The 56,156-nt window shown below is 66.0% G+C and carries 52 protein-coding genes and 1 pseudogene (2 of these 53 running past the window's edge); 26 read left to right on the top strand and 27 right to left on the bottom strand.

What is annotated here, in order from left to right:
- The 3 genes from ACIGJC_RS13125 to ACIGJC_RS13115 all read left to right on the top strand — a co-directional run.
- Positions 1–1,144, top strand: partial view of a vWA domain-containing protein gene (locus tag ACIGJC_RS13125; RefSeq protein WP_483711538.1) — the 3' portion only. Its footprint begins 491 nt before the window's first position; the window shows 1,144 of its 1,635 coding nt (coding positions 492–1,635); the start codon falls outside the window, past its left edge; its stop codon occupies positions 1,142–1,144.
- Positions 1,141–2,496, top strand: coding sequence for a BatD family protein (locus ACIGJC_RS13120; RefSeq protein WP_483709312.1), 1,356 nt, complete (start codon positions 1,141–1,143; stop codon positions 2,494–2,496). The genes ACIGJC_RS13125 and ACIGJC_RS13120 overlap by 4 nt, the downstream gene beginning before the upstream one ends.
- A 121-nt stretch (positions 2,497–2,617) precedes the next feature.
- On the top strand, positions 2,618–3,061 hold the full coding sequence (locus tag ACIGJC_RS13115) for a thioesterase family protein (protein WP_483709310.1): 444 nt from the start codon (positions 2,618–2,620) through the stop codon (positions 3,059–3,061).
- Positions 3,062–3,126: 65 nt separating this feature from the next.
- Here ACIGJC_RS13115 and ACIGJC_RS13110 read toward each other — a convergent pair whose 3' ends face one another.
- On the bottom strand, positions 3,127–4,026 hold the full coding sequence (locus tag ACIGJC_RS13110; protein ID WP_483709308.1) for a recombination-associated protein RdgC: 900 nt from the start codon (positions 4,024–4,026) through the stop codon (positions 3,127–3,129).
- Between the two features lie 90 nt (positions 4,027–4,116).
- A complete protein-coding gene (locus ACIGJC_RS13105) occupies positions 4,117–4,695 on the bottom strand; it encodes a BPSL1445 family SYLF domain-containing lipoprotein (RefSeq protein ID WP_483709306.1) in 579 nt (192 codons plus the stop codon).
- Positions 4,696–4,864: 169 nt separating this feature from the next.
- On the opposite strand from ACIGJC_RS13105, the gene ACIGJC_RS13100 reads away from it, so the two are divergent.
- Positions 4,865–5,311: a hypothetical protein gene (locus ACIGJC_RS13100; RefSeq protein WP_483709304.1), complete on the top strand. Its 447-nt coding sequence runs from the start codon at positions 4,865–4,867 to the stop codon at positions 5,309–5,311.
- Between the two features lie 32 nt (positions 5,312–5,343).
- Here the strand turns inward: ACIGJC_RS13100 and ACIGJC_RS13095 are convergent, their stop codons facing one another.
- Positions 5,344–6,177: an aldo/keto reductase gene (locus ACIGJC_RS13095; protein ID WP_483709302.1), complete on the bottom strand. Its 834-nt coding sequence runs from the start codon at positions 6,175–6,177 to the stop codon at positions 5,344–5,346.
- Positions 6,178–6,395: 218 nt separating this feature from the next.
- A complete protein-coding gene (locus tag ACIGJC_RS13090) occupies positions 6,396–6,788 on the bottom strand; it encodes a tautomerase family protein (RefSeq protein WP_483709300.1) in 393 nt (130 codons plus the stop codon).
- A gap of 122 nt (positions 6,789–6,910) precedes the next feature.
- On the opposite strand from ACIGJC_RS13090, the gene ACIGJC_RS13085 reads away from it, so the two are divergent.
- Complete coding sequence (locus tag ACIGJC_RS13085) at positions 6,911–7,789, top strand: LysR family transcriptional regulator (RefSeq protein WP_483709298.1); 879 nt, start codon at positions 6,911–6,913, stop codon at positions 7,787–7,789.
- 157 nt (positions 7,790–7,946) lie between these two features.
- Complete coding sequence (locus ACIGJC_RS13080; protein WP_483709296.1) at positions 7,947–10,070, top strand: TonB-dependent receptor; 2,124 nt, start codon at positions 7,947–7,949, stop codon at positions 10,068–10,070.
- Positions 10,071–10,156: 86 nt separating this feature from the next.
- Here the strand turns inward: ACIGJC_RS13080 and ACIGJC_RS13075 are convergent, their stop codons facing one another.
- The 4 genes and pseudogenes from ACIGJC_RS13075 to ACIGJC_RS13060 all read right to left on the bottom strand — a co-directional run bounded on the left by ACIGJC_RS13075 (position 10,157) and on the right by ACIGJC_RS13060 (position 15,171).
- Complete coding sequence (locus tag ACIGJC_RS13075; protein WP_483709294.1) at positions 10,157–10,843, bottom strand: Fe2+-dependent dioxygenase; 687 nt, start codon at positions 10,841–10,843, stop codon at positions 10,157–10,159.
- A 19-nt stretch (positions 10,844–10,862) separates the two neighbouring features.
- Positions 10,863–13,118 carry a TonB-dependent receptor gene (locus ACIGJC_RS13070; protein WP_483709292.1) on the bottom strand — a complete coding sequence of 752 codons (2,256 nt, stop codon included), beginning with the start codon at positions 13,116–13,118 and terminating at the stop codon, positions 10,863–10,865.
- A gap of 355 nt (positions 13,119–13,473) precedes the next feature.
- Positions 13,474–14,470: pseudogene (locus ACIGJC_RS13065) on the bottom strand (Bug family tripartite tricarboxylate transporter substrate binding protein).
- 227 nt (positions 14,471–14,697) lie between these two features.
- Positions 14,698–15,171 (bottom strand): DUF2147 domain-containing protein, encoded by a 474-nt coding sequence (locus tag ACIGJC_RS13060; RefSeq protein WP_483709290.1) that lies wholly within the window; start codon positions 15,169–15,171, stop codon positions 14,698–14,700.
- A 509-nt stretch (positions 15,172–15,680) separates the two neighbouring features.
- Here ACIGJC_RS13060 and ACIGJC_RS13055 point away from each other — a divergent pair.
- Positions 15,681–16,079 carry a hypothetical protein gene (locus ACIGJC_RS13055; RefSeq protein WP_483709288.1) on the top strand — a complete coding sequence of 133 codons (399 nt, stop codon included), beginning with the start codon at positions 15,681–15,683 and terminating at the stop codon, positions 16,077–16,079.
- Between the two features lie 576 nt (positions 16,080–16,655).
- Positions 16,656–17,264 (top strand): histone H1-like DNA-binding protein, encoded by a 609-nt coding sequence (locus ACIGJC_RS13050; protein ID WP_483709286.1) that lies wholly within the window; start codon positions 16,656–16,658, stop codon positions 17,262–17,264.
- Between the two features lie 278 nt (positions 17,265–17,542).
- On the opposite strand, the gene ACIGJC_RS13045 is transcribed toward ACIGJC_RS13050, so the two are convergent.
- From ACIGJC_RS13045 to ACIGJC_RS13000, 10 genes are all read right to left on the bottom strand, one after another.
- Entirely contained in the window at positions 17,543–18,010 is a 468-nt protein-coding gene (locus tag ACIGJC_RS13045) for an outer membrane lipoprotein (protein ID WP_483709285.1), read from the bottom strand.
- 37 nt (positions 18,011–18,047) lie between these two features.
- Complete coding sequence (locus ACIGJC_RS13040; protein ID WP_483709284.1) at positions 18,048–18,995, bottom strand: carbohydrate kinase family protein; 948 nt, start codon at positions 18,993–18,995, stop codon at positions 18,048–18,050.
- Positions 18,996–19,107: 112 nt separating this feature from the next.
- Positions 19,108–19,608, bottom strand: coding sequence for a thiol peroxidase (gene tpx / locus ACIGJC_RS13035; RefSeq protein WP_483709283.1), 501 nt, complete (start codon positions 19,606–19,608; stop codon positions 19,108–19,110).
- Positions 19,609–19,740: 132 nt separating this feature from the next.
- Positions 19,741–21,384: a zinc-ribbon and DUF3426 domain-containing protein gene (locus ACIGJC_RS13030; protein ID WP_483709282.1), complete on the bottom strand. Its 1,644-nt coding sequence runs from the start codon at positions 21,382–21,384 to the stop codon at positions 19,741–19,743.
- Positions 21,385–21,393: 9 nt separating this feature from the next.
- Positions 21,394–22,287 (bottom strand): 50S ribosomal protein L11 methyltransferase, encoded by an 894-nt coding sequence (gene prmA / locus ACIGJC_RS13025; RefSeq protein WP_483709280.1) that lies wholly within the window; start codon positions 22,285–22,287, stop codon positions 21,394–21,396.
- Between the two features lie 45 nt (positions 22,288–22,332).
- Positions 22,333–23,685 carry an acetyl-CoA carboxylase biotin carboxylase subunit gene (gene accC, locus ACIGJC_RS13020; protein ID WP_483709279.1) on the bottom strand — a complete coding sequence of 451 codons (1,353 nt, stop codon included), beginning with the start codon at positions 23,683–23,685 and terminating at the stop codon, positions 22,333–22,335.
- Positions 23,686–23,863: 178 nt separating this feature from the next.
- On the bottom strand, positions 23,864–24,334 hold the full coding sequence (accB, locus tag ACIGJC_RS13015; RefSeq protein ID WP_483709277.1) for an acetyl-CoA carboxylase biotin carboxyl carrier protein: 471 nt from the start codon (positions 24,332–24,334) through the stop codon (positions 23,864–23,866).
- Between the two features lie 176 nt (positions 24,335–24,510).
- Positions 24,511–24,999 carry a type II 3-dehydroquinate dehydratase gene (gene aroQ, locus ACIGJC_RS13010; protein ID WP_483709276.1) on the bottom strand — a complete coding sequence of 163 codons (489 nt, stop codon included), beginning with the start codon at positions 24,997–24,999 and terminating at the stop codon, positions 24,511–24,513.
- A gap of 215 nt (positions 25,000–25,214) precedes the next feature.
- On the bottom strand, positions 25,215–25,763 hold the full coding sequence (locus ACIGJC_RS13005) for a TlpA family protein disulfide reductase (protein WP_483709274.1): 549 nt from the start codon (positions 25,761–25,763) through the stop codon (positions 25,215–25,217).
- 75 nt (positions 25,764–25,838) lie between these two features.
- Positions 25,839–26,522: a UDP-N-acetylmuramate--alanine ligase gene (locus ACIGJC_RS13000; RefSeq protein WP_483709273.1), complete on the bottom strand. Its 684-nt coding sequence runs from the start codon at positions 26,520–26,522 to the stop codon at positions 25,839–25,841.
- Between the two features lie 172 nt (positions 26,523–26,694).
- On the opposite strand from ACIGJC_RS13000, the gene mpl reads away from it, so the two are divergent.
- From mpl to mtgA, 8 genes are all read left to right on the top strand, one after another.
- The gene (gene mpl, locus ACIGJC_RS12995) at positions 26,695–28,083 is read left to right on the top strand and encodes a UDP-N-acetylmuramate:L-alanyl-gamma-D-glutamyl-meso-diaminopimelate ligase (RefSeq protein ID WP_483709272.1); all 1,389 of its coding nucleotides are present in this window, start codon (positions 26,695–26,697) and stop codon (positions 28,081–28,083) included.
- 10 nt (positions 28,084–28,093) lie between these two features.
- On the top strand, positions 28,094–28,702 hold the full coding sequence (locus ACIGJC_RS12990; protein WP_483709270.1) for a YqiA/YcfP family alpha/beta fold hydrolase: 609 nt from the start codon (positions 28,094–28,096) through the stop codon (positions 28,700–28,702).
- Positions 28,699–29,304 (top strand): chorismate--pyruvate lyase family protein, encoded by a 606-nt coding sequence (locus tag ACIGJC_RS12985; protein WP_483709269.1) that lies wholly within the window; start codon positions 28,699–28,701, stop codon positions 29,302–29,304. The genes ACIGJC_RS12990 and ACIGJC_RS12985 overlap by 4 nt, the downstream gene beginning before the upstream one ends.
- Before the next feature lie 37 nt (positions 29,305–29,341).
- Positions 29,342–30,082 carry a 3-oxoacyl-ACP reductase FabG gene (fabG, locus tag ACIGJC_RS12980; protein WP_483709268.1) on the top strand — a complete coding sequence of 247 codons (741 nt, stop codon included), beginning with the start codon at positions 29,342–29,344 and terminating at the stop codon, positions 30,080–30,082.
- A 190-nt stretch (positions 30,083–30,272) separates the two neighbouring features.
- On the top strand, positions 30,273–32,387 hold the full coding sequence (locus tag ACIGJC_RS12975) for a ribonuclease catalytic domain-containing protein (RefSeq protein ID WP_483709267.1): 2,115 nt from the start codon (positions 30,273–30,275) through the stop codon (positions 32,385–32,387).
- Between the two features lie 193 nt (positions 32,388–32,580).
- Positions 32,581–33,450: an energy transducer TonB gene (locus tag ACIGJC_RS12970; protein WP_483711537.1), complete on the top strand. Its 870-nt coding sequence runs from the start codon at positions 32,581–32,583 to the stop codon at positions 33,448–33,450.
- Positions 33,450–34,334: a shikimate dehydrogenase gene (gene aroE / locus ACIGJC_RS12965; RefSeq protein WP_483709265.1), complete on the top strand. Its 885-nt coding sequence runs from the start codon at positions 33,450–33,452 to the stop codon at positions 34,332–34,334. The genes ACIGJC_RS12970 and aroE overlap by 1 nt, the downstream gene beginning before the upstream one ends.
- A 67-nt stretch (positions 34,335–34,401) precedes the next feature.
- Positions 34,402–35,103 (top strand): monofunctional biosynthetic peptidoglycan transglycosylase, encoded by a 702-nt coding sequence (mtgA, locus tag ACIGJC_RS12960; protein ID WP_483711536.1) that lies wholly within the window; start codon positions 34,402–34,404, stop codon positions 35,101–35,103.
- A gap of 23 nt (positions 35,104–35,126) precedes the next feature.
- Here the strand turns inward: mtgA and corA are convergent, their stop codons facing one another.
- Together corA and ACIGJC_RS12950 are read right to left on the bottom strand one after the other, a co-directional pair.
- Positions 35,127–36,089, bottom strand: a complete 963-nt coding sequence (gene corA, locus ACIGJC_RS12955) for a magnesium/cobalt transporter CorA (protein WP_483709264.1) — start codon at positions 36,087–36,089, stop codon at positions 35,127–35,129.
- Between the two features lie 484 nt (positions 36,090–36,573).
- Complete coding sequence (locus ACIGJC_RS12950) at positions 36,574–37,488, bottom strand: DMT family transporter (RefSeq protein ID WP_483709263.1); 915 nt, start codon at positions 37,486–37,488, stop codon at positions 36,574–36,576.
- A gap of 200 nt (positions 37,489–37,688) precedes the next feature.
- On the opposite strand from ACIGJC_RS12950, the gene pyrF reads away from it, so the two are divergent.
- Positions 37,689–38,507: an orotidine-5'-phosphate decarboxylase gene (gene pyrF / locus ACIGJC_RS12945; protein ID WP_483709262.1), complete on the top strand. Its 819-nt coding sequence runs from the start codon at positions 37,689–37,691 to the stop codon at positions 38,505–38,507.
- A gap of 73 nt (positions 38,508–38,580) precedes the next feature.
- Here the strand turns inward: pyrF and ACIGJC_RS12940 are convergent, their stop codons facing one another.
- From ACIGJC_RS12940 to thiL, 3 genes are all read right to left on the bottom strand, one after another.
- Positions 38,581–39,078: a CinA family protein gene (locus ACIGJC_RS12940; RefSeq protein WP_483709261.1), complete on the bottom strand. Its 498-nt coding sequence runs from the start codon at positions 39,076–39,078 to the stop codon at positions 38,581–38,583.
- A gap of 67 nt (positions 39,079–39,145) precedes the next feature.
- Positions 39,146–39,712, bottom strand: coding sequence for a phosphatidylglycerophosphatase A family protein (locus ACIGJC_RS12935; RefSeq protein ID WP_483709260.1), 567 nt, complete (start codon positions 39,710–39,712; stop codon positions 39,146–39,148).
- A 123-nt stretch (positions 39,713–39,835) separates the two neighbouring features.
- Positions 39,836–40,816, bottom strand: a complete 981-nt coding sequence (gene thiL / locus ACIGJC_RS12930) for a thiamine-phosphate kinase (RefSeq protein WP_483709259.1) — start codon at positions 40,814–40,816, stop codon at positions 39,836–39,838.
- Positions 40,817–41,127: 311 nt separating this feature from the next.
- Between thiL and ACIGJC_RS12925 the strand changes: the two genes are divergently transcribed.
- The 3 genes from ACIGJC_RS12925 (at position 41,128) to ACIGJC_RS12915 (ending at position 44,795) form a co-directional block, all read left to right on the top strand.
- Positions 41,128–43,452, top strand: coding sequence for an NADP-dependent malic enzyme (locus ACIGJC_RS12925; RefSeq protein ID WP_483709258.1), 2,325 nt, complete (start codon positions 41,128–41,130; stop codon positions 43,450–43,452).
- Positions 43,453–43,818: 366 nt separating this feature from the next.
- A complete protein-coding gene (locus ACIGJC_RS12920; protein WP_483711535.1) occupies positions 43,819–44,187 on the top strand; it encodes a guanyl-specific ribonuclease in 369 nt (122 codons plus the stop codon).
- Positions 44,184–44,795, top strand: a complete 612-nt coding sequence (locus ACIGJC_RS12915) for a barstar family protein (protein WP_483709257.1) — start codon at positions 44,184–44,186, stop codon at positions 44,793–44,795. The genes ACIGJC_RS12920 and ACIGJC_RS12915 overlap by 4 nt, the downstream gene beginning before the upstream one ends.
- A 116-nt stretch (positions 44,796–44,911) precedes the next feature.
- On the opposite strand, the gene ACIGJC_RS12910 is transcribed toward ACIGJC_RS12915, so the two are convergent.
- From ACIGJC_RS12910 to ACIGJC_RS12900, 3 genes are read right to left on the bottom strand one after another with little or no spacing between them, the layout of a single operon-like run.
- Complete coding sequence (locus ACIGJC_RS12910) at positions 44,912–45,526, bottom strand: YidB family protein (RefSeq protein ID WP_483709256.1); 615 nt, start codon at positions 45,524–45,526, stop codon at positions 44,912–44,914.
- Positions 45,527–45,564: 38 nt separating this feature from the next.
- Positions 45,565–46,314, bottom strand: coding sequence for a 16S rRNA (uracil(1498)-N(3))-methyltransferase (locus ACIGJC_RS12905; protein WP_483709254.1), 750 nt, complete (start codon positions 46,312–46,314; stop codon positions 45,565–45,567).
- Positions 46,314–46,745, bottom strand: coding sequence for a VOC family protein (locus ACIGJC_RS12900; RefSeq protein WP_483709253.1), 432 nt, complete (start codon positions 46,743–46,745; stop codon positions 46,314–46,316). The genes ACIGJC_RS12905 and ACIGJC_RS12900 overlap by 1 nt, the downstream gene beginning before the upstream one ends.
- Before the next feature lie 260 nt (positions 46,746–47,005).
- On the opposite strand from ACIGJC_RS12900, the gene tkt reads away from it, so the two are divergent.
- From tkt to ACIGJC_RS12885, 3 genes are all read left to right on the top strand, one after another.
- Entirely contained in the window at positions 47,006–49,039 is a 2,034-nt protein-coding gene (gene tkt, locus ACIGJC_RS12895; protein ID WP_483709251.1) for a transketolase, read from the top strand.
- Positions 49,040–49,099: 60 nt separating this feature from the next.
- On the top strand, positions 49,100–50,098 hold the full coding sequence (gene gap, locus ACIGJC_RS12890; protein WP_211957310.1) for a type I glyceraldehyde-3-phosphate dehydrogenase: 999 nt from the start codon (positions 49,100–49,102) through the stop codon (positions 50,096–50,098).
- A 295-nt stretch (positions 50,099–50,393) separates the two neighbouring features.
- Positions 50,394–51,380: a LysR family transcriptional regulator gene (locus ACIGJC_RS12885; RefSeq protein ID WP_483709249.1), complete on the top strand. Its 987-nt coding sequence runs from the start codon at positions 50,394–50,396 to the stop codon at positions 51,378–51,380.
- Positions 51,381–51,473: 93 nt separating this feature from the next.
- On the opposite strand, the gene fur is transcribed toward ACIGJC_RS12885, so the two are convergent.
- On the bottom strand, positions 51,474–51,905 hold the full coding sequence (gene fur / locus ACIGJC_RS12880) for a ferric iron uptake transcriptional regulator (protein ID WP_483709247.1): 432 nt from the start codon (positions 51,903–51,905) through the stop codon (positions 51,474–51,476).
- Between the two features lie 186 nt (positions 51,906–52,091).
- On the opposite strand from fur, the gene ACIGJC_RS12875 reads away from it, so the two are divergent.
- The 3 genes from ACIGJC_RS12875 to leuS all read left to right on the top strand — a co-directional run.
- Positions 52,092–52,706 (top strand): outer membrane protein assembly factor BamE, encoded by a 615-nt coding sequence (locus ACIGJC_RS12875; protein WP_483711534.1) that lies wholly within the window; start codon positions 52,092–52,094, stop codon positions 52,704–52,706.
- An 88-nt stretch (positions 52,707–52,794) separates the two neighbouring features.
- Positions 52,795–53,592 (top strand): 4-hydroxy-tetrahydrodipicolinate reductase, encoded by a 798-nt coding sequence (dapB, locus tag ACIGJC_RS12870; protein WP_483709245.1) that lies wholly within the window; start codon positions 52,795–52,797, stop codon positions 53,590–53,592.
- Positions 53,593–53,769: 177 nt separating this feature from the next.
- Positions 53,770–56,156, top strand: partial view of a leucine--tRNA ligase gene (gene leuS, locus ACIGJC_RS12865; RefSeq protein ID WP_483709244.1) — the 5' portion only. 235 nt of this gene lie beyond the right edge of the window; only the first 2,387 of its 2,622 coding nucleotides appear in the window; it begins with the start codon at positions 53,770–53,772; the stop codon falls past the right edge of the window.

The raw sequence follows: 56,156 nt of genomic DNA, 5'->3' as shown, positions 1-56,156 counted from the left end.
GCAGACCCGCATCATGCCCGCGCCCGGCAGGGACACCGCGCTCGCGCTGCGCACCATCGATGCCGCGCTCAAGCATGAAGATGTGCCCGGCACCATCCTGTTCCTGACCGATGGCGTGGAGAACGCCGCCGTGCGCGCGTTCAAGGCCCAGGTCAGCAGCGGGCGCAGCCAGCCAGTGGTACTGGCGATCGGCACCGAACGCGGCGGCCCGCTGCGCAGCGGCACCGAAGGCTTTGTCGAGAAGGACGGCGTGCGCGTGTTTGCGCGCATGGACATGGCCGCGCTCAAGCGCTTTGGCGACGACACCGGCGTGCCGGTCGCCACGTTCACGCCCGACAGCGACGACGACGTCGCCTGGGTGCAGCGCCACGTGCAATCGCACCTGGCGCAAAAGCAGTCGGCCGACAACACGCGCTGGAAGGATGAAGGCTGGTGGCTGACGATCCCGATCGCACTGCTTGGCGTGTTGTGGTTCCGCAAGGGCTGGACCGTGCGCTGGATCACCGGCGTTCTGCTTGCCGCGATGCTGGCCGCGCCGCCGCAGGAATCTTGCGCGCAGGCATCGGCACCCGATGCCGACGCGCCGCGCGCACGGCGCTTTGTCGACCTGTGGCTTACGCACGACCAGCAGGGCCGCCGCGCGTTCGAGCGTGGCGATTTTGCCGCCGCCGCAGCGCTGTTCGATGACCCGATGTGGCGCGGCGTGGCGCAGTACCGCGCGGGGCAATATGCGCAGGCGGTGCAGAGCTTCGCGCTGATCGACTCGCCCGAGAGCGACTTCAACCAGGGCGATGCGCTGGCGCGGATGGGCAAGTACAAGGACGCGGCGGCGCGCTACCGGCAGGCCCTGAAGCACCGCCCGCAATGGCCCGCGGCCACGGCCAACCTGGCGCTCATGGAAAAGCTGGCGGCCAGGGCGGACAAGCCAAATGAGGGCGAGGAGCCGCCCGACATCAAGCCCGACGAAGTCAGGTACGACAGCGATTCCAAGCCGCCCGAGGGGGAGGGCAAGAAGCGCGAGCCGGGCGCGGTGGAAAGCGCCGACACGTGGATGCGCGCAATCCAGACCACGCCGACGGAACTGCTGCAACGCAAGTTCGCGCTGCAGAGCCAGGCACAGCCCGGCGCCGGAGCCAAGCCATGACGCGCGCGGTTCGGGGTCTCGGCATCTGGTTCATGGGCCTGATGATGTGGCTGTCGAGCGCGCTCGCGCTGGCGGCCGATCCTCTCGTGCGGGTTAGCGTCGCGGCGAAGCAACCAATACTGCCGGGCCAGCAGATCAGCCTCGACGTAACCATTCTGGCTCCCAATTTTTTCCTGTCGGCGCCCGTCTTTCCGACACTGCAGGTGCCCGGCGCAATCGTCACCATGCCGGACGACCGCGGCCAGAACACGGTGGAGACCATCAACGGCGCGAGCTACGCCGGCATCCGCAAGACCTACCTGTTTGCCGCGGAGCAGGGTGGCGAGTTCCAGTTGCCGCAGGTCTCCATCGCCTTCACCTATTCCGGTGATGACGGCAAGCCGCGCCAGGGCAGCGTGACGCTGCCGCCCACCACGATCCGCGCCACGGGCGCTGCCGGCGCGCCGGCCGGTGCCACGCTGCCGGTGGCGCGCCTGAACGTCACGCAGCGCTTCGACCGCCCGGTCAGCGGTCCGCGGGCGCAGTTCCGTTCCGGCGACGCGCTGGTGCGCACCATCACCACGTTCGCGCCGCAGACGCAGGCCATGATGATCCGGCCGCCGAAGATCGAGGCGCCGTCCGGCGTACGCGTGTTCGCGGGTGATCCGCAACTCAGCGATGCCGCGCACGACAGCGCCGGCAATACGGGCGGCAGCCGCACGGACCGCATCACCTACGTGTTCGAGCAATCGGGCACCTATACGCTGCCGGCGATCAAGGTGGAATGGTTCGATCCGGTCACGCGCAAGCCCGGCGAATCGGAAGCGCCCGAGGTGAAGGTGGAGGTGGCCTCCGCGCCGGCTTTGACAGGACTCTCGCCGACCGGTCCTCACGCTGCGCCGTTGCCCGGAAAGGGCGGCTCCGCGTGGCGCCTGTGGCTGTGGGCAGCTGGCGGCGCACTGGTACTGCTGCTGGCGTGGGCACTGCTGCATTGGATGCGGCCGCACGTGGCGCGGCTGCGCCGGATGCTTGCGGCACGGCGCAGCGCCAGGGCTGCCGGAAGCGAGGCGCGGCTTGCGGCGCTGCTGCAGGCCTGCCGCGCGAACGAAGCGCCGGCGGCCTATCGCGCGCTGGGCGTGTGGTCGCGCACCGCATGGGGCAAGGCGCCGGCGGACTGGGTGGCCGGCACTGGCGATGCGGCGTTGGCCGCCGCCGTCGATGCGCTCGAACGGCGACTGTTCGGCGCCGTTGCCAGCGCCGGGCCGTGGAGCGGCAATGAACTGGCGGCGCTGTTGTCGAAATACGCCGCCCGACATCGGTCTGTCCCGCTGCACCGTGCTTCGCCGGCAGCGCTGCCGCCGCTCAACCCCTGAGACCTGCTGGCCGAACCGCCGGGATCGACTATGATGGGCGCCTCGCCGTCAGCCTGCCCGGGATCGACGACCCTCTGGTGCGTCTGGCGGCGGTTTTCCGTCCACTCTGCCCGATGCCGCCATGGCCCGTCTTCAACTCGACCTTCCCGACGACCAGTTCTGCTATTCGACGCACATGACCGTGCGCGTCACCGAGATCAATTCGGCCAACCACCTGGCCAACGATGCGATGATCTCTATGATCTCCGAGGCGCGCGCCCGCTTTCTCTATGAGTTCGGCAGCGAGGGCGACAGGGTGGAGGGTCTGGGCATCATCGTCACGGACCTGGCCACGATGTACCGCAATGAGGCGCATGCGCGTGACCAGTTGCTGTTCGAGGTCGGCGTGATGGATTTCAACAAGTATGGCGGCGACATCATCTTCCGCATCACGCGCCCGCAGGACGGCGCGCTGATCGCCATGGCCAAGTCCGGTTTTGTGTTCTTCGACTATCAGCAGAAAAAGGTGATGCCGATGCCGGCCGGTTTCGCCGGCCGCTTCCCCAAGGTCAACTGGGTCGGCTGAGGCGGCATAAAAAAACGGCCGCGCAAGGCGGCCGTGGCAGCTTTTCAGGTCGGGCGGCGCTGGCCTCAGACCTTGCGCTCGCCGCCGAGCGCCTCGGTCAGGTCGCCCAGCATGCCGGCCAGTTCTCCGGCCATCATCGTGAAGTCGGCGTCGAAACGCTCGTCTTCGTCGTTGCCGGTGTTGTCGGCCTGTTCCTTGATGACGTCCAGCGGCGCCACGCGCTTGATCGCGAGCGAGTCGGTCAGCACGAACGACACGCGGTCGTTCCAGGTCATGGCCAGGCGCGTGCAGCGCTTGCCGCCGGAGATATGGCGGCGCAGGTCTTCGGCATCGAGCGGATGGCGCACGTAGCGCACCGTAGCCTTGCTTTCGGCGCCGGACTGGAGTTCGATCTCCTGGTCCACCGTGAAGCCGGCGGGGGCGACATCGGTGGCCAGCCAGTCGGTCATGGCCGCCACCGGCGACTGGTTCACGTGCAGGTTCGCGAGCGGCAGCGGGTCCAGTGCCTTGAACAGCATGCCGCGCACCTCGTCGGCCTTGGCCGCGCTGGCAGCGTCGATGGCCAGCCAGCCGTTGGCCGGGTCGATCCACACGCGCGTGTCGCGGCGGATGCTGAAGGCGCGCGGCAGCAGTTCTTCGGTGACCTGCTCCTTCAGTTCCTTCATTTGCTTGCGGCCGGGCTTGTAGCCCTGCTGCTCTTCGATCTCGGCGGCGCGCGCCTTGGTGACCTGGTTGACCACGGTGGTGGGCAGCAGCTTTTTCTCGGTGCGCAGCGTCAGCAGCATCTGGCCGCCCACGGTGTGGACCAGCTGGCCGTTGTCGCGCGGCGAGGCCCAGCCCTGGGTCTGCATTTCAAGGCTGGTGCCGGGGAAAAAAGCGTGTTTGGCCAGGCTGGCTTCGACTTCGTCGGCGCGGGGCGACCATGGAGCGGAAAAACGGTGGAGCTGGAGGTTCTTGAACCACATGGGATGAATTCGGCCGGATGAAAGGGACGAATTCTAGCCGGTCGCCGCGATGCCGCCTGAAAAAGAGCGGCGGCATCGCGCGGTGGTGCGCTACAGATCGAGCCTGGTGATCTTGCTGCCTTCCAGGCTCAGCCCGGCCATCAGGCCGGCATTGGTCATGACGAAGCCGACGATCGGAGATTGCGCGGTGTTGGTGTCCAGCACGCCGTTGGCGCCGATCGTGGCCAGTGCCACGGTGGCATCCACGCCGGCGGTCCAGCCATTGCTGCGCACGAACTTGTCGTAGGCCTCGGGCGTCAGGAACATCAGCACGATCGACTTGGACTGCGCGCCGATCTGCCAGCCGACCGAGCCCGCGACCAGGCGATAGTAGCCGTGCGTGGCGCCGCCCGAGCGTAGCGCGCCGTCGCCATACTCGCCGCCGACGACGAAGCCCGCCGACAGCGTCTTCGGGAACACCAGGATGCCGCGCGCCTTGTTGGCAAGCTCGCGCGAGCCCTTGACGCTGCCGTACAACTTGCCGAGCGTGGCGTCCACGCCCGAATCCAGTTCACGCCGCCGCGCGGCCTTGTCACTGGGCGCATCGGGACCCGTGGTGGTGCAAGCCGCCAGTGACAGGCTGCCCAGCACGAGGCCGGCACTGGTTTGGAGGAATGAGCGGCGCTTCATAGGATCTCCTTCTGCTTGTTTGTGTTCTTTGAAGCATAGTGCCCGGCTGCTTACGGACCAATGGTCGACCGCCTGCAACCCGTTGAAGTCGTTTCCATTTGTTAATGCTGTGGCGTATGGTCGACTTTGACCCTGCAAGGGTGCAGATGCTGCGGTACAGTCCCGACGCATGAAGACGATCTTCCATGCCCCCAAACTGTCCATCCTGATGCTTGCCGCGCTGCTCGGCGCCTGCGGCTCGCATCCGCCCGCGCCCGATGCGGGCGAGGCCGCCAGCGCCGCCAGCTCCGCCAGCGCGAGCACGGAAGCCAGCAACGGCTGGCAGGCGCTGCGCGCCCGCTACATGGATTGCGTGCAGCACCAGGCCGACGCAGGTGTGTCCGGCAAAGCGCAGACGAAGGACGTGGTGTCCTCTGCGCTGACGGCGTGCAACGGCGAACTGAAGGCCATGCACGATGCCTTCGGCACCTATCTCGGCAGCCAGATGTCGTCCTCGCACGGCAAGTCAGGTGCGCGCCAGGCGGCCGACCGCGTCACCACCGACACGCGCGAGAAGGCGCGCGCCTACCTGACGAAATACGTCGAGCGCGAGCGCTATATCGCGCGCACGCAGTAATCCGCGATCGCACCTCGGACGGCCGGCTGCCGCTATAGCATTTCAAGCGGCGCGGGCCCGCTCGGCGGCGGGAACAGGCGGTCGAGTTCCAGCAATTGTTCGGGCGTGAGCGGGTGCTGCAAGGCGCCGAAATTCTCGGTCAGGCGGTCGCGGTGTCCGGTCTTGGGAATCGCAATGATGTCGTCGCGCGCCAGCAGCCACGCCAGCGCGACCTGTGCCGGCGTCATGCTGTTGGCCTGCGCGAAACGCACCAGCTTCGGATGCCGCGCGAGCCGTGCCTGCTCGATCGGCGAATAGGCCATCGCCGGCACGCCGCGCGCATGCATCCAGGGCAGCAGGTCCCATTCGATGCCGCGGCGGGTCAGGTTGTAGAGCAGTTGGTTGACCGCAACCTGGTCGCCGCCGGGAATTGCCCACAATTCCTCCATGTCGGACAGGTCGAGGTTGCTCACGCCATAGTGGCGGATCTTGCCGTCGCGCTGCAGGTTCTGCAGCGCCTCAACGGTTTCCTCCAACGCGATGCCGCCGCGCCAGTGCAGCAGGTAGAGGTCGAGGCGGTCCGTGCCAAGCCGCCGCAGGCTGCGCTCGCACGCGGCCACGGTGCCGCGCCGGCTGGCGTTGTGCGGGTAGACCTTGCTGACCAGGAAGACCTCGTCGCGCCGGCCGGCGATGGCTTCGCCGATCATCTCCTCGGACTCGCCCTCGCCGTACATCTCCGCGGTATCGATCAGGCTCAGGCCCAGGTCCAGGCCCAGCCGCAGCGTGGCAATTTCCTCGGCACGCGCGGCGGGATGTTCGCCCATATTCCACGTTCCCATGCCAAGCGCGGGCACGCGCTCGCCATCGGGCAGGATGACATGTTTCATGGTGGCTATTCCTTAAGGCGGGCGGTGCGGGGGGCGGCACACGCTTGCGCTGGTTAACAAGCCATCAATCTACAAGAACATGAGCGGGGGATTAAGGGGGGAATAGTCGGGTCAGCCTATACGTGGCGAGGGCGATGCACGGGCCCTGGGTTGGCTCCCCTCTCCCGCGCAGTGGGAGAGGGGAGCCAACCCCCCGGCATCGCCGACGCCCGTTCGGTTCACCCATGCTGATGCCGATACTCCTGCGTCAGCCCGCCATACCCGTAAGCCGCGGCCCGCGCATCGATGACGTGGATATACGACACCGGATGCACGTTGCCGATCAGCTTGGACAGGGTTTCGAAGATGGCCTGCAGGTACGCAGCCTTCTCCGCCTTGGTATTGGTTTCATCGGTCACGCTGATATCGAGATGGAAGGCGTTGCGCCCGGTTCCGGACAGCGGCTCGCCGCCAATGATCCACTGCTCGCGCGGCACGTACTGGACCGCAATGGCAATGACATCGGGCTTTTTGCCGAGCACGCGCTGCGTGAGTTCGGACACCGCGGCGGCGCTGCGGCGGGTGAGGGTTGCGTCGGGCTCCCCGGAGATCTGCAGGTTGATGTGGGGCATGTCTGGCTCCTTGATGATTGCGTTGGCAAGGTCATGGTAGGCGGCGGTGTAATATCGGAAAAGCGGGAAGTTCCGATATGAACCATCGGATTCTCCGAATCAACAGGAATCAGGGGTTTGCCATGCGTGGATTCGACACCGATCAGTTGCGTACCTTCGTCACGGTGGCCGACAGCGGCAGCCTGTCCGCGGCCGCGCCCCGCCTATTCCTGTCGCAGTCTTCCGTCAGCGAGCAATTGCGCAAGCTCGAAGAGCGCGCGGGCGTGCCACTGCTTACGCGCGGCCGCAAGGGCGCGGCGCCCACGCCTGCCGGGACGCGTCTGCTCGAGCATGCGCGGCGCATCCTGGCGCTCAACGACATGGCGCTGCAGGAGTTGCGCGGCCGCGTGCTGGAAGGGGAGTTGCGGCTAGCGGTGACGGACTACTTCCGACCCGCCGAGATCGCCGGCATGCTGCGCCGCTTGCGCGAGCGCCATCCGCTGCTGCGCCTGCACGTCACGGTGATGAAGAGCGCCGTGATCGACGCCACGGCGGACATGGATGCGTTCGATATCGGCCTGAGCATGCGTATCGTCGGCACGCGCGGCCAGGCGGCCGCACGGCGCGGGACACTGCTGCGGCGCGAGTCGCTGTCATGGGTCACGGCGCAGGGCGAGGCGGGCAACCTGACGCCGATGCTGCCGCTCGTGCTGCTGCCCGACTCGTGCTCGCTGCACCAGTTCGTGGTGAAGCTGCTCGTGCGCAAGCATCGGTCCTTCGAGATCGCGCATTCGGCCTCGGGCGTGGCCGGATTGCACCTGGCGCTGGCCGCGGGGCTCGGCCTGTCCTGCCTCAATGCCTCGGCCATCGGCCCGGGCGTGGCGCCTCTGGATGCGGCCAGCCAACGCAGGCTCGGCCTGCCGGCCCTGCCGGAAGCGGAGTTCTTCCTGCTGCCGCCCAGGCGCGGCGAACCGGATTTCATCGCGGCGGCGCGCAATGCGCTCGCGGAACAGTTCGGGTGAGCGTCGCTCGCTCAGGCGGCTCCCGAAAAATATGGCGTAGCGGACCCCTTTCCCGCAAAGCGAAAGCGGATATTTATCCGCAAATTTGACCAAAGGCTCCCCGGTAAATGATAATGCGTCGCATTTTATCGATTGCATTACAAAAAATTACAGGGAAATGAGTCTTAAACTGCATCCGGTACACCGCGCCGTCCTGACGGTATTCGCTTGCCAGCCCATGCTGGCCGGCATCGTCCACGCTCAGGAGACCGGGGCTGTCGCGACGCCTCAGCAGAGCCTTCCAGAGGTCACGGTGAGGGCCGATGCCAGCCAGGACCTGGGCAGTGGCTATAACCCGTCCAGGACGGTCAGCGCGACCAAGACCGAGGCTCCGCTGCGCGACGTTCCGCAGACCGTCAACGTGGTCACGGCAGACGTCATGCGCGACCAGCATGCCACCTCGATGCAGGATGCCCTGAAGAACGTGCCGGGGGTGTCGTTCTCCACCGGCGACGGCCAGCGCGACCAGGTGTCGATCCGCGGCTTTACCGCGATTGCCGACCAGTTCGTCGATGGCATCCGCGACGACGCGCTGTATTTCCGCGACCTGTCCAACGTGGACCGCGTCGAAGTCATAAAGGGTCCGGCAGCCGTGCTCTATGGCCGCGGCTCGTCGGGCGGCCTGATCAACCGCGTGACCAAGAAGCCGGGCATCGACGTGACCGACTTCGCGCTGAGCTACGGCATGTGGGCCGACCGCCGCGCCGAGGCCGACGTCGGCCGCGTGTTCGCCGATGGCGCCGCCGCATTCCGCGTGACGGGCGCCGTGGAGAAGGCCAACAGCTACCGCTCGCAGCAATTCCTCGATCGCAAGGCGATCGCGCCGTCGCTCGAACTGCGGATCGCGCCCGAGACCACCGTGCTGCTGCAGGCCGACTATCTTGAAGACCGCCGCGTGACGGACTTCGGCATCCCGGCCTACAAGGGCCGTCCGGTCGACGTGCCGGCCTCGCGCTACTACGGCGCGGCCAATGCGCGCGATGCCGACTACTCGCAGTCGCGCGTGTATTCGGGCACGGCCACGATCAACCATCGCTTCAACGACAACTGGTCGATCCGCAATGCCACGCGCTACTACCACTATTCGCTGGACCGCAACAACACGCTGACCAACTCGGTCAACGAGGCGGCGCAGACGTTCACGATGAACCACGGCAATGTCGGCCGCGAGGAGCATGGCTGGTTCAATCAGACCGACCTGACGCAGAAGGCCAGCCTCTTCGGCATGCAGCACGAGTTGCTGTACGGCATGGAGATCGGCCAGCAGAACAAGAACCAGGTCAACAACACCAAGCCCGTGCCGGGTAGCTTCAACCTGTTCAGTCCGGTGCTGCCAACGCTGGCGCGCGTGAACCCGGGCACGCCGGGCACCGACAACCTTGGCGTGTTCAATACCCTGGGGTTCTATACGCAGGACATGGTGACCCTCAGCGAACAGTGGAAAGCACTGGTGGGCCTGCGTTTCGACCGCTTTGAACAGGAGACGCGCCAGAACCTGGCAGGCCAGCCCAACCTGTCGCGCACCGACAATGCGTGGAGTCCGCGCGCGGGCCTGGTCTGGCAGCCGACGAAGGCGCAATCCTATTACGTGTCCTGGAGCAAGTCGTTCCAGCCGTCGGGCGAGGCTTTTGCGCTCGCGGCCAACAACACGCAGCTTGCGCCCGAGACGACCAACAACACCGAAGTCGGGGCCAAGTATGACTTCCTGGACGGCAAGGCCAGCGCCACGGTGTCGGTGTTCCGCCTGGAGCGCACCAATATCAAGGTCGCCAATGCCGCCGGCACGGCACTGATCCCGATTGGCGAGCAGCGCACCGATGGCGTGGAAATCTCGGGCGCGGCCGAACTTGGTGGCGGCTGGCGCTTTCTGGCGGGCTACGCCTACCTGGACGCCGAAGTGACCAAGTCGACGGCGGCACTGCAGGGCAAGAGCGCGACGATCACGCCGAAGCATTCGGGCAATGTCTGGCTGACCAAGAGCCTTGGTTATGGCTTTGGCGTGGGCGCCGGCCTCAACATGGTGGGTGCGCGCTACGCCGACCCCGCCAATACCGTGACGCTGCCTGGCTATGTCACGGCCGACATGATGGCCTGGTATCGCCGTGGCGCCTTCGAGGCCCAGCTGAATCTGTACAACCTGTTCGACAAGAGCTACATCGTCTCGGCGCATGGTACCAACCCGAACCTGAACATGCCGGGCGCGCCTCGCAGCGTCATGGCTACCCTGCGCTACCGGATGTAAGTCAGTACGAATTCGGCAGCTGGAAAAAAGGCCGGGCGGTGAGTAACCGCCCGGCCTTTTTGCTCTCTGTCATTGCATGGACCGCCTCAGGTCTCGCTCCACTGCCTCAGCAGGTTGTGATAACACCCCACCAGCGTCCGGCGTGCCTCTTCATCGGCGCCGGTCTGGTTCAACCGCTGGATCGCGTTATCCATGTCGAACAGCAGCGCGCGCTGGGTGTCGTCGCGCACCAGGCTCTGGATCCAGAAGAAGCTGGCCACGCGCGTGCCCCGGGTGATCGGCGTGACCTGGTGCAGGCTGGTGGCCGGATAGACCACCATGTCGCCGGCTTCAAGCTTGACTGCGTGCATGCCGTAGGTGTCCTGCACCTGCAGCTCGCCGCCGTCGTAGCTGTCGCGCGGCGACAGGAACAGCGTGGCCGAGATGTCGGTGCGCAGCTTGCGCCCGTCATGCGGATGAATGCGTACGCTGCCGTCCACATGGGCGCCGAACGTCATGCCCTCGCTGTAGCGGTTGAACATCGGCGGGTAGACGATATTGGGCAGCGCCGCGCTGATGAAGCGCGGGTTGCGCTCCAGCATGCCAACGACCAGGCGCTGGCACTCCAGCGCCACGTCGGAGCGTTCGTCGATCTGCTGGTTGAACTTGACCGGCGCGCCCGAGTAGCCGGCCGTCACGCGGCCGTCGACCCAGGCTGCGCCCGCCTGTTCCAGCCGCTCGCGCACCGCGCCGACCTGTTCGGCGTTGAGGACCTGGGGGATGACGACCAGCATGGCGGCTTTCCTTACTCGCTTACAGGCGATAGGTGAACGACAGCATGGCGGTGCGGCCGGTGCCCGGCACCGAGCGTCCGCCATCGGACTGGATCAGCGCATCGTAATACTTCTTGTCGAAGATGTTGAACAGGTTCAGCCGCACATCGTACTTCGGCTGGTGGTAGGCCACCATGCCATCCCAGCGCACGAAGCTGCCCACCTGCACGGTGTTGGTGTTGTTGGCAAAGCGCTCCGACATATAGAAGGCGCCGCCGCCGATCTCCCAGTTGGGCAGGACGGAGTAGCTGGTCCAGGCCGTGGCGGTGTGCTTCGGCGTGTTCGTGGGCACCTTGCCGGTGGTGTTGGCGCCGATGCCGTTGATGATCTCGCCGTCCAGGTAGGTATAACCGGCAAACACCTGCCACTTGTTGGTGATATGCCCGGTGGCGCCGGCGCGGAAGCCCTTCACGCGGATCTTGCCGGACAGCGCGTAGGTGGTGGCGTCGATCTGGCTGCGGGCATTGTCCTTGGTGATCTGGAACAGCGCCGAGGTCAGCGACAGGTCGCCGCCCATCAGGTCCCACTTGCCGCCGACCTCATAGGACTTGTTCTTCTCAGGCTCCAGGCTCTGCTGGCCGACGGTGCCGACCAGCTGCTCCAGCGACGGGTTGAACGACGTGCCATACGACACGTAGTAGGACTGGGCCTCGCTCGGCTGCCAGATGCCACCCAGGCGCACGCTCGTGAAGTTGACGGTCTGGTCGGCGCTGGCCAGGGCGGTGCTGAAGTACGGCGCGCCGGCGGAGTTGGATGAGTTAATGGAGTTGCTGACGCTGGCGATGTAGCGGTCATAGCGCACGCCGGCCACGGCCTTCCATTGCTTGCTGAACTCGATCGAATCGTTGAGGTAGGCGGCAATCGTATTTGCCGAGCCGCCTTGCAGGTTGCCGGTGCTGGTCGCCACGTTGGCGGGCGAGGCCGTGTAGGTCGGGTTGACCAGCGGTTCGCAGGCAACATAACCGACCGTCGCGGCGGTCGTGCCGCTGACCAGCGGCTGCCCATTGCAGCTGCCGTTGCGGTAGTAGTTCTGGTTGTTGTAGCCGTCGTGGCCGATCTCGGCGCCCGCCAGCATGGTGTGCTTGACCGAGCCGGTGTCGAAGTTGGCCGTCAGTTCGGTCTGGTTGAAGATCGAATAGTCGCGGATCTTGCGGTCGTGGCTTTGCAGGCGCACGAAGAGTTGGTCCAGCGGCAGGGTGCTGGCGGTGAGCGGCGTGAAGCCGCGCGCACTGACCGAGCCGACCGTGTTGGGCGCGGTTTCGCGGGCGTCGGTCTCGACATAGTTGAACTGCGTCTGGTTGCGCAGGCGCAGGTTGGGCGAGAACTTGTGCGTGATGCCCGCGCTCAGCGCCGCGATGTCCTGGTTGGTGCGGTCGTCGGTGAAGCCATAGAAGGTATTGCGGTCGACATTGGTCGGATGGCCGTTCAGGTTCGAGAAGCCATAGTCCGGCATGTCGTGGTTGTGCTGCAGCAGGGCCGACAGGGTGATTTCCGTCGGCGTGCCGATGCCGAACCGCCACGACGGCGCAATGCCGAAGTCCTGCACCGTCATCTCGTCGCGCGTGCTGGTCCGGCCATCCTGCGCCATCGCCGAGATACGGAAGGCCGAGGTGTCGCCCGTGGGCGTGTTGTAGTCGGCCGTGGCGCGCACCAGGCCATTGGTGGTGACCGAGCCTGTCACTTCGGTCGCCGCCTTCATCTGCGGCTTCTTGCTGACCTGGTTGATCACGCCGCCGGTGGATCCGCGCCCGAACAGCATCGACGACGGCCCCATCAGCACTTCGACGGAATCGAGCGCAAAGGTGTCGCGGTAGTACTGGCCGCGATCGCGGAAGCCATCCAGGTAGATGTCCGTGCGGGCGGAGAAGCCGTTCAGGTTGATGTTGTTGCCGATCTGCCCGCCTTCGGCACCGCCGATGGTGATGCCCGGCACATTGCGCAGCGCCTCCGCCAGCGAACTCACGCCCTGGGATTCCATCAGCGCCTTGTTCACCACCGTGACCGATTGCGGCACGTCGCGCAGGTCTTCCGGCAACTTGCTGAGCGAGCTGCGGCCCGCGTTGAAATCGTCGCGCGAGGCCGCGCCCTGAACGACCACCTCCTGCAGCGTCGTGGCGGGCGCCGCGGACTGCTGCACGGGAGCGGCGGGCGCCTGCTGGGCAAGCGATGCTGCGGGCGCGGCAAACAGCGCGATCAGCGCGGTGGCGATGGGGGTACGTTGGGAGCGGCGATTCATGGCGTGTGTCTTTTGTTCGCCCGGGCGTGGATCCGGCCGGCGCCGCCGCCAGCGCGAATGCGCGTGGATCGACGACGCGGTCATGAGGGCGATGATTTTGGCTCGGCGAATATAAATGCGAATGATTTGCGTTGCAATTGACGTTGCGGTCATGACACAGACATTGATATGGCAGTGTTAATGTCACTAATAAAAGACAATAAGTCCGTAATAGTGTGTTAAACGCCATAAATGCTGGCGATACAACGCTAAAGGGGCGGGGAGTCGGTGCGCGGAAAGGAAAACGGCCCTTCGCCGGAAGGGCCGCCTCAATACATTGGGGAAAATGACCGGCAGGTCAGTTTAAAAATATTTCTCAGTCGGCGCTCATCTTGGCGTTCTTTGCAATCCGGCTCAGCCGTTCGCGTTCTGCCTTGATGAACGCGACAAAGCTCTCCTGCGAGCCACCGGCCGGCTCGATGCCATTGGGCAGCAGGCGATCGCGCGTCTCCTGCGTCTGCATGGCCGCTGTCATTTCCGCATTGAGCTTCTTCAGGATGGCAGGGTCGGTGCCCTTGGGCGCGAAGATGCCGGCCCAGTGTCCGATGCGGACTTCAGGCATGCCCTGTTCCGCCGTGGTGGAGATATTCCGCGGCGCTCATGCGCTTGTCCCAGGTTGCGCCGAGTGCCTTGAGCTTGCCCGCCTTGATCTGCGGCAGCACCACGACGCTGGCTTCGGACGTCGCCGCAACCTGGCCGCCAATCACCGCGCTGATGCTCTCCGAGCCGCTCTTGTAGGGCACCGGCGTCAGCGACGCACCTTTCTCCTTGAGCATCTCTTCGATGAAGTGAGGCGTGCTGCCGCTACCCGCCGTGGCGAAGTTCACGCCGCCGTTTTGCTTCTTCGAGTAGTCGATCAGCTCCTTGAGATTGTTTGCCGGCAGCGATGGCGATGCCACGATCACCGAAGGACTCACTGCGATCAGCGACACGGGGACGAGATCGTCCGCGGCGTACGGCATCTTGGTGCGGATCAGGCTGTTGGTCACGGTGCCGACCGCGCCGACAAGATAGGTGTAGCCATCGGGTTTGCTCTTGGCCACAAAGTCGGCGCCGACCACGCCACCGGCCCCGGGACGGTTCTCGATCACGACGGTCTGGCCCAGGCGCTTGCCGACGGCGTCGGCCGCCGCACGTGCCACCAGGTCGTTGGCGCCGCCGGCCGTGAACGGCACCACGAACTTGATGAGGTGGTTGGGCCATGCATCGGCCGCGCGCGCAGGTTGGGGAACGATGGCGATGGTGACCGCCGCGGCCGCGGCAAGAGAGGGCAAGGCAAGGGCCAGCGCGCGGCTGGCGGTGATCTGTCGCATGTTGTCTCCGGCTGGATGGGTTGGATGGATCCGCGGTGCCACAACGCTGTCCTCTGCCGCGGATGCCGGACCATGTTACCGGCACTCGCTGTCAGTTCTCTTGACGTGCGCCTTGCGGTGCTTTCGCGCAAGGCGCGTTAGCGGGCGTCGCGTTCGCACGGTGATGCGGAGAAACCCTGACGCGCTTCAAGGTCCCGTCGAGGTACTGCGCGTCGCACCGGCCGGTGTCAGCGCTCGCGCTCCCAGGTCTGCGTGCGGCCCAGCAGGCTGATGCCGATGAAGCCGCGCACGTCGAGCTTGTTGCCATCGTCGGACAGCGACATCTTGCTTTTGTAGACCTTGCCGTTCTCGGGGTCGAGGATCTCGCCGCCGCTCCATTCGTTGTCGCCGGTCTTGCGCAGGCCGGAGAGGATGGTCATGCCGATGACGGGCTGGTCCTTGCGTGCGTCCGTGCATTTCACGCACACCTTCGGCTTGCCGTCGTCGTCGCCGAAGGTCTTCACCAGGCGGCCGCTGTAGACGCCGTTCTTGTCGGTGATCTCCACCAGGCCGCGCGGCTTGCCGGTGGCGTCGTCAATCGTCTTCCAGCTTCCGCTCGGCGTGGCCTGGGCGAGTGCCGCGGCACTCGCGAGCATGACGGCGGCGAACATGCCGGCGCGCAGCAGCGTGCGCGCGGCGATGGCTTGGGGATGAATGCGCATGAAATCTCCTCTTGGGTGGTGGCGGCTGTCGGCATCGATGCCGACCGCGATGCCGTGTGGCCGGTCGCACAGCCTGGCGGCGTCAGGCGTGCTCGCCAATCTACTGGCGCCGCTGACGCTTCGCAATCGGCGGGCGTGTGCGGCCAGGCTCGGCGCCGCCGTGGCGCGCTTCTCCGAAAGGCGCATGCGCACGCCGTTTGCGGGAATTTTGTATCGCAGCAAAACGCGCCACGCGCGTGCCCGAAGCAATCCTCTAAGCCTTGCATCTCGCGCGCTTTTCGCGGGCGTCCCGAACGCGGTACGAACGTGTCTCGCGAGTTGCTGTCCTAAGGGCAGCGACATCGCGCGAGGGTGTCGATGCGCATGTCTATCGTTGCCTTCGGCGTTCGCAGCGCGCGTTCATTGCGAAAGCTTTGCCGGATCGCAACGCTTTCGGTGGACGCGAAGTTGTTGCTTCGATGCAAACCGTTGCGTTGGCGCATCACTGTCTCGCGTAGTCGGAGACATCGATGCAAGCGGCCGGCGTGCGCGTCGTCATCGCACATGGAACATCGCACGTGACACGCGTCGCATCCGGTGCTTCAGCCGTGACGATGATGGCGACGCTTGGCAACACATGCGCTGCGCGAGCATTGGGGCGCGCCTCCGCAGGTTTTGCTTCGCTTGCCGGAGAGCCTTTGTTTATGCGGGTTTCCAGCCAGCGCGATGATCCTTGCACGGGCCTTTCAACGCAGCGCAGCGCGCGCCCCGCTGCGCGCCGCGCTGCGTGCGAGCGGCGTGGCGCTCGTGTTGGCGTGCGTGCATTCGCGTGGGCGGAGGCGCGTGTTCGCGACGCCGATGAGGACATGCGTCGAGGCATGCAGGCGTGGTTGCGCGATGGTGTCGGCGACGTCTTCGCGAAGCGGTGAGCGCTGGCTAGATTGACTCGCTCGCGCGTGCAAGTTTTTTTGCACTTTTTTCTTAACATCATCGTGCAAACGAATTATGATTCGCCTTGACAAGAGTCTCACTTCATTGCAACGAAACAGGAAGCAAGATCGAACGACGAGCGCGCTTCGATGCAGTGACACAGTGATGCAGGTAGCTGAGGAGCACGAGAACTTTGACGCAGACCAGGCCGAACCGGCTTCTTAAAACGCGTGCAGTCTCCTTTGGCCCACTGACGGGATGGGCCGGCTACCTCAAGATGAATGCCGTCTGCCGTGCGCGAGGCCATGCCCGCACCGCAGGCAAGCCGTCCGATATCTCCTCATTGCAGGCTGCGCGCCGACTCGACGGGCGGCGCGGGCCGATCGAATATTCCGGGGCGTCGCCATGGGCGACGGCCCTGCTACCGAATTCATTAGCGTGCGGCGGAGATAGTGTCGTGCGCCGATGAATCGCTCGCTCGACTGGGGTAGCGGCAGAGTTGCCGCGCCTCGGGTCGGTCGGGTCGCCAACCTAGGTCATTCGATATTCACTCTCTAGTGTGGAAGGAGTTATCCATGGTAACGACTGCGAAGAAGAAGCCGGCGGCCAAGAAGGCCGCCAAGCCGGCAGCCAAGAAAGCTGCACCGGCAAAGAAAGCCGCTGTGAAGAAGGTTGCCGCCAAGAAGGCAGCACCGGCTGCCAAGAAGGCCGCCGTGAAGAAGGTTGCCGCCAAGAAGGCAGCACCGGCCAAGAAGGCAGCGGTGAAGAAGGTCGCCGCCAAGAAGGCCGCACCGGCCAAGAAGGCAGCGGTGAAGAAGGTCGCCGCCAAGAAGGCCGCACCGGCCAAGAAGGCAGCGGTGAAGAAGGTCGCCGCCAAGAAGGCAGCACCGGCCAAGAAGGCAGCGGTAAAGAAGGTCGCCGCCAAGAAGGCCGCACCGGCCAAGAAGGCCGCTGCCAAGAAGGCGGCTCCGGCCAAGAAGGCTGCTGCCAAGAAGACTGCCGCCAAGAAGCCTGCTGCGAAGAAGCCGGCTGCCAAGAAGGCCGCTGCCAAGAAGCCTGCTGCGAAGAAGGCCAAGGCTGCCCCTGCGGCGGCTCCTGCCGCTGCGGTTGCGCCTGCTGCCGTTGCCAAGACCGCGCTGAACCCGGCTGCGGCCTGGCCGTTCCCGACGGGCAACCGTCCGTAAGCCTCACTCGGTCGAGTGGGGGCCACGACTACCGCAAGGAGTCGCCCAGGCACGTACGGCGTGCCATAGTGGCCGGATACACCGTATCCGGCCTGCAAGACACCAGTCTTGCCAACCCGCCGACGGCGCATGCCCGGCGGGTTTTTTCTTTTGGGCTGCCGCTGTGCGGAGGGCGACGGGATCGCTGTCGCCGCGGCTGGCAGGCTGACTGTCCTTGCAAAAACAAAACGCCGCATCCTCTCGGACGCGGCGCTTCCAGAAGCCGGGACGCAGGCGGATCAGTGCGTGACGCGCGTCACGCCGCCGGAGGTCAGCAACCGCACCTGCTCGCCGGGGCGGAACAGTTCGTCGGCTTCCTGCGTGATCGCGCGCATCTCGCCGTTTTCCAGGCGGACGGTGATCTCGAGCGCGCGCCGCTGGTTGACCTTGTTCTCCGCCGCGCTGCCGGCAATGCCGCCGAGCACCGCGCCGAGAATGCCGGCCGCCACGGACCCGTTGCCGCTGCCGATCAGGCTGCCCGCGGCCACGCCGCCAATGGCGCCGCCGGCTAGGGTGCCGGCGCCGGTCTGGCCGCCCTGGATCATCACGTCGCGCACGCCTTCGACCACGCCATAGCGCACGGTCTGTTCGCGCTGTGCCTGTCCGGTCGAGTAGACGCTGTTGGAGTTCGATTGCGTGGCGCAGCCGCTGACCAGTGCCGCGATGGCAGACACGGCGACGACACCGGTTCGGAGCTTGTCGTTCATTTCAGTTCCCGTAAAGGTGCCACGCCCGTGCCGCAGGTCAGGCGTAGCGGTAGCCGAATGCAGACTGGAAACGGTTGCCGATTTCGTCGAGCGGCAAGCCGTGGTTCTGCGGACCCTGCTGCGCGATCTTGAGCGATCCCATCAGCGATGCCAGGCGGCCAGTGGTGTCCCAGTCTAACCCGTTTTCGATGCCGAACAGGAGGCCACCGCGGAACGCGTCGCCGCAGCCGGTCGGGTCCACGATGCGCTCGGCCGGAACGGCCGGGATCGCGTACTGCTGACCATCGGCAAAGATGCTGGCGCCGCGCTCGCCGTGCGTGACGATGAAGGCACGAACCTTGGCGGCAACCTCGGCGCTGGTCCAGGCGGTGCGGGACAGCAGGACCTGCGCTTCGTAGTCATTGACTGTGACGTAGCTGGCGAGTTCAACGAACTGCCGCAGGTCCTCGCCGTTGAAGAGCGGCATGGCCTGACCCAGGTCAAAGATGAACGGAATGCCTGACTCGGCGAACTGGCGCGCGTGGTGCAGCATGCCCTCGCGGCTGTCCGGTGCGACGATGCCGAGCTTCGGCGCCGCGCTGCCGCCCAGCGCATCCTTCACGTTGGAGAGCTGCGACTGGCTCATCGCGCCGGGGTGGAAGGCGGTGATCTGGTTGTTGTCCAGGTCGGTGGTGATCATGGCCTGCGCCGTGAACGTATCGGGCAGCACGCGGATATGCGTGGTGTCGATGTTCAGGTCGCGCAGGTACTGCAGGTAGGGTTCGGCGTCCGTGCCCACCGTGGCCATCACCACGGGCTCGCCGCCCAGCAGCTTGAGCGTATAGGCGATGTTGCCGGCGCAGCCGCCGTACTCGCGCCGCATGCCCGGCACCAGGAACGAGACGTTCAGCATGTGGATCTGGTCCGGCAGGATGTGTTCGCGGAAGCGTCCGTCGAACGTCATGATGGTGTCGTAGGCGACGGAGCCGCAGATCAGGCTGGCCATGCTCTCTCCAGGTACTTTGGGATGGTCGGGCCGCGTGCGGCCCGAGGGGTTTCGTAAAACAGAAGCGGCCGCCCCGGGAATGCGGGCGGCCGGTGCGAGATGCCGGTGCGGCTTATTTCAGTGCGGCGAGCGCGGCGTCGTAGTCGGGCTCGTTCTTGATCTCCGGCACCAGCTGGCTGTACTTGACGATGTTGTTCTCGTCCAGCACCACCACGGCGCGCGCTGTCACGCCGGCCAGCGGGCCGGTCTTGATATCCACGCCGTAGTTGCCCTTGAATTCCGCACCGCGCATCGTCGACAGCGGCACCACGTTGGCCAGGCCTTCAGCGGTGCAGAAACGGCCCATGGCGAACGGCAGGTCGGCCGAGACGGTCAGGACCACGGTGTTGGCCAGGCCGCTGGCGGCTTCGTTGAACTTGCGCGTCGAGGCCTGGCACACCGGGGTGTCCAGGCTCGGTACGATATTCAGCACTTTGCGCTTGCCGGCAAAGTCGGCCAGCGTCACGTCCTTCAGGTCCTTGCCGACCAGCTTGAAGTCGGCGGCCTTGTCGCCGGATTGCGGGAACTTGCCTGCCACTTCAATGGCGTTGCCGCCGAGAGTCACGTTGCTCATCACTGCTCCTTCCTGTTCAGGATCTTCGGGGGGGCGCAGCTTGCGGCCGGACTCGATTCGGCCCTTGGCAGCAAGCCTGCGAAATCCAGGGACCGTTCACGGTGAAAGGCATGCGCCTTGGGTGAACAGGCCCTATGGATAGAAAATCAGCACGCGGTAATTGGCCGCCGCCTGCTGAGTCCGGAATCGTACCCGAACCGGCAGCTCCGTGCCCGCGCGAAGGCCATGCGTGGCGAAGGCCTTCTGCGTCGGCTCCAGGTACTCGGATGGCTCCAATACACGCCGCAGCAGCAACTGGTCCTGCAGATCGGTCATGACCAGTTCGATGGCCGGCAGGGCTGTGGTGGCCCGTCCCTGGTTGCGCAGCGTAACCGCGAGCACGTAGGCATCGCTGCCTTCGTCCTGCTTCTGCAGCTGCGAGGTATCGATGCGCAGCGCATCGATGTCGCGCCACGGCGGCACCGTGCAGCCCAGCGGCCCGCACGCGGCTTCCAGTACCGGGCGCAGCACCGGGAACTGACCGGCGAGTTGTCCGCGCAGCAGGTACAGCCCTTGCAGGACTACGCCAACCGCCAGCACACCGGCGGCGATATGCCAGCCGAAGCGCAGGCGCGGCCGCGCCGGGGTCGCGGCGGTCTCGCGCGCGCGTTCGCGTTCTCGCTCGCGGGTCTGGCGCAGGAAATCGGGCGCGAAGGCCGGACCCAATTGCGGTTCCTGGCGTGTCCAGCGCCGCGCGACGTTCTCGCGCGCAATCGCGCCAGCGGTGGCACTGAAGGCATCGCCCGTGCTGGCGCCGCCAGGCCCGTAGCTCGGGCCGTAGTTGAGGCCGTAGTCGTGGCCCGGCTCGTGCGGCGTTTCGGCGGCGGCTGTTGCCGGCGTGTCCGTCCTGGCGGCCGGAGCTTCGGTGGTGTCACTGGATTCCGCGCGCAGGAACTCGCTGGCGCTGCGCAGCGCGGGTTCGGCGGCGGCTTCGCCTGCCGGTTCGTCCGGCGCCTCGACTGCGTGGGAAGCGGGTGCGCGCGCGGAGGCCTCTTCGTCTCCGAGCGCGGCGCGATCGAGCGTCGGCCACGGCGCATGAGCGGCCACGATGGCGGCCGATGCTTCGTCTGCCTCGTCGGCATGATGCATGCCGTTGGCCGTCGCGACAGGATTGTCGTCGGGGTGGCCTGCAGCCTCTTGTGGCGCGTCCGCGGGTCCCGGTTCGGCGTGTTCAGCTGGTTCGGCTTGCGAGGTGTGCGTGTCGTCGAATTCGCCCGGCTCGGCAGGCGTCTCTGCCAGCGCGCTATCGCCATCGGCTGGCACGGCCGCGGAGGCTTGCTGCAGTGCCGGTTGCGCGATGTCTTGGGCGGCGAGCGACGGCTCGATGGAAGCTGCGTCCGCGTCCTGCCTGGCCAGTGTCTCATGCTCCTCCTCGGCGGAAGCATCTTCCTCCTCGGTGGGCATCATCATCATGGTGGGCGAATCGAGCGCGGGCACGTCGTACCCCGGGTCGTAGCCGGGATCGAAGTGATTGGAGGACGAAGCCGGCCTGGCTTCGCTTTCCGCTTCACGTGGTGCAGCGGGCATGGCCGCTGCGGGTCCGGGCGAGGGCTGCGGCGCGCGAGCGGCGGCCGGGGCACCCGGGACCGGCACTTCGATCAGATGCTCGCGTGCATCGAAGACCGTTTCACAGTGTCCGCAACGCACCAGTCCCTGGCGCAGGCGCAACTGGTCGGCCACCAGCCGGAAGGCGGTGCGGCAGGCCGGGCAGCGCGTGACAAGCTTGGCGGCGGCCATCGGCTCACCTCAGGGGCGCGTGCCGTGCAGGCAGACCCAGCCTTCCTCGCTGCGCCAGACCGTCAGCGGCAGCCAGGCGGCATAGGCGGCGGCCACTTCCTCGGCCTGGCGCTCGAGCACGCCGGACAGCACCAGGCGTCCACCCGAGCGCACGCGGGCGCTGAGCATCGCGGCCATCAGCTTGAGCGGGTTGGAGAGGATATTGGCGACGACGAGGTCGTAGGTCGCTTCCGAAACGGATTCCGGCAGCGCGAACTGCGCCTGGACGCGGTTGCGCTCGGCGTTGTAGCGCGACGATTCCACGGCATTCGGATCGATGTCGATGCCGAGCGTATCGCCGGCACCGAGCTTCTTTGCCACGATGGCGAGGATACCGGAGCCGCAGCCATAGTCGAGCACGGTTTCGCCCGCCTTCAGGTTCTGCTCCAGCCACTGCATGCACAGCCGCGTGGTCGGGTGGCTGCCGGTGCCGAACGCCAGGCCCGGGTCGAGTTCCAGCACCACCGCATCGGGCTCCGGTGCCTCATGCCACGACGGCACGACCCAAAGGCGTTCGCCGACGCGGATCGGCTCGAACTGGGATTGCGTCAGGCGCACCCAGTCCTGGTCCTCGACATCGCGCAGCAGGTAGGCGGGCACCGGATCGATGCCAAGCGTATTCGACGCGGCCGCGACGACGAGCGCCGGGTCGGTGTCGTCACCGAACAGCGCCACCACGCGCGAGCGGTTCCAGGCGAGCCGTGTCGGCTCCATCCCGGGCTCGCCGAACAGCGGCTGCTCGTCCGGCGTATCGGCGTCGGCGTCTTCCACCGACACCGACAGCGCGCCAAGGTCGAACAAGGCGTCGGACCAGGCTTCGGCCCGGTCCTGCGCCACTTCGATCACACATTCCTGAAATGCCACGGGCTTCCTTTTCTACAGCAGTACAGCAGTGCGGCAGTTGCCGCGTCAGGCTTTCTCGCGCTGCGCCAGGCGGTGCTCGAGATAGTGGATGCTGGTGCCCCCTTCGACGAAGTTGGCGTCCATCATCAGCTCGCGGTGCAGCGGGACGTTGGTCTGGATACCGTCCACCACCATTTCCGACAGCGCGATCCGCATGCGGGCAATGGCCTGCTCGCGGGTGGCGCCGTAAGTGATGATCTTGCCGATCATCGAATCGTAATTCGGCGGGACGAAGTAGCCATCATACGCGTGCGAGTCGACGCGTACACCGGGGCCGCCCGGCATGTGCCAGGCGGTGATGCGGCCTGGCGACGGGATGAACTTGAAAGGGTCCTCGGCGTTCACGCGGCACTCGATCGCATGGCCACGGAACTGCACATCCTTCTGGCGGAAGCGCAGTTTTTCGCCAAACGCGATGCGGATCTGTTCCTGCACGATGTCGATGCCCGTGATCATCTCGGTGACCGGGTGCTCGACCTGCACGCGCGTGTTCATCTCGATGAAGTAGAACTCGTTGTTCTCATACAGGAACTCGAACGTGCCGGCGCCACGGTAGCCCATCTTGCGGCAGGCCTCGGCGCAGCGGTCGCCGATGCGCTCGATCAGGCGGCGCGGAATATGCGGCGCGGGCGCTTCCTCGATCACCTTCTGGTGGCGGCGCTGCATGGAGCAGTCGCGCTCGCCCAGCCAGATGGCTTGCTTGTGCTGGTCGGCCAGGATCTGGATTTCCACGTGACGCGGATTCTCCAGGAACTTCTCCATGTAGACCTCGGGATTGCCGAAGGCGCGGCCGGCTTCTTCACGCGTCATGTTGACGGCGTTGACCAGCGCGGCTTCGGTGTGGACCACGCGCATGCCGCGTCCGCCACCGCCGCCGGCGGCCTTGATGATGACCGGGTAGCCCACCTGGCGCGCGATGGCCAGGATTTCCTTCGGGTCTTCGGGCAGCGCGCCCTCCGAGCCCGGCACGCACGGCACGCCGGCCTTGATCATGGCCTGCTTGGCCGAGACCTTGTCGCCCATCAGGCGGATGCTCTCGGCGGTCGGGCCGATGAAGACGAAGCCGGATTTTTCCACGCGCTCGGCAAAGTCGGCGTTTTCCGACAGGAAGCCGTAGCCCGGGTGGATGGCCTGCGAGTCGGTCACCTCGGCAGCCGAGATGATCGCCGGCATGTTCAGGTAGGACAGCGGCGACGGGGCCGGGCCGATACACACGGCTTCGTCGGCCAGCTTGACGTACTTGGCTTCCTTGTCGGCCTCCGAGTACACCACTACGGTCTTGATGCCCAGCTCGCGGCAGGCGCGCTGGATGCGAAGGGCGATTTCACCGCGGTTCGCGATCAGAATTTTTTCAAACATGGTCTCTCTCTGCGAGAACGGGAGCGGTCCCGTCAGGTGCCGCAGCGGCACACCGGGTGCGCGGCCGGCAAACTGGCGGTGCCAGGGGCCGCTTCATGGCGTGGGATGCGGGCCACAACGTGCGAACATCCACGAGATCCGGAGTGCCGCGCAATGTTGCGCGGCACTCCGGACAGCATCAGCCGATGACGAACAGCGGCTGGCCGTATTCCACGGCCTGGCCGTTCTCGACCAGGATTTCCTTGATCACGCCGGCCTTGTCGCACTCGATCTCGTTGAGCAGCTTCATGGCTTCGATGATGCAGACGGTCTGGCCTTCCTTGACGGTGTCGCCCACGTTGACGAACGGCGCGGCGCCCGGCGACGGGGCACGGTAGAAGGTACCGACCATGGGCGAGGTGACCACGTGGCCGGCCGGGAGCTGCGCAGCGGCAGGCTCGGCGGCAGCGACCGGAGCGGTGGCGGCAGGAGCGGCGGCGCCGGGCATGACCGGCAACGCCTGCATTTGCGGCATGGCCATCGGTGCGGCGATGACTTGCGGCGGTTGCTTGACGATGCGTACCTTGCCGTCGCCTTCAGTCACTTCCAGCTCCGAGATGCCGGATTCGGCCACCAGGTCGATCAGCGTCTTCAGCTTGCGCAGGTCCATCTTCTTATCCTCCTGAATCAGGTTGTCCGGGCGTGCCCTGGCGGGGCAGCGGCGGAAAATCGTCGGTACGGCCACCGGCTGTCCGCGTCCGCAGTGCCGTGCTGCACAAACTGCGGGCGCGGCCGCCAGGCGGCGCGCGTCATGTATTCGGGTAAAGCCTTGTATGCCGGTGGGCCTCAGGCCCCTGGCGGCGGCTGCTCCAGCCCGAGGGCATAGTCCAGCGCCATCAGGTAGCCTTGCCATCCCAATCCGCAGATCACGCCGACGGCGAGGTCGGAGAAATACGAATGGTGACGGAAGCTTTCGCGGCGATGCACGTTCGAGAGGTGTACTTCGACAAACGGAATGGCCACGCCGGCCAGCGCATCGCGTATCGCCACGCTGGTATGCGTGTAGGCGGCGGGGTTGATGATGATGAAATCCACCCCTTCCGCGCGCGCGGCATGGATGCGGTCAACCAGCGCGCCTTCATGGTTGGACTGGAACGACGACAACACGATACCGACATCTGCGGCATGCCGTGCCAGGGCGGCGTCGATATCGGCCAGCGTGGTGTGCCCGTACGTCTCCGGTTCGCGCGTGCCCAGCAGGTTGAGGTTTGGCCCGTGCAGGACCAGCACCTTGCGGTAGCGGGCTGAGCGACGATTGGAGCGGGTTGCAGTCACGGCGGCTCGACCAGTTCAACGAAATTGCGCGGAGATTACCGTAGCTTAGAGCGATTTGTCTAGCGGGCGATACAAGCCTTCACGCCCCGGCATGGCGATTACGCGCTGTTTAAGCCACATTGAGCCATTTCCGGCAATATGCGCCCGGTTACAGTGCATTTTCGGGACGGTTCGGCGAACTTGGGCGAAGAAGCGCCTTATGTCGCCGACTGCACCTAGGAATGGGGCAGAACAGCGCGCAATTCGTCCGACGTGATACGCCCCATCTTGCGGTACTTGACGGAACCGTCAGGGTCGATCACGACGGTATAGGGCAGGCCACCGGCGTTGTTGCCGAAGTTGCGGGACAGCTCCGTGCCCGCGAAGCCAGCCACCGCAAGCGGGTAGGCCACCGGCACCTTCTTGATGAACTGCTGGATGTTGGCGGCGGAATCGATGCCGATGCCGACGAACTCGACCCTGCGGGCCGCGTACTCCGCATGCAAGGCGGTCAGCTCCGGCATTTCTTCCACGCACGGCCCGCACCACGGTGCCCAGAAGTTGATCACCACGGTCTTGCCACGCAGCTTGCCCAGATCGAGATCGGTGCCGCTGGGGTCGGGCAGGCGGGCCTGGAAGAAGGTTTCGACGGCCTGTTCCGACGCGGGTTTCGGCGAGAACACGAAATGACCTGCCAGCGCGCCGCCGGCGCAGGCCGCCACGGCCACGGCAATCCACAGCCACAGGCGGGAACGGTGGACAGGTTTCTGGGTGGTAGCGTTCATGTTGTCTTCAGTAAGCAACGGCGGTATTGGCGCCGATACCGGCAAATGGTGAACTTCTGACCGGTCGGGTGCGCTTCAGTTCGACGTGTCGGCGTTCCCAGGCAGCGCGCGCACGGCTTGCAGGTCGGCCCTGGCCGCACGGCCGCTTGCATCGGTGCGCGCGGCGCCGCGCTCGTCGTCGGCATCATACAGAGCAATATGGATTCCGACCGGCGCGCCCAGTTCGGCGCGTACCTCGCCGGCCAGCAGGCGCGCTTCGCGGCGGTCGGGCCACTGGCCTTTCCACAGGAAGCTCAGGGTCTCCACGTCGCCGCGGCCGGCGAAATGGCGCGATTCGCTGGTCTCGAAGTCGACGCCCGCGTTGAGCAGGTGCAAGGTGGCGTCCTTGGGGCTGTCGCAGAAGCACTGCAGATAGATATCCGAATGCTCGGTAGCGGTGCCGTTGAGTACGGCGCCCACCAGGTATGGCCGGAAGCCGGCGAGGTCCTCCATCGCGAGGATGGCCACCCGGCGCAGCAGCGCCAGGATGCGCGGTTGCGTGTCGCCGTGGAAAAGTGCCTGATAGGCGCGGACTTCGGCCTCGATCATGTCGTTATCGGGCAGCCATTCGCCGGCCACGCGCTGGTCGCCGAGCAACTGGCGCGCGGCCTTGCGCTTCGCGGTGGCGTAGTCGGCGCCGTCTTCGGCAATCATGCGTGCCGCGGCCTGGGCGATCTCCTCGCGCAGGCGGGCGGGGTCGGAAAGGGCGTGTCGGGACATGTCCCGATGATACCGGAGCGGGGCGCGCAGCCGCTGCGCGCAGCGCTGCCGCAGTGCAGCGAAGCGCGCAAGCGCTCGGGTACAATCGGGGCCTTCCTGCCCGGCATGGTCCGCTGGACCCGCGCCGGCATGCCGACCGGCCCGGCCGGTCCCAAGTCTTTCCGGGAACCCCATGCATATTCATATCCTTGGCATCTGCGGCACTTTCATGGGCGGCCTGGCGGTCCTCGCCAAGCAGGCGGGACATCGTGTCACCGGCTGCGACGCCAATGTCTATCCGCCGATGAGCACGCAGCTCGAGGCCCAGGGTATCGAGCTGATCGAAGGCTTCGATCCCGCCCAGCTCGCGCTCGAGCCGGACCTGTTCGTGATCGGCAACGTGGTGTCGCGCGGCAATCCGCTGATGGAAGCCATCCTCAACCGCAACCTGCCTTACGTCTCGGGCCCGCACTGGCTGGGCGAGCACGTGCTGGCAGGCAAGTGGGTGCTCGCCGTGGCGGGCACGCATGGCAAGACCACCACCACGTCGATGCTTGCGTGGATCCTCGAAGATGCCGGCTACAACCCCGGCTTCCTCGTCGGCGGCGTGCCGCAGAACTTCGGCATCTCGGCGCGCGTGACGGAGTCGGATTTCTTCGTGATCGAGGCGGACGAGTACGACACCGCCTTCTTCGACAAGCGCAGCAAGTTCGTCCACTACCGTCCGCGCACGGCCATCCTGAATAACCTGGAATACGATCACGCCGACATCTTCCCGGATCTCGACGCGATCGAAACGCAGTTCCACCACCTGGTGCGCACGGTGCCGGGGCAGGGCAGGCTGGTGGTCAATGGCATCGAACCCAGCCTGGCCCGCGTGCTTGAACGCGGCTGCTGGAGCGAGGTCGAGCAGTTCGGCGTCGGTGACTGGCGCCAGAGCGACGCAGGCGATGCAGGCGGCAACGGCGGCAAGGACGCATTCGACGTCTGGTTCGGCGAGACCGTGCAGGGCCGCGTGACCTGGGACCTGCAGGGCACGCACAACCGCATGAACGCGCTGGCCGCGATTGCCGCCGCGCGCCATGTCGGCGTGCCGCCCGCGCAGGCCATCGAATCGCTGGGCCGCTTCGCCAACGTGAAGCGCCGCATGGAAGTGCGCGGCGTGGCGGGCGGCGTGACGGTCTATGACGACTTCGCCCATCATCCCACCGCGATCCAGACCACGCTGGAAGGCCTGCGCCGCCGCGTCGGTGGCGCGCGCATCCTGGCCGTGCTGGAGCCGCGCTCCAACACCATGAAGCTCGGCGTGATGAAGGCGCAGCTGCCGGCCAGCCTCGAACAGGCCGACCTGGTGTTCGGCTATGGCGCTCCGGGCGGCAAGGACGCGCTCGGCTGGGACCTGGCCGGCGCACTGGCACCGCTGGGCAAGAAGGCCGCGGCTTTCCACGATCTCGGCGCATTGGTCGAGGCCGTGCGTGCCGCGGCGCGCCCAGGCGACCAGGTGCTGGTCATGAGCAACGGCGGCTTCGGCGGCGTGCACCAGAAGCTGCTGGACGCGCTCGGCCAGGGCGCCGCCGGCTGAGGACGCGGACATGCTGCTGTACCTGCACGGATTCCGCTCCTCGCCGCAGTCGTTCAAGGCGCGGCTGGTGCAGGAGCGCATGCGCGAGTGGGGCGTGGGGCGCTACTACGCCTGCCCGTTGCTCAATGTCTCCCCCGCCCAGGCGATCGCCCAGGCCGAAGCCGCCATCAGCGCGGCGCGCGCGGGTGGCGACCAGGAAATCGCAATCGTCGGTTCCTCGCTCGGCGGCTTCTACGCACGCTGGCTCGGCGAGCGCCACGGCTGCCGCACGGTGCTGCTGAACCCGGCCATCCACCCGTGGACCGACCTGCAGCAATACATCGGCGAACAGCCGCTGTGGCACGGCGGTGGCTCCGTCACGGTCGAGCCGCGCCATATGCAGGAACTGATCGACCTGCGCGTGGACACCATTACTCGGCCCGAACGCTATTACCTGATCGCCGCCACGGGCGATGAAGTCCTCGATTACCGCGAGATGGTCGCGGCTTGCGCGGGCGCGCATATCCGCATCCTCTCGGGCAGTGACCACGGCATCGGCGAATTCGCCAACTACGTCGACGACGTGCTGGCCTTTTGCGGCTACGGGCCCGGCGGCGTAGTGCCGGGCCGCGCGGCATGAGCGCGCAGTTCGCGCGCCGCTGCGGCTGGACCCGCCACCTGCCCTTCGACCCGGAGATCCCGCCGAACCTGCGGCATTGGGTCACGGGCGAAGGTTCGCTGACCGCGCGGCTGATGGCCGCCTCCGAACGCTTTCGCGTGCGCCGCCTGCGGCAGGCTTCGGCGCGGCCTTATCTGGACGAATGGCAGGCGCTCGGTCAATGCGGCCGTGAACCGGCGCTGACGCGCGAAGTGCTGCTGATCTGCGACGAGCAGCCGGCCATCTACGCGCACACCGTCGTGCGCGAGCGCCACGCGCGCCGTGACTGGCCATTCCTGCGCGGGCTCGGCGAGCGCCCGCTGGGCGGCCGCCTGTTCGTGGATCCGGCCGTGCGGCGCGATCCGTTCGAATTCGCGCGGCTGCTGCCGCACCACCCGCTGCGCCAGGCGCTGCAGCGGATCCTGCCGGCCATGGGGCCGGTACCAATGCTGCCGGCGCGCCGTTCCGTATTCCGGCGCGGCGCCGGCATCATGCTCGTGACAGAGGTCTTCTTGCCTGACCTGCTGGCACGGCCTTCACGGGGACCCCGGCAACGTAGCCCATCAGACCGGAGCCCCGACTGACTTACACACTACCCAGAATTACAGAAGAGAAGACATCATGAAATTGCAGGGTCGCGTTGCCATCATCACCGGCGCAGCTGCCGGTATCGGGTTTGCCACGGCCGAGCGCTTTGCCGCGGAAGGCGCCATTGTCATCCTGTGCGACGTCCAGGAAGCGCGTGTGCGCGAGGCCGCCGAGAAGCTGGCCGCCAACGGCGCCGTCGCCAAGGCTTTCCGCGTTGACGTGACGCGCCGTGACGAGGTCGACGCCATGGTCGCCGCCGTGCTGGCCGCGCATGAGCGCATCGACGTGCTCGTCAACAATGCCGGCATCACCAAGGATGCTCGCCTGGCAAAGATGACCGAGGTGCAGTTCGATGCCGTGATCGACGTCAACCTGAAGGGTGTGTTCAACTGCGCGCAGGCCGTGGCCGGCGTGATGACCGAGCAGGGCAAGGGCGTGATCCTCAACGCGTCGAGCGTGGTCGGCCTGTACGGCAACTTCGGCCAGACCAATTACGCGGCCAGCAAGTTCGGCGTGATCGGCTTTACCAAGACCTGGGCGCGCGAACTCGGCCCCAAGGGCGTGCGCGTGAACGCCGTGTGCCCGGGCTTCGTCAACACCGAGATCCTGCAGACCGTGCCGGAGAAGGTGCTCGACGGCATGAAGGAATCCTGCTGGATGCGCCGCCTGGCCGAGCCGTCGGAGATCGCCAGCGTGTACGCCTTCCTCGCCAGCGACGACGCCAGCTACATCAACGGCGTCGCTATCGAGACCAGCGGCGGCATGTCGCTCTGACGTCACCGGACGTCCCCGCCGTGCCCGCCGGCCTGTTCGCCGGCGGGCAGCGGGAACCAGTGCGGTATCATTCTGACTTTGGCACTTGCGGCCAGCCCGCCCGTCAAGGGCGCTCACACTTATCTCCCCGGAACCCGTGTCTTTGCCGCCTGAGCGGCAGGGTTCCCGGCATTTCTGAAAGTACCGATCGATGCAGTTGCTGTTCGAAGAAGGCGGCGAGATTCGCGCCGGCACCGTGCTGACCCAGCAGGGCGAGGCCTACCAGGTCGAATTGCCGGCCGGCAAGCGCACCAAGGTCAAGTCCCGCGACGTGCTGCTGCAGTTTGCGCAGCCGTCGGCGATCGAACTGGTGCGCCAGACCGGCGAGATGACCGCCGAGATCGACCTCGACTTCCTGTGGGAATGCGCGCCCGAAGCCGAGTTCGGCTTTCCCGAGCTGGCCGTCGAATACTACGGCGCGGATGCCGGCCCCGTGCAGCAGGCGGCGCTGGCCATGGCCCTGCATGCCAATCCGGTGTATTTCCGCCGCAAGGGCCGCGGGCGTTACCAGCGCGCGCCGGAAGACCAGCTGAAGGCCGCCCTGGCCGCAGTCGAGCGCAAGAAGCAGCAGGCACTGCTGCAGACCGAATACGAAGACCAGCTCAAGGCGCTGACGCTGCCGGAACCGTTCCGCAACAAGGTGCTGCAACTTCTGTTCAAGCCGGACAAGAACAGCCTCGAATACAAGGCGATGGATGCCGCCTGCACGGCGCTCGGCATGACGCCGATGCGCCTGATGGTGAGCGCCGGCGGCGTGGCCAGCGCGCGCGCGCTGCACGAGGCCAAGTTCCTCGCCGAATGCTTCCCGAAGGGCACGGGCTTCCCGGACATCGACGTACCCGAGCCGCAGGCCGACCTGCCCGTGGCCGACGTGCAGGCGTTCTCGATCGACGACGTGACCACCACCGAGATCGACGACGCGCTGTCGGTCACCGAGCTGCCGGACGGCAACCTGCGCGTGGGTATCCATATTGCCGCGCCCGCGCTGGGCATCCGCCGCGGCGAGCCGCTCGACGTGATCGCGCGCCATCGGCTGTCCACGGTCTACTTCCCGGGCGACAAGATCACCATGCTGCCCGACGCCGTGGTCGAGCGCTACACGCTGCAGGAGGGCCGCCAGTGTCCCGCGCTGTCGCTCTACGTGACGGTCGAGACACAGTTCTGGCAAGTGGTTGGCAGCGAGACGCGCGCCGAGATGGTCATGATCGCGGCCAACTTGCGCCACAACCTGCTCGATGACGTTATCACCGAGGCGTCGCTGGCCGACGGCACCGGCGACTATCCGTTCCGCGCCGAACTCACGCGGCTGTGGCACTTTGCCGGCGCACTGCACGACGAGCGGCAGAAAGCCCGCCTGGCCAGCGGCCTGCGGCCCGAATCGCACAGCCGCGCGGACTTCAACTTCTACCTCGACGACCAGGCCGATGGCAGCCAGCGCGTGCGCATCGAGCAGCGCAAGCGCGGCTCGCCGCTGGACAAGATCGTGGCCGAGCTGATGATCCTGGCCAACAGCACGTGGGGCAAGCTGCTGGCGGACAACGGCGTGCCGGGTATCTACCGGACGCAGAAGGCCTGGGGCATGCACCGCACCCGCATGCAGACCTACCCGGCGCCGCACGAAGGCCTGGGCGTGGCGCAATACGCATGGAGTACTTCGCCGCTGCGCCGCTATGTCGACCTGGTCAACCAGTGGCAGATCCTGGCGGTGGCGCAGCATGGCATCACGGCCAAGCTGGTGGCGCCGTTCAAGCCGAAGGACGCCGACCTGCTGGCCGCGGTGGCGGATTTCGAAGGCACCTATGCGGCTTATGCCGACCACCAGTCCACCATGGAGCGCTACTGGTGCCTGCGCTGGCTGCAGCAGGAAAAACGCGAGCGCATGATGGCCAGCACGCTCAAGGAAGGCGCGGTGCGCTTCATGGAGATCCCGCTGGTCACGCGTGTGCCGGAACTGATGCAAGCGCAGCGCGGCACGCAGGTGCTGCTGGAGATTGGCGCTATCGACGAGATTTCGCTCGATGTGTCGTGCCGGGTGCTTGAAGTGTTTGCCGGGGAAGGCGCGTTGCCCGAGGAAGAACTTGAAAGCGACGAGGAAGCCGCTGAAGTCTCGGCGGAAGCCGCAGCCGAGATGGCGGCCGAAAACGCGGCCGAGCAGTCCGCGGAAGGCGCCGAGCCTGCCGCGGGCGAAGCCGGCGAGCCGGCCGGAGAGGGCAGTGGCGACGCGGCGTCTGCCGCGCGCGACACCATTTCGCCCGGCCAGGGCTGATCCCTTCGGAAAAGCTGGCGGCTCACATACAATGCCCTTCTGACCCGGTGCCGCCACCGGGCCGGGGGCGCGTGGCTTCATGCTGCCCTGGCGGCTATTCCAAGCGATTTCCCCCAAGCCATTGTCCAGCCAGCTCTCCATCGTGAACGCCGCTCTCGTCGATCCCCGCCACTGGTGGCACGCCAGCAATACGCTGGTCAAGGCGCTGGCCATCTCGGTAGTCGTGCACCTGGTGCTGCTGATGGTACGGATCGCGGCGCCCGAGGTGTTCGAGATCAAGCGCACGGACGCGGCGCTGGACGTGGTGCTGGTCAATTCCAAGTCCGCGCAGAAGCCGCGCAACCCGACCGTGCTGGCGCAGGCCAACCTCGATGGCGGCGGCGACCACGACCAGCAGCGCGCCACCACGCCGCTGCCGGCGCAGACCGTGTCGCAGGACGGCGACCTGGTGCGCCAGGTGCAGCGCCGCGTCGAGCAGCTCGAGCAGGAACAGCAGCGCCTGATGACGCAGACGCGCGAAGCCGCCCCGTCGGTGCGCAGCCAGCCGCTCAAGCCGGGCGAGCAGCGCCAGGACACGCCGTTGCGCGGCCAGGACGAGCGTACCTCCACGGACGAGATGGCCAAGCTGGAGGCCGAAATCGGCCGCAACCTCGAGCAGTATGCCAAGCGGCCCAAGCGCTACCAGCTCACCGCCACCAGCGCGCGCGAAGTCGACTACGCGCAGTACTATGACCGCCTGCGCCACCGGATCGAGGCGCGCGGCACCAGCGATTTCCCGCAGCGCAACGGCAAGCCGCTCTATGGCCAGCTGATCCTGGTGATCAACGTGAACCGCCTGGGCAAGCTTGGCTACAACCGCGACGGCTACAACGTCGACGCCATCGACGTGGTCAAGAGCTCGGGCGATCCGGCGCTGGACCGCCAGGCCGTTGCCATCGTCCGCGCTGCCGCGCCGTTCGGCCCGTTCACGGCCGAGATGGCGGCACGCCAGGACATCCTCGAAGTCATTTCCACATTCAAGTTCTCGCGCAGCGGTCTGGAAACCCGCTTGCAGGCCCGCTGATGACATCCACTGAATCCTCCCAGCTGGCCGACCGCTACGTCGTGGTCGGCAACCCGGTTGCGCACAGCCGCTCCCCATTCATCCACGCCGCGTTTGCGCAGCAGACCGGCGAGGCCGTCGAGTACAGCCGGCTGGAAGCACCGCTCGACGCGTTCGCCGAGACCGTGCGCGCGTTCCTGGCCGGCGGCGGCCACGGCTTCAACGTGACCGTGCCGTTCAAGCTGCAGGCCTATGACCTGGCCGATCGCCTGACGGAGCGTGCGGAAGCCGCGGGCGCGGTCAACACGATGTGGATCGAGGACGGGCTGATCCACGGCGACAACACCGATGGCATTGGCCTGGTGCGCGACATCCAGGACAACCTCGACACGCTGCTGGAAGGCAGGCGCGTGCTGTTGCTCGGCGCGGGCGGCGCGGCAATGGGCGCAGTGCTGCCGCTGCTCGAATGCCGGCCGTCGCGCATCGTGGTGGCCAACCGCACGGCTTCGCGCGCGAGCGACATGCTGGAAGAGTTCGTGGAAGCCGCCGATTCCTTCGGCGTGGAGCTGTGGGGTGGCGGTCTCGATGCGCTGGAGCACTTGTCCGAGGACGAGGCCTGCGACGTGGTCATCAATGCGTCGTCCAGCAGCCTGCATGGCGAACTGCCGCCGGTGCCGGATTTCCTGCTTGGCCAAGGCGTGCTGGCCTACGACATGATGTACGGCGCCGAGCCGACCGTGTTCCTGCGCCATGCCGCGCAATGCGGCGCGCGCACGGCCGACGGGCTGGGCATGCTGGTCGAGCAGGCCGCCGAGGCCTTCTACATCTGGCGCGGCGTACGTCCGCGCACCGCGCCCGTGCTGGCCGACCTGCGCGCCGCGCTGCAGGCCGAGCGCAAGGGCTGAACCAACGCCTGCGCCCGTGGCCACCCGACAGCGCACCGTGCGCGCCGCCGGCACGGCATTCGCCCCGATGCGCTGGGTTGGCTACCTGATCGCCTGCGTAGCGGCCGGCATCCTGGCGATGCAGGCCTACTTTTTCCTGCAGATCGCGGCCTGGCAATACGTGGCGCCTTCGTCCACGTCATTCATGCGCGCCGAGCGCTGGCGCCTGTGCGGCTTCAAGCTCTGGAACTGCGAGATTGACCGCCGCTGGGTGCCGTACGACCAGATCTCGCGCAATCTCAAGCGCGCGGTCATCGCCAGCGAGGATGCGGACTTCGTCAACCATCCCGGCTACGAGATCGACGCCATGCTGGACGCCTGGGAGCGCAACAAGAAGCGCGGCCGCGTCGTGCGCGGCGGCTCGACCATCACGCAGCAGCTCGCCAAGAACCTGTTCCTGTCGCCCGAGCAGCATTACCTGCGCAAGGGCCAGGAACTGGCCATCACGTGGATGCTCGAGTTCTGGCTGGACAAGCAGCGCATCTTTGAGATCTACCTGAATTCCGTCGAGTGGGGCGAGGGCGTATTCGGTGCCGAGGCCGCGGCCCAGCACTATTTCCGCACCAGCGCGGGCAAGCTCGGCGTGGGCCAGGCCGCGCGCCTGGCGGCAGCGCTGCCGGCGCCGAAATGCTTCGACAAGAAGCAGTACTGCGCGAACGTGCGCGTCAACTTCAAGGTGAAGGCGGGGATTATTGCGCGGCGGATGGGGGCCGCGACGCTGCCGGATTGAATCCGGTCGCGTAACGCGGCTTCTCAGCCAAGCCATCCCTTCCTGCGGAAATACACCAGCGGAATCGCCGCCGACACCGCCATCAGCGCGATCGCCCACGGATACCCCGCGGCCCAGTCCAGTTCCGGCATGAACTTGAAGTTCATGCCGTAGATGCTCGCGATCAGCGTGGGCGGCATCAGCGCCACCGACACCACCGAGAACAGCTTGATGATCTTGTTCTGGTTGATGTTGATGAAACCGACGGTCGCGTCCATCAGGAAGTTGATCTTGTCGAACAGGAAGGCGGTGTGGTTCTCGATCGAGTCGATATCGCGCAGGATCTGGCGCGCCTCGTCCTGCTGCTCGGCTGACAGCAATTGGCTGCGCATCAGGAACGACACCGCGCGGCGCGTGTCCATGACGTTGCGGCGGATGCGGCCGTTCAGGTCTTCCTCGCGCGCGATGGTTTCCAGCACGTCGGCGGCGGCAGCGTCGGTCACGTTCTCGGCCAGTACGCGGCGGCTCGCTTCTTCCAGGCGTTCGTAGACTTCCTCGATCGAGTCGGCCGAGTATTCCGCGTCCGTCGCGTACAGGTCCATCAGCACGTCCTTGGCGTTGCGCACCGAGCCCGGGCGCATGCGCGCGCGCAGCCGCACCAGGCGGAACACCGGCAGGTCTTCGTCATGGATGGAGAACAGCACGTCACGCGTGAGCACGAAAGCCACGCGCACGTTGCGCGACGCCTCTTCCTCATCGAGCAGGAAGTCGGTGCGGATATGGATGTTCTCGTCCTCGCCTTCGAAATAACGCGCGGACGCTTCCAGGTCGCCCAGGTCTTCCAGTTCCGGCAGGGCTACGCCGTAGGTTTCCTTGATCCAGGCAAGTTCCTCGTCGTCGGGGCTGACGACGTCGATCCAGATCGGCTTGTGCTGAAGCAGCTCGCTGCGCTCGTCGACCTGCTCCTGGGCAAGCCGGCCTTTTTGCAGGACGAACAGGTTGATCATCCCCGGAATTCCTTATTGCTAATGCTGATTGCGACGAAAAAACAATGACAAGCGCGAAGACAAGCGCAGGCAGGCTCGCCGCATCCCAGGTGGTCCGGACCGGTTCAGTGCGGAATCACGGGCAAGCGTGATCGCGCTGCGCGGACGGCATCAGGCCGGCGGGCGCAAGGCGATGGCGTTTGCCTGGGGTGGCTGGCAAGCCGGGAGAGGGAAGATCCGCAATGGCACGGCACGCGCTTCGGTGGCCGTCGGCGATACGGAAAAACACTCGCCCGCATGGATTCTGCGGGCGATGCGACGAGGCGGGAGCGCGTGGCGGCTCCGGCGGTTCGTCTACGCAGCCCGCAGTGACATGGCATCCGACGAAGCTGCGTTAACGGCATCAACTGCGTTATCGCGGCAACTCGAACACCCGATGCTACTGCCCACGTAGTTTCTCCGGGATTGTGATGGCCGCGAGTGTAGCCCAACGCGGGGGGGCTTGTTAAGTGAAATCTCCACGCGCGGCGCCCGCCTGCAGGCGTCGCCGCAACAGTGGCACCAGCATCACCGACGATAGTGCCGCGAACATCAGCGCAATCGCCGTGTAGTCCTGCCAGTGCGGCTGCTCGCCGAGCATCCACATGCCTGAAAACACGCCGACCACGGGAATGAACATGACCGACAGGCTCGATACCACCGGCGGCAGGTTGCGCGCCAGCGCGAACCAGACCAGGTGGCAGTAGGCGAATACCACCACGGCGTTGTAGGCGATGGCACCCCATTCGGCAGCATTCGGCATGCGCCAGCCGGTCTCCAGCAACAGCGTGCCCGCGGCCAGGAAGGGCAGGGTGACCGTCAGCATCCAGAACGTGAGCGTGCCGATCGGGATGTCGATTTGCGTGCGCTTCATGAGCTGCGTGCCGAAGCCCCAGCCGGCTGCCGCCGCGAGCATCAGCAAGGTGCCGGCCGGGCTGCCGGTCAGCGCGCGGATCTCGCCGGACAGCAGCAGGACGGTGCCGGCCAGCGCGCAGCCGATGCCGACCCAGGCCGACGCGCCGATGCGGTCACGGTACAGGACCAGCCCCCACACCACGGCCCAAATCGGCATGGTGTAGCCGAGGATCGCGGCGCGTCCGGACGACAGCATCTTGACCGCGCAGATCGCCAGCAAGTGCCAGAACACCATGTTCGGGATGGCCAGCTTGACGATGGTGGCCCATTGCGCGCGCGGCACGCGCAGCGATTCACCGCGCACGCGCAGCGCCAGGCCCAGCGCTACCACGCCGCCGGCCATGCAGAGCAGCCGGAAGCCCATGGCGGGGAAATGCGCCACGCCGATTTTCATGATGGGCCAGTTCACGCCCCAGGCAATGGTCAGGATGACCAGCAGGATGAGGCCGCGGCGATCGAGAGACATGTCGTGAATGGCGGCTGCGTGTCACGCCGCTCTTTGTTTTGACTTTGAGCGCGAAACGATAGCATGCAGCGGGTAAAATTGCCGGAAACGACATATGCTGCGTACAGGAGGGGCCTATCCGTCCCAGCGCCCCAGCCCGCAGCGACCGGTCGCCCGCCCCGTGCAGGCGGCGCCGGAGCCAACAGGATATCGAGTAGCCCATGACCTTTATCGAGCAGCTGTCTGCCGCCTGGCAGCGCAACGATTCCCTCCTCTGCGTCGGACTCGATCCCGATCCGCAGAAGCTGCCGCTGTCCCTGACCGGGGCGGGCGGCGCCATCTTTTCCTTCTGCCGCGAGATCGTCGACGCCACCGCCGACCTGGTCTGCGCATTCAAGCCGCAGATCGCCTACTTCCATTCGCAGCGCGCCGAAGACCAGCTCGAGCAGCTGATCCACTATATCCATGACGCCCATCCGGGCATCCCGGTGATCCTGGACGCCAAGCGCGGCGACATCGGCTCGACCGCCGAGCACTATGCCAGCGAAGCGTTCGAACGCTACAAGGCCGATGCGGTGACCGTCAGCCCCTACATGGGCTTCGACTCGATGCAGCCGTACCTGGCCTATCCAGACCGCGGCGTGATCGTGCTGTGCCGGACGTCGAACCCGGGCGGATCGGATGTGCAGTTCCTTCAGGTGGATGGTAAGCCGCTTTATCAGCTGGTGGCCGAGGCGGCCAGGGAGCGCTGGAACACCACGGGGCAAATGGGCCTGGTGGTCGGCGCAACGTTCCCGAACGAGATCGCGCGCGTGCGCCAGATCGTCGGCGATATGCCGTTGCTGATCCCGGGCATTGGCGCGCAGGGCGGCGATATCGAGGCCACCGTCAAGGCCGGCCGCACGGCGGATGGCACCGGCATGATGATCAATTCGTCGCGCGCCATCCTCTATGCCAGTCGCGAAAAGGACTTCGCGACCGCGGCGCGCAATGTGGCGATGCAGACGCGGGATGTCATCAATCGCTATCGCCACGGCTAAACCGCGCCGGGCAGGCGCAAAACGTCGCGACAACTGAAAAGGCCGCGCCCCAACGGGCGCGGCCTTTGTCGTTTCAGGCTTCGTTGCGCACCAGGTCGAGCAGGCCGCGCATGGCGTGCTCCGCCGCCTGGCGGCGGATCTGCGCGCGGTCGCCCTTGAAGCGCTGGGTCTCGGTGCGCGTGGTAATGCGGTTGCTCCAGCCGAAGCAGACCATGCCGACCGGCTTGTCGGCGGTGCCGCCATTGGGTCCGGCCACGCCCGTGATCGACAGCGATACTTGTGCGCGGCTGTTGAGCAGCGCGCCCTCGGCCATCGCCCTGGCGACTTCCTCGCTGACGGCGCCGTGGTCGCGGATCAGCTTGGCGGGCACGCCGATCATCGTGCTCTTGGCCTCGTTCGAGTACGTGACAAAGCCGCGCTCGAACCATCCTGACGAGCCGGAGACATCGGTGATGGCCGCGGCCACCAGCCCGCCGGTGCAGGATTCGGCCGTGGCCAGCGTCAGCGATCTTTCGGCGAGGGCTACGCCAGCCTGGATGGCAAGTTGATCGAGCAAGCGGCTGATGGACATAGGTGAAAGTTGCCTGGCAATGGAAGGGGCTTGGCGGGTGAACCGTCGTGCAAGCGTGGCAAGGATGTCAGAACGAGCGCCACAACGCGAACACCAGCAAGGTGTAGAACGCCGCGAAGATGTCGTCGAACATCACGCCGAACGCGCCGCGCAGCCCTGGGCCCTTGAGCGAGCGGTCGTAATAGGCGATCGGCGCTGGCTTGGCGATATCGAACAGCCGGAACCACAGGAAGGCGGCGAACTGGCCCCAGAGGCCCGTGGGCATGACGAACGTCAGCACCAGCCAGAACGCGATGATCTCGTCCCAGACCATGCTGCCGTGGTCGTGCACGCCCATGTCGCGCGCGGTGCGTGCACAGGCCCACAGCCCGATCAGAAAGCCGGCGCCGATGATCCACAGCCAGGTGGTCGGCTCGATCCACAGCGAGATGACGGCAAAGGAGAGCCATCCGTAGAGCGTGCCCACGGTACCGGGGCTGACCGGCGACAGGCCGGAGCCGAAGCCGAGGGCGATCAGGCGCGCCGGATGCGCCAGCATGAAGCGGGCCGTGGGCCGGGTCACCTTGGCGGTTTGCCCGGCTTCGAGGGGCATGGCGGGGTCGCGCGGCGCGGCCGCGGGAGGGGAGGTCGACATCAGGATTTGGCTCGTGTGCTTATGTTTTATGTCCGCGGCGCCTTGCGTGCCAGTTTCCCGGGTTCCCTCCCCGGTTTGCCGGCGCTCACGATGCCGGCATCATGACACGGTCGTATGCCGCTGTCAGGACGAGGCGAAGTGGTCGAAGCTGGCGCCGGCATAGGTCACCGGGCTGCCATGGCGGTCGACCAGTCGTAATCCTGGCTCGGGCGTGATCGCGCCGACCCGGGTCAGTGGCAGTTCCAGGCGCTCCGCGATCGCGGCGATGGCCTCGCGGTTGCCGATGGGCGCGGTGAAGCACAGTTCGTAGTCGTCGCCCCCGGCCAGCACGCATTCGCGCTGCAGCGCTTCGGGCTGGCTGGCCAGCACTTCCGAGCGCGGCAGCGCATCGGCATCAAGCAGTGCGCCGACCTGCGAGCGCGCCAGGATGTGCCCGAGGTCGCCGATCAGCCCATCTGAAATATCGAGTGCGGCATGCGCCACGCCGCGGAGCGCCAGGCCTAGCGCGATTCGCGGGGAGGGGGTTTCCATGCGCGGGCGCACGCGGCTGAAGTCGGGTTCGGGGAGCAGCCACTCGCCACGGCAATCGCCGAGGGCAAGGCGGGCATCGCCGAGCGTGCCGGAAACCCAGATATCGTCGCCGGGACGCGCGGCGTCGCGCCGCAGCGCGGCGCGCGGCGGCACATCGCCGAATACGGTCAGGCTGAGCGTAAGCGGCCCGCGTGTCGTGTCGCCGCCGACAAGCTCGCATCCGTGGGCGTCCGCCAGTGCCAGCATGCCTGCAGCCAGTTCCTCCAGCCAGGCGGGATCGGCCTCGGGCAGTGCCAGTGCCAGCGTGAACGCGCGCGGCTCGGCGCCCATGGCTGCCAGGTCGGAGAGGTTGACCGCCAGCGCCTTGTGCCCGAGCGCCCGGGGCGGCACATCGGCAAAGAAATGCCGGCCACTGACCAGCATGTCGGTACTGATTGCGAGATGATGGCCGGGCCGCGGGTCAATCAGCGCGCAGTCGTCGCCCACGCCGAGCACGGCTTTGCGCACCGGCCGGGTGAAGAAGCGGCGGATCAGGTCGAACTCGGAGAGCTGCGCGCGGCGGATCGTGGACATTGGATTAAGCGGGCCAGGCCGGCGCTGGCGCAAAAAAGGCGGATCGGGACAAGGATGCTGCCTGCCAGGGGGCTCGGCAAGATACCGCAGCGGGCGGCAGCAGTGACTGTTGCTTGCTGTTCAAGGCCTGCGGCTTGGGGCATATTGTACCGAATCACAATCCTGGTCCTCGCAAAATGCTTATTGTGAAATAATATTTCACAATGTAAAATGCAGGGTCCAGAGGAAGAGATGGGCGGGCACGTGGAGCCGGTCCGCCATCATCCCGAAGCCACGTCAAATGACGGCTCCACCGATTGGAATATGCGCCGATGACCAGCCCTCAGCAGTCCCCGTCCCAAGACGATCTGAAACAGCAGCAGCGTGAGGCGCTGCGCAAAGCGGCGCTCGAGTACCACGAGTTTCCGACGCCAGGGAAGATCTCCGTTACGCCGACCAAGCCGCTGTCCAACCAGCGCGACCTGGCCCTGGCCTATTCGCCAGGCGTCGCGGCTGCCTGCGAGGAAATCGTCGCCGATCCGGCGAATTCGTTCCGCTACACCGCGCGCGGCAACCTGGTGGCCGTGATCACCAACGGCACCGCCGTGCTGGGCCTGGGCGATATTGGCGCCGCGGCGTCCAAGCCGGTGATGGAAGGCAAGGCCGGCCTGTTCAAGAAATTTGCCGGCATCGACGTCTTCGACATCGAAATCGACGAAAAAGACCCCGAAAAGCTGGTGCAGGTCATTGCTGCGCTGGAACCGACCTTCGGCGGCATCAACCTGGAAGACATCAAGGCGCCGGAGTGCTTCTACGTGGAGCGCACGCTGCGCGACAAGATGAAGATCCCCGTCTTCCACGATGACCAGCACGGCACCGCCATCGTGGTCGCCGCGGCCGTCATCAACGGCCTGACGGTGGTAGGCAAGGACATCAAGAAGGTCAAGCTGGTGGCCTCGGGCGCGGGCGCAGCGGCGCTGGCCTGCCTGGACCTGCTGGTGGACCTGGGCCTGCCCATCGAGAATATCTGGGTGACCGACCTGGCCGGCGTGGTCTATGAAGGCCGTACCGAGCTGATGGACCCGGAAAAGGCACGCTTCTGCCAGAGGACCGACAAGCGCAAGCTTGGCGAGGTGATCGACGGCGCCGACATCTTCCTGGGCCTGTCCGCCGCTGGTGTGCTCAAGCAGGACATGGTCCAGCGCATGGCCGACAAGCCGCTGGTGCTGGCGCTGGCGAACCCGAACCCCGAAATTGCACCGGAACTGGTCAAGGAAGTTCGCCCGGACGCCATCATGGCGACCGGCCGTACCGACTACCCGAACCAGGTCAACAACGTCCTGTGCTTCCCGTTCATCTTCCGCGGTGCGCTGGATTGCGGTGCGACCACCATCACGCGCGAGATGGAAATCGCCGCTGCCAACGCGATTGCCGAACTGGCGCGCCAGGAGCAGAGCGATATCGTCGCCTCGGCCTACGGTATCCAGGACCTCTCGTTCGGTCCGGAATACCTGATCCCGAAGCCGTTCGACCCGCGCCTGATCGTGTGGGTGGCCCCGGCAGTGGCGGAAGCCGCCATGAAGTCCGGCGTGGCCTCGCGTCCGATCGAGGACATGGACGCCTACCGCCTGCAGCTGCAGCAGTTCGTGTACCACTCGGGCACGCTGATGAAGCCGATCTACGCCGCCGCCCGCAAGGTCGAGATGGCGAAGAAGCGCATCGTCTTCGCCGAGGGCGAGGAAGAGCGCGTGCTGCGCGCCGTGCAGGTGATCGTCGATGAAAAGCTGGCCAACCCGATCCTGATCGGCCGCCCGGCAGTGCTGCAGCACCGCATCGAGCGTTTCGGCCTGCGTCTGCGCCCGGGCGTGGACTTCACCGTGGTCAACCCCGAGCACGACGACCGTTTCCGCGACTATTCCGATACCTACTATCGGACGATGGCGCGCGAAGGTGTCACGCCGCAATATGCCAAGCTCGAACTGCGTCGCCGCACCACGCTGATCGGCGCGATGCTGGTCAAGAAGGGCGAAGCCGATGGCATGATCTGCGGCACCGTCAGCAACACCGCCGCGCATCTGCGCTACATCGACCAGGTGCTTGGCGGCACCAACAAGGTCTACGCAGCCATGAACGGCCTCGTGCTGCCGGGCCGCCAGATCTTCCTGGTCGATACGCACGTGAACGTCGACCCGACTGCCGACGAACTGGCCGAGATCACCCTGATGGCCGCGGAAGAGCTCAAGCGCTTTGGTATCGAACCCAAGGTGGCGCTGCTGTCGCACTCGAATTTCGGCTCGTCCGAAGCGCCGTCGGCGCGCAAGATGCGCGATACGCTGGCCATCCTGCGCGAACGTGCGCCGGAACTCGAGATCGATGGCGAGATGCATGGCGACAGCGCGTTGGACCAGAGGCTGCGCGACAGCCTCGTGCCGGACGGCTCGCTCAAGGGCGAAGCCAACCTGCTGGTCTGCCCGAACATCGACGCGGCCAATATCTCCTACAACCTGCTGAAGGTTGCGGCGGGCAACAACGTCGCGATCGGCCCGATCCTGCTGGGCGTGAAGGCGCCGGTGCACATCCTGACGCCGTCGGCGACAGTGCGCCGCATCGTCAACATGACGTCGCTGGTGGTGGTCGACTCCGCCGCCAAGCGCTAAGCCGAATCCGGCTCAGCGGGGCGAAAAAGCCGGGCATGCCCGGCTTTTTTTGCGCCTTGGATTTTCCTGTTAGTATGCGCACACATCCTATTAACACATTGAAACAATTGAGGATTTTGCGCTGGCGGAGGGCCGGGATTGATTAATTTCCTGCATGCGCGTACCCTTACGCCTTTGATGCAGGCGCTCGCCACGAGCGCTCCGGTGAGGTCGGCGGCTAGCAAGCCGGCCAGGGTGGCCCGGACAACTTGTCTACCCAGCAGGCGGCAGGCTCGATTTCCGGTTCAACCAAGACAGACCAACGTGGGTTCCCAGATTCCCCTGATTCAGCAGCGGCAAACTTGGCCGTTGCGCGGCCGGCGCGCGCTGGCGAGCGCCCTGTCGGGCGTGGTCCTGGCGCTGGCATGTATTCAGCCGTCACTGGCAAGGCAGCAGGCCGAAGGGCTCCCGGGAACCATTGCCGTGCAGCAATTGCCCAATGAAGCACGGCAGACGCTGGAGCGCATTGAGGCCGGCGGGCCGTATCCCTATGAGAAGGACGGCTCGCGCTTCGGCAACTACGAACGTATCCTCCCTCAACAACAACGCGGCTATTACCGTGAATATACGGTCAAGAGCCAGAGCAGCCGGAACCGGGGAGCAAAGCGGATCGTTTGCGGTGGCGACCAGCGCGCGGCGAACGACTGCTATTACACAGAAGACCACTACAACAGCTTCAAACGGATAACCAAATGATGACTGACATTTTCGGATTGGGCGACGCCCTTGCCGCCCGCGAGGAGCGCGGCGCCGGAGATGGCTGGCAGCGGGCGCAGCAGCAGGCCCAGAACCTTTACGACAACGTGCTGATGATGCCGCGCCAAGAGCTCACGCACAAACTTCCGCCCGCCGCTCCGGCCGCCGTGCCGGCCATCGCGAGCTGGGCCGACGGGGCCGAGGGAGCCATGAACCTGTTCAAGTCGGTGCGCCCGAACATTGTCCAGTCGATCCGCGCTTTCCGCGTACCTGACCTCGCCCAGGCGGCCGCCGAGCTCGGCCAGCATTTCCTGTATGCGAACTGCGCCCATTGTGCGAGCAAGGCGGAGATCCTGGAAACCATCGCGACTTCGTTCACGTTCCCCAAGCATTTCGGCAAGAACTTCGACGCGCTGGCCGATTGCCTGACCGACATGATCCACAAGGCCGGCCAGCAGCCGGGCTTCGTGATCGTGCTGGAAGGCCTGCCGATCGCGCAGAAGTTCGATAAGGAAGCGCGCGAGGTCCTGCTGGACGTGTTCCGCGATGCGGCCGAGTTCTGGGGCGAGCGCAAGGTTCAGTTCCGCGTGTTCTATTCGTTTGCCTGATTAGCGGTTCGCCGCGCGGGGCCGAAGGCTCCCGTCGGACGTGAAGAAACAAAGCCCGCGATCGTCACCGACGATCGCGGGCTTTGGCTTTTTTTACGGACCTGGCCGCGGAGCGTTCAGGATTGCGACGGCAAGTGCCCGTGCGGGGTCAGCCGGTCGATCAGTTCGGGCAGGCCTTCGCTGAGCTGAGCCGCCACGTCGTCCTGCGACATGCCGGTCGAGTTGGCCAGCGATTCGAGCACGCCAGTGTCGCCTAGCGCATTGCTCAAAGCTGATGGCGTCACGGGCTGGTTGCTGCCCGCGCCAATCCAAGAATCGACCTGTTCGCCGAGGCCAGACTGCGCGAGCACATCGCGCAATGCACCGATGCCACCGCTCGCGGCGCCGAGCGCCTGGCTGTTGGCCGGCGCGCCGCCCTGGCCGCCGAGCAGCCCACCGAGCAGCGAGCCGAGATCCAGGCCGCCGCTGGCGCCGCCACCAGCGCCGCCGGCCAGCCCGCCCAGCAAGCCGCCGAGGCTTCCCAGTCCGCCAAGCCCGTCATCCTGCCCCGGCTGCGCCGTGCCTTCCGTTGCGCCGCCCCCCTTGTGCCGCATCGCCATCATGGCCAGCAGCCCGAGCGCCATCATCAGCTTCGGGTTCAGGCCGCCAGCGCTTTGGCCTTCGCCCTCGCCCTGGCGAGCGCCGCCGAGTTGCCCGAGCACTCCGCCCAGCACGCTATCGAGTAATCCCATGGTCGACTCCTCTTCAAGAAGGACGGCGTGCGCCGCCATCAAAATCCGCCAAGCAAGGCGTTCAGCGTGGCCAGGCAAGCCAGCCCGGCGGTTTCGGTCCGCAGGATGCGCGGGCCGAGTGACACGGCGGTGAAGCCGGCATGCAGCGCCGCCTCTTCTTCTTCCGGCGCCAGGCCGCCTTCCGGTCCGATCAGCAGCGTGGCGCCGCCGGCCAGCAGCGTTTCCCGGTTTGCCGCGGCGTAGGCGGGAAGCGACTGAACCGCGCGCGGCGACACCAGCAATCGCGCGCTTTCGCCCGGCGCGCGCAGCCAAGTATCCAAGTTAGCCACCGGCGCGACTGCCGGCAAGCGATTGCGTCCGCATTGCTCGCAGGCGGCTTCGACCAGGGCCTGCCAGTGCGCCTGCCGCTTCTGCGCGCGCTCGCCGCTCAGCCGCACGACCGAGCGCGCGGCCTGCAACGGCTGGATCGCCGCTACGCCAAGCTCGACGGCCTTCTCGATCAGCCAGTCCATCTTGTCGCCGCCGGCCAATCCTTGCGCCAGCGTGACGCGGAACGGCGGCTCGGCTTCAGTCGTGTCGTGATCGCCGACGCGCGCGAGCGCGTGGCGCTTGCCCAGTTCGGTCAGGGTGGCGGCATGGCTGCCCCCACGCCCGTCGAAGAGGGTCATGGCGTCGCCGGTCTCCAGGCGCAGCACCTGGACGTGGCGGACGACGGCTTCGGGCAGCTCGAAATCGGTACCGGCGGCAAGCGCCGCCTCGGCGCTGCCGACAAAGAAACGGGGTGGCATCAGCTTGTCTTGCCTTCCTGGTTGGCGGCTGCGGGTTTGGCGAAGCCCCAGCGGTAACCGTCCTGGTCTTCCACCATGCAGTAGCGGTCGCCCCAGAACTGGTCGGCCGGCTCCATCAGGCTGACAGCGCCGGCGGCGACGGCTTGCGCGTGCATGGCGTCGACGTCATCGCAATAGACGTAAAAGGTCTGCGGGCACTCCACGCCGAGCGAGCGCGGCGTGCGTGCCGTGCTGCCCCAGGCGCCCTCGGGCGCGAACATCACGATGAGTTCGCCGTGGTAGTGCATTTCGACGTGGGTGGGCACGCCGTTTTCATCGACCACGTTGGCCGCCGCGAAGCCGAAGGCGCGCTGGTAGAAGTCCAGGGCTGCGCGTGCGTTGCTGACGGTCAGGTAAGGGGTGAGCCTCGGGGTGTTGGCCGGTCTCGTCATGATCGTCTCCTGTCGGGAAACCTAGCGCTGCCAAACGGCACGCGGTGCGAGCGTGCATCTTACGCGTGCCGGAGAGCGCTGTCGAAGTCCGTACCCCGACGGAAAAAGTGCACCAACGGCAATATGCGGGCGCCGCCGTACCTGTCCGATTACCGCCCCGCGCCCGACCTGGCTGCTCCCGCCGCTACGGCCGGATTTGCCCCCGGTATCTGTTAAAATTGCTGTTTTCCTGCCGCCAGGCCCAGCGCCATTACGCCCGCATGTCCGCCCTCGCTCATCCTGCCACAAGTCCTTTCGCTTCCCAGCCTGCCAAGCTGATGGCCGACGCCATTCGCGTGCTTGCCATGGACGCGGTCCAGCAAGCCAATTCCGGCCACCCGGGCGCGCCGATGGGCATGGCCGATATCGCCGTGGCGCTGTGGGGCCGGCACCTGAAGCACAACCCGGCCAACCCGCACTGGGCCGACCGTGACCGCTTCGTGCTGTCCAACGGCCACGGCTCGATGCTGATCTACGCGCTGCTGCACCTGACCGGCTATGACCTGCCGATCGAAGAGCTGAAGAACTTCCGCCAGCTCCACAGCAAGACCGCGGGCCACCCCGAATACGGCATTACCCCCGGCGTCGAAACCACCACCGGCCCGCTGGGCCAGGGCATCACCAACGCGGTTGGCATGGCGCTGGCCGAACGCCTGCTGGGCGAGGAGTTCAACCGCCCGGGCTTCGACATCGTCAACCACCACACCTACGTGTTCCTGGGCGATGGCTGCCTGATGGAAGGCATCAGCCACGAGGCCTGCTCGCTGGCCGGCACGCTGAAGCTGAACAAGCTCATCGCGATGTGGGACGACAACGGCATCTCGATCGACGGCGACGTGGTGCACTGGTTCAACGACGACACCCCGAAGCGCTTCGAAGCCTACGGCTGGAATGTCATCCGTGGCATCGACGGCCATGACGTGACCGCCGTCGACCTCGCCATCGCGCAGGCCAAGGCGAGCGACAAGCCGACCCTGATCTGCTGCCGCACCAAGATCGGCAAGGGCGCGCCGAACAAGGAAGGTGGCCACGATGTGCACGGCGCGCCTCTGGGCGGCGCCGAAGTGCTGGCCACGCGCGAGGCGCTGGGCTGGGCCCATGCCCCGTTCGAAGTGCCGGCCGACGTCTACGACGCCTGGGACGCCAAGGCCACCGGCCAGGCCCTGGAAAAGGCCTGGACCGCGCTGTTCGAAGGCTACGCTGACCGCCACCCGTACGAAGCCGGTGAATTCCAGCGCCGCATGCGCGGCGAACTGCCGGGATCCTTCGACGCCGCCGTCGACGCCTTCATCGCCAAGTGCGAGGAAAAGGCCGAGACCATCGCCACTCGCAAGGCCAGCCAGAACACCATCGAGGCCTTCGGCCCGGTGCTGCCCGAGTTCCTCGGCGGCTCGGCCGACCTGACCGGCTCGAACCTGACCAACTGGTCGGGCAGCCAACCGGTGCGCGTCGATGCCTGGGGCAACCACATCAACTATGGCGTGCGCGAGTTCGGCATGAGCGCCATCATGAACGGCATCGCGCTGCATGGCGGCTATATCCCCTACGGCGCCACGTTCCTGACGTTCTCGGACTACAGCCGCAACGCGCTGCGCATGGCGGCGCTGATGAAGATCCGCTCGCTCTTTGTGTTCACGCACGATTCCATCGGCCTGGGCGAGGACGGCCCGACGCACCAGTCGATCGAGCACGTCGCCAGCCTGCGCCTGATCCCGAACCTGGACGTGTGGCGTACCGCCGACACCACCGAGACCGCGGTGGCCTGGGCCCAGGCCGTGCGCCGCGAAAACGGCCCGAGCTGCCTGATCTTCAGCCGCCAGAACCTGCCGTTCCAGCAGCGTGACGGTGCCACTCGCGCCAATATCGCCCGCGGCGGCTATGTGCTGCGCGACGGTACCAACCCGAAGACCGGCCGCCCTGACGCGGCCATCCTCGCCACCGGCTCGGAAGTCGGCCTGGCTGTCGGTGCCGCTGACCAGCTGGCGATCGAAGGCGTGCATGTGCGCGTGGTGTCGATCCCGTCGACGAGCGTGTTCGACAAGCAGGACGCCGCCTACAAGGCCAGCGTGCTGCCCGCGGGCGTGCCGCGCGTGGCCGTGGAAGCCGGTGTGACGGATTTCTGGTGGAAATATCAGGTCCAGGCTGTTGTGGGCATCGACACCTTCGGCGAATCGGCTCCGGCGGGCGTGCTGTTCAAGCACTTTGGCTTCACCGTCGACAACGTGGTCCGGACCGTCAAGGACACGTTGCAATAACTTTCCGGCGGACAACCCGACGCCCCAGTTTTCTAGCATCAGGCATCTCAGGAGATATACATGACCATCAAGATCGGCATCAACGGCTTCGGCCGCATCGGGCGCATGGTGTTCCGCGCCGCCGCCGCCAACTTCAAGGACATCGAAGTCGTTGCCATCAACGACCTGCTCGAACCCGACTACCTGGCGTACATGCTGAAGTACGACTCGGTGCATGGCCGTTTCGACGGTGAAGTGTCGGTCGACGGCAACACGCTGGTCGTCAACGGCAAGAAGATCCGCCTGACGGCCGTCAAGGACCCGTCCGAACTGAAGTGGGGCGAAGTCGGCGCCGACGTGGTGATCGAGTCGACCGGCATCTTCCTGACCAAGGAAGGCGCGCAGAAGCACATCGACGCGGGCGCCAAGAAGGTGATCATGTCGGCCCCGTCCAAGGACGACACCCCGATGTTCGTGTACGGCGTGAACCACGAGACGTACAAGGGCGAAGCGATCATCTCGAACGCCAGCTGCACTACCAACTGCCTGGCTCCGGTAGCCAAGGTGCTGAATGACAAGTGGGGCATCAAGCGCGGCCTGATGACCACCGTGCATGCTGCCACCGCCACGCAGAAGACCGTTGACGGCCCGTCCAACAAGGACTGGCGCGGCGGCCGCGGCATTCTGGAAAATATCATCCCGTCGTCGACCGGCGCCGCCAAGGCCGTTGGCGTGGTGATCCCGCAGCTGAACAAGAAGCTGACCGGCATGTCGTTCCGCGTGCCGACCTCGGACGTGTCCGTGGTCGACCTGACCGTCGAACTGGAAAAGTCGGCGTCGTACGAAGAAATCTGTGCCGAAATGAAGGCCCAGAGCCAGGGCGCGCTGAAGGGCGTGCTGGGCTACACCGAAGACAAGGTCGTTGCCACGGACTTCCGCGGCGATGCTCGCACCTCGATCTTCGACGCTGAAGCCGGCATCGCACTGGACGGCACCTTCATCAAGGTCGTGAGCTGGTACGACAACGAGTGGGGCTATTCGAACAAGTGCCTGGAAATGGCGCGCGTGGTGGCCAAGTAAGCCCGCTTGTCGTTAAAAACGCGCCTTCGGGCGCGTTTTTTTGTTTTGAGCGCGCCGCTGCCGACAGCGGCTGCGCGGCGGGCCCGCCGGGCACGGCTGGAGTTTCATGAAAGTAGGCGAAATTTGCTCATACTGGCGGGAAAACGCCGACCATTGTCAGGAGCGAAATGCCGAATCTGCTTTCCGCTGCCGTTTTTTCCACTTACACTGATAACGAGCCGTTGATATCTGATGTGCAGCCAGTGCAAGTCGCGGGGCCATCTTTGATGAGAATAAATCGGAACAGGGCCTGATCATGGTGAACGTGGACACCAAGCTTCTTGTGATTTTCACCGAACTGCTGAGCAAGCGGAACGCGACCTATGTCGCGGAGAAAATGCACATGACGGCCCCGGCCGTATCGCATTCGCTGGGCCGGCTGCGCGAGATCTTCGACGATCCTCTCTTTATCCGCGTGCCGCACGGTCTGACGCCGACGCCGCGCGCGCTGGAACTGGGCCCCAAGATCCGCGACATGCTAGACCTGTGGTCGTCGATCAACGAAGGCGACGCCGACAATTTCGACCCGGCGATCGCGACGGGCACCCTGAGCATCGGTTTCGCCGCCGAACTCGGCGATACGGTGTTCAATCGCTTCGTACTGCGCATCAAGCAGCTGGCGCCCGAGTTGCATATCAAGCTGGTCGAATCGCATTCCTGGGAAAGCGACGTGGCGTCGATGCGCGCCAACGAGCTCGACCTGGCGTTTTCACCGTTCCCGACGCGGCACCCGGAAATCGTCGAGGAAATGGTCACGTCCCTGAGCCTGTGGGTCTGCGCGCGCAAGAACCATCCCCTGCTGAAAGGCCAGTGCACGCTGGAGCAGTATCTCGATTGCGGCCATATCTTCATGGCGCACTCGGGTGGCGCCGGGCGGCCTGCGCCGTCGCTGATTCCGCTGGACTACGCACTGCAGCAGCGCGGACTGAAGCGCAATGCCACGCTGACCGTGCACTCGTGGCGGGCGCAAGCCGAACTCGCCGCGCAGACGGACATGATTTTCACGGTCAATGCCCTGACCAAGGACATGGCTTGCGAAACCTATGGTCTCAAGGCGTTCCCGCTGCCAGCCGAGCTGAACACCACGGTAGGCCTGAATATGTTCTGGCACCGCAGCCGCAACACGCACCCGATGCTGGTCTGGGCGCGCGGCCTGTTCCGCCAGGTGGTCGGTGAATTCGTGGGGGTGCCCGCGGCCAAGCCGCTACGCGTGGTGACCGAACAGGACGTCGAAGCGCCCTGACCGGTGCCGCACGGCGGACCCATGAAAAACCGGCGCCTGGGCGCCGGTTTTTTTTTTTCTTGCTCGGATCCGCCGCACACGGCGACGCACGGCTTATCGTTTTGGTCTGTGGGGACAATCAATCTTGGTGCAATTGCCATACAGCGACAACGCATGTTCCTGCAGGGCAAAGCCGCGCTCGCGCGCAATGCTTTGCTGGCGTTGCTCGATCTCGCCATCGAAGAACTCTTCGACACGGCCGCAATCGAGACACACCAGGTGGTCGTGGTGCTTGCCTTCGTTGAGTTCGAAGATGGCCTTGCCGGATTCGAAGTTGTTGCGCGAAAGCAGGCCCGCTTGCTCGAACTGCGTGAGCACGCGGTAAACGGTCGCCAGGCCGATATCCATATGCTCGTTGAGCAGGATTCGGTAGACGTCTTCAGCGCTCAGATGGCGCTGTTCACTGGTCTGAAAAATCTCAAGGATCTTCAGCCTGGGCACGGTCGCCTTCAGGCCGATATTCTTGAGCTCCGCCGGACTCGGCATGGGCATGACTCCCTAGAGTACAATGTCTGGATAGTTGAATCATAAGGGTTTTGGCGACAAAAGTCGCCCGGTGCCAAGGCCAGCGAAGGCGGCTTCAGCCCGCCGGATGCCGTGGCAGATCAGGCAGCCGCCGCACGGCGGAAATGTCCCTGCCGGCACTTTCCTTTCCCTCTGGAAGCGAGATCAATGCGTTCATCCCGTTCGTCTGCCATGCGCCCGACGCTGGTGTTTTCTCTGCTGGCCGTCGCACTCCTGGCCGGCGCCTGCTCGACCTACGACTCCACCTCGCGCAAGGTCGCCAACGTCATCACGCCGTACCGGATCAATATCGTGCAGGGCAACTTCGTCTCGCGCGAGGCGGCTTCGCAACTGCACGAGGGCATGACCCGCGACCAGGTCAAATTCCTGCTGGGCACGCCGCTGCTGACCGATGTCTTCCATAGCGATCGTTGGGATTACGTCTTCTCGTTCCGCCGCGGCAATACGCCGGTCGTGCAGCAGCGCCGCTTCACTGTCTTTTTCGATGGCGACAAGCTGGTGAAGTTTGGCGGCGACGAATTGCCGTCCGAATACGAGCTGATTGCCGAAATTGACGGCATGAAAAAGGCCCTGAAAGAACAGAAGCCCGGTATCGGCGGAAGCTCGGGCACGCAGGCGGCGGCGCCCGCGCCCGCGTCAGCACCAGCTGTCCCGCAAGAGACAACCGCGGCACCGGCCGACCAATCAAGTGCAGTGCCAGCCGCTCCGACAGCAACGCCCGCCGTATCCACGCAAGCGGAACCGGCAGCGCAGCCGAACTGACGCGCACCGCTGCGGCCCTGCCGCGCACCTAGATTGCCGGCCGGCGCTCTGCGACCGGCCGTTTTCCGATATCGCCAGGTAAAACACCATGAACATCGCCATTGCTGGCGCATCCGGCCGCATGGGCCGCATGCTGATCGAACACGTTCTAGCCACCGAAGGGATTTCGCTGTCCGGTGCGCTCGACCTGCCGGGCTCGCCCGCGCTGGGCCAGGACGCCGGGCTGCTGCTGGGCCGCCATACCGGCGTGGTGATCACGGACGACCTCGACGCCGGCTTGGCCGGCGCGGACTGCCTGATCGATTTCACCCGCCCCGAAGGCACGCAGGTCCACCTTGCGGCCGCCAAGCGCCTGGGCGTCAAGATGGTGATCGGCACGACCGGCTTCGATGACGCCGGCAAGGCTGCCCTGGCCGACGCGGCCAAGTCCGTCGGCATCGTCTTCGCCGCCAATATGAGCGTGGGCGTCAACGCCACCTTCAAGCTGTTGGAAGTGGCGGCAAAGCTGCTTTCCACCGGTTACGACATCGAGATCATTGAAGCGCATCACCGCTTCAAGGTCGACGCCCCGTCGGGCACGGCGCTGAAGATGGGCGAAGTCGTTGCCGATGCGCTGGGCCGCGACCTCAAGACGTGCGCCGTCTACGCGCGCGAAGGCCACACCGGCGAACGCGATCCGAATTCCATCGGTTTTGCCACCGTGCGCGGCGGCGATATCGTCGGCGACCACACCGTGATGTTCGCCGGCATCGGCGAGCGCATCGAGATCAGCCACAAGTCTTCGAGCCGCCAGTCTTATGCCGATGGCGCCGTGCGCGCGGCCCGCTTCCTGGCCGACAAGGCGAATGGCCTGTTCGACATGCAGGATGTGCTCGGCCTGAAGTAAGACCAGGCCCGGCGGCGTGGCCGTGATGGCCCGGCCGCACGGTTATAATCAGCTTCTTTCGCATTGCACGACTGGCGGGCGCCCTCAAAGCGGGCGCCCGCTGTCTGCCTTCCTGTCCCCCGGATGCGGGCCTTCCAGACGCCGCGCAGACCGTTGTCCTGAACGTTGTCCCCGACCATGCAAGACAAATATCTTCCTTCCGCCGTTGAACAAGCCGCCCAGCAGCACTGGCAGGCGATCGACGCCTACCGCGTGCCCGAGCATGCCACCGGCCCCGACGGCAAGGAGAAGCCCAAGTTCTACGCCTGCTCGATGCTGCCGTATCCGTCGGGCAAGCTGCACATGGGACACGTGCGCAACTACACCATCAACGACGTGATGGCGCGTTATCTGCGCATGAATGGCAACAACGTGCTGATGCCGATGGGCTGGGACGCCTTCGGCATGCCGGCGGAAAACGCGGCACTGAACAACGGCGTGGCGCCGGCCGCCTGGACCTACGACAACATCGCTTACATGAAGAAGCAGATGCAGTCGATGGGCCTGGCCATCGACTGGTCGCGCGAAGTCGCCACCTGCAGCCCGGACTACTACCGCTGGAACCAGTGGCTGTTCCTGAAGATGCTGGAGAAGGGCATCGCCTACCGCAAGACGGGCACCGTCAACTGGGATCCGGTCGACCAGACCGTGCTGGCCAACGAGCAGGTCATCGACGGCCGCGGCTGGCGCTCGGGCGCCGTCGTCGAAAAGCGCGAGATCCCGATGTACTACCTGCGTATCACCGACTACGCAGAAGAGTTGCTGGGCGACCTGGACAACCTCGGCTGGCCCGAGCGCGTCAAGATCATGCAGCAGAACTGGATCGGCAAGAGCGTGGGCGTGCGCTTCGCGTTCAAGCATGACATCCAGGGCGATGACGGCAAGCTGATCAACGACGGCAAGCTGTATGTGTTCACCACGCGCGCCGACACGATCATGGGCGTGACGTTCTGCGCCGTGGCCGCCGAGCACCCGCTGGCCACGCATGCTGCCGCGAACAACCCCGAACTGGCCGCCTTCATCGACGAATGCAAGCACGGCTCGGTCATGGAAGCCGACATGGCGACCATGGAGAAGAAGGGCATGCCGACCGGCCTGCAGGTCACGCATCCGCTGACCGGCGAGCAGGTCGACGTGTGGGTCGGCAACTACGTGCTGATGAGCTACGGCGACGGCGCCGTCATGGGCGTGCCCGCGCACGACGAGCGCGACTTCGCCTTCGCCAACAAGTATCAACTGCCGATCAAGCAGGTCATCGACGTCAAGGGCCAGCCGTATTCGACCGAAGCCTGGCAGGAGTGGTACGGCGACAAGGAAAACGGCGTCTGCATCGAGAGCGGCAAGTACAACGGCCTCGGCTACCAGGCCGCGGTCGAGGCGATTGCCGCCGACCTCGGCGCGATGGGCCTCGGCGAGAAGAAGGTGACGTGGCGCCTGCGCGACTGGGGCATTTCGCGCCAGCGTTACTGGGGCACGCCGATCCCGCTGATCCACTGCGACAGCTGCGGCGTGGTGCCCGTGCCCGAGCAGGACCTGCCCGTGGTGCTGCCCGAGGATCTGGTGCCGGACGGCACCGGCAACCCGCTGAACAAGGACCCGCGCTTCCTGCAGTGCACCTGCCCGTCTTGCGGCAAGCCCGCGCGCCGCGAGACCGACACGATGGATACGTTCATCGATTCGTGCTGGTACTACATGCGCTATACGTGCCCGGACGCGACCACGATGGTCGATGCCCGCAACGACTACTGGATGCCGATGGACCAGTACATCGGCGGCATCGAGCACGCGATCCTGCACCTGCTGTACGCGCGTTTCTGGACCAAGGTCATGCGTGACCTGGGCCTGGTCAAGTTCGACGAACCGTTCACCAACCTGCTCACGCAGGGCATGGTGCTCAACGAGACCTACTACCGCGAAGATGCCGCCGGCAAGAAGACCTGGTACAACCCCGCCGACGTCGACGTGCAGACCGATGAGCGCGGCCGCCCGCTGGGCGCCACGCTCAAGGCCGACGGCCAGCCGGTGGTGATCGGCGGCGTCGAGAAGATGTCGAAGTCGAAGAACAACGGCATCGACCCGCAGGCCCTGATCGACCAGCACGGCGCCGACACCGCGCGCCTGTTCGTGATGTTCGCCGCGCCGCCGGAGCAGCAGCTCGAGTGGAGCGGCTCGGGCGTGGAAGGCGCGTCGCGCTTCCTGCGCCGCGTGTGGAACTACGGCTATGCCAACGCCGCCGCCGTGCGCGATGGCGCCGGTGCCGCGCCGACCGCGGAAGACGCGGACCTGCGCCGCGAGATCCACAGCGTGCTCAAGCAGGCCAACTACGACTACCAGCGCATCCAGTACAACACCGTGGTGTCCGCCACGATGAAGATGCTGAATGCGCTCGAGGGTGCCAAGAGCGCCTCGCCGGCCGCGCGCCGCGAGTGCTTCGGCATCCTGCTGCGCGTGCTGTACCCGGTGGTGCCGCACATCACGCACGGCCTGTGGGAAGCGCTGGGCTATGCCGCCGCCGCCGGCGACCT

Source organism: Cupriavidus sp. C3SS-1 (assembly GCF_057073755.1).
The sequence above is the reverse complement of the archived record's forward strand: the minus strand, read 5'-3'. Positions and strand labels throughout refer to the sequence as shown.

Bases quoted from the DNA above. Each gene is read 5' to 3' on its own strand.
- ACIGJC_RS13005 (WP_483709274.1), bottom strand. From the start codon at position 25,763: ATGAACGCTACCACCCAGAAACCTGTCCACCGTTCCCGCCTGTGGCTG.
- ACIGJC_RS13030 (WP_483709282.1), bottom strand. From the start codon at position 21,384: ATGGCCGCCGCCAAGCTTGTCACGCGCTGCCCGGCCTGCCGCACCGCC.
- pyrF (WP_483709262.1), top strand. From the start codon at position 37,689: ATGACCTTTATCGAGCAGCTGTCTGCCGCCTGGCAGCGCAACGATTCC.
- mpl (WP_483709272.1), top strand. From the start codon at position 26,695: ATGCATATTCATATCCTTGGCATCTGCGGCACTTTCATGGGCGGCCTG.
- ACIGJC_RS12915 (WP_483709257.1), top strand. From the start codon at position 44,184: ATGATGACTGACATTTTCGGATTGGGCGACGCCCTTGCCGCCCGCGAG.
- ACIGJC_RS13000 (WP_483709273.1), bottom strand. From the start codon at position 26,522: ATGTCCCGACACGCCCTTTCCGACCCCGCCCGCCTGCGCGAGGAGATC.
- tpx (WP_483709283.1), bottom strand. From the start codon at position 19,608: ATGAGCAACGTGACTCTCGGCGGCAACGCCATTGAAGTGGCAGGCAAG.
- aroE (WP_483709265.1), top strand. From the start codon at position 33,450: ATGACATCCACTGAATCCTCCCAGCTGGCCGACCGCTACGTCGTGGTC.
- ACIGJC_RS12990 (WP_483709270.1), top strand. From the start codon at position 28,094: ATGCTGCTGTACCTGCACGGATTCCGCTCCTCGCCGCAGTCGTTCAAG.
- ACIGJC_RS13095 (WP_483709302.1), bottom strand. From the start codon at position 6,177: ATGAAACATGTCATCCTGCCCGATGGCGAGCGCGTGCCCGCGCTTGGC.
- gap (WP_211957310.1), top strand. From the start codon at position 49,100: ATGACCATCAAGATCGGCATCAACGGCTTCGGCCGCATCGGGCGCATG.
- ACIGJC_RS13110 (WP_483709308.1), bottom strand. From the start codon at position 4,026: ATGTGGTTCAAGAACCTCCAGCTCCACCGTTTTTCCGCTCCATGGTCG.
- ACIGJC_RS12940 (WP_483709261.1), bottom strand. From the start codon at position 39,078: ATGTCCATCAGCCGCTTGCTCGATCAACTTGCCATCCAGGCTGGCGTA.
- ACIGJC_RS13055 (WP_483709288.1), top strand. From the start codon at position 15,681: ATGCAAGCGGCCGGCGTGCGCGTCGTCATCGCACATGGAACATCGCAC.
- ACIGJC_RS12900 (WP_483709253.1), bottom strand. From the start codon at position 46,745: ATGACGAGACCGGCCAACACCCCGAGGCTCACCCCTTACCTGACCGTC.
- ACIGJC_RS12935 (WP_483709260.1), bottom strand. From the start codon at position 39,712: ATGTCGACCTCCCCTCCCGCGGCCGCGCCGCGCGACCCCGCCATGCCC.
- accC (WP_483709279.1), bottom strand. From the start codon at position 23,685: ATGTTTGAAAAAATTCTGATCGCGAACCGCGGTGAAATCGCCCTTCGC.
- ACIGJC_RS13070 (WP_483709292.1), bottom strand. From the start codon at position 13,118: ATGAATCGCCGCTCCCAACGTACCCCCATCGCCACCGCGCTGATCGCG.
- ACIGJC_RS13085 (WP_483709298.1), top strand. From the start codon at position 6,911: ATGCGTGGATTCGACACCGATCAGTTGCGTACCTTCGTCACGGTGGCC.
- ACIGJC_RS13075 (WP_483709294.1), bottom strand. From the start codon at position 10,843: ATGCTGGTCGTCATCCCCCAGGTCCTCAACGCCGAACAGGTCGGCGCG.
- ACIGJC_RS13050 (WP_483709286.1), top strand. From the start codon at position 16,656: ATGGTAACGACTGCGAAGAAGAAGCCGGCGGCCAAGAAGGCCGCCAAG.
- ACIGJC_RS13115 (WP_483709310.1), top strand. From the start codon at position 2,618: ATGGCCCGTCTTCAACTCGACCTTCCCGACGACCAGTTCTGCTATTCG.
- dapB (WP_483709245.1), top strand. From the start codon at position 52,795: ATGAACATCGCCATTGCTGGCGCATCCGGCCGCATGGGCCGCATGCTG.
- ACIGJC_RS12905 (WP_483709254.1), bottom strand. From the start codon at position 46,314: ATGCCACCCCGTTTCTTTGTCGGCAGCGCCGAGGCGGCGCTTGCCGCC.
- corA (WP_483709264.1), bottom strand. From the start codon at position 36,089: ATGATCAACCTGTTCGTCCTGCAAAAAGGCCGGCTTGCCCAGGAGCAG.
- ACIGJC_RS13080 (WP_483709296.1), top strand. From the start codon at position 7,947: ATGAGTCTTAAACTGCATCCGGTACACCGCGCCGTCCTGACGGTATTC.
- ACIGJC_RS13045 (WP_483709285.1), bottom strand. From the start codon at position 18,010: ATGAACGACAAGCTCCGAACCGGTGTCGTCGCCGTGTCTGCCATCGCG.
- fur (WP_483709247.1), bottom strand. From the start codon at position 51,905: ATGCCGAGTCCGGCGGAGCTCAAGAATATCGGCCTGAAGGCGACCGTG.
- ACIGJC_RS12985 (WP_483709269.1), top strand. From the start codon at position 28,699: ATGAGCGCGCAGTTCGCGCGCCGCTGCGGCTGGACCCGCCACCTGCCC.
- accB (WP_483709277.1), bottom strand. From the start codon at position 24,334: ATGGACCTGCGCAAGCTGAAGACGCTGATCGACCTGGTGGCCGAATCC.
- ACIGJC_RS13105 (WP_483709306.1), bottom strand. From the start codon at position 4,695: ATGAAGCGCCGCTCATTCCTCCAAACCAGTGCCGGCCTCGTGCTGGGC.
- ACIGJC_RS12885 (WP_483709249.1), top strand. From the start codon at position 50,394: ATGGTGAACGTGGACACCAAGCTTCTTGTGATTTTCACCGAACTGCTG.
- ACIGJC_RS13090 (WP_483709300.1), bottom strand. From the start codon at position 6,788: ATGCCCCACATCAACCTGCAGATCTCCGGGGAGCCCGACGCAACCCTC.
- ACIGJC_RS13040 (WP_483709284.1), bottom strand. From the start codon at position 18,995: ATGGCCAGCCTGATCTGCGGCTCCGTCGCCTACGACACCATCATGACG.
- mtgA (WP_483711536.1), top strand. From the start codon at position 34,402: ATGCGCTGGGTTGGCTACCTGATCGCCTGCGTAGCGGCCGGCATCCTG.
- ACIGJC_RS12925 (WP_483709258.1), top strand. From the start codon at position 41,128: ATGACCAGCCCTCAGCAGTCCCCGTCCCAAGACGATCTGAAACAGCAG.
- fabG (WP_483709268.1), top strand. From the start codon at position 29,342: ATGAAATTGCAGGGTCGCGTTGCCATCATCACCGGCGCAGCTGCCGGT.
- ACIGJC_RS12950 (WP_483709263.1), bottom strand. From the start codon at position 37,488: ATGTCTCTCGATCGCCGCGGCCTCATCCTGCTGGTCATCCTGACCATT.
- ACIGJC_RS13060 (WP_483709290.1), bottom strand. From the start codon at position 15,171: ATGCGCATTCATCCCCAAGCCATCGCCGCGCGCACGCTGCTGCGCGCC.
- ACIGJC_RS12910 (WP_483709256.1), bottom strand. From the start codon at position 45,526: ATGGGATTACTCGATAGCGTGCTGGGCGGAGTGCTCGGGCAACTCGGC.
- tkt (WP_483709251.1), top strand. From the start codon at position 47,006: ATGTCCGCCCTCGCTCATCCTGCCACAAGTCCTTTCGCTTCCCAGCCT.
- ACIGJC_RS12875 (WP_483711534.1), top strand. From the start codon at position 52,092: ATGCGTTCATCCCGTTCGTCTGCCATGCGCCCGACGCTGGTGTTTTCT.
- ACIGJC_RS12975 (WP_483709267.1), top strand. From the start codon at position 30,273: ATGCAGTTGCTGTTCGAAGAAGGCGGCGAGATTCGCGCCGGCACCGTG.
- ACIGJC_RS13120 (WP_483709312.1), top strand. From the start codon at position 1,141: ATGACGCGCGCGGTTCGGGGTCTCGGCATCTGGTTCATGGGCCTGATG.
- ACIGJC_RS13100 (WP_483709304.1), top strand. From the start codon at position 4,865: ATGAAGACGATCTTCCATGCCCCCAAACTGTCCATCCTGATGCTTGCC.
- thiL (WP_483709259.1), bottom strand. From the start codon at position 40,816: ATGTCCACGATCCGCCGCGCGCAGCTCTCCGAGTTCGACCTGATCCGC.